At 69.9% G+C, this 56,021-nt stretch carries 55 protein-coding genes and 3 pseudogenes (1 of these 58 only partly in view); 26 read left to right on the top strand and 32 right to left on the bottom strand.

Annotation, left to right across the window (positions count from 1 at the left end; translation table 11 throughout):
* The 6 genes from J2S55_RS41650 to J2S55_RS41625 form a co-directional block, all read left to right on the top strand.
* Positions 1-816 carry the 3' portion of a sensor histidine kinase gene (locus J2S55_RS41650; protein ID WP_306872687.1) on the top strand. 54 nt of this gene lie to the left of the window's left edge, so 816 of the gene's 870 nt are visible here — the last part of the coding sequence; its start codon lies off the left edge, out of view; the stop codon is at positions 814-816.
* Positions 817-994: 178 nt separating this feature from the next.
* The gene (locus J2S55_RS41645; RefSeq protein ID WP_306872684.1) at positions 995-1,510 is read left to right on the top strand and encodes a hypothetical protein; all 516 of its coding nucleotides are present in this window, start codon (positions 995-997) and stop codon (positions 1,508-1,510) included.
* A 5-nt stretch (positions 1,511-1,515) separates the two neighbouring features.
* Complete coding sequence (locus J2S55_RS41640) at positions 1,516-1,932, top strand: response regulator transcription factor (protein WP_306872682.1); 417 nt, start codon at positions 1,516-1,518, stop codon at positions 1,930-1,932.
* 174 nt (positions 1,933-2,106) lie between these two features.
* Complete coding sequence (locus J2S55_RS41635) at positions 2,107-2,415, top strand: alpha/beta hydrolase (RefSeq protein WP_306872680.1); 309 nt, start codon at positions 2,107-2,109, stop codon at positions 2,413-2,415.
* Positions 2,416-2,588: 173 nt separating this feature from the next.
* Positions 2,589-2,798 carry a hypothetical protein gene (locus J2S55_RS41630; protein WP_306872679.1) on the top strand — a complete coding sequence of 70 codons (210 nt, stop codon included), beginning with the start codon at positions 2,589-2,591 and terminating at the stop codon, positions 2,796-2,798.
* Complete coding sequence (locus tag J2S55_RS41625) at positions 2,795-3,037, top strand: hypothetical protein (RefSeq protein WP_306872677.1); 243 nt, start codon at positions 2,795-2,797, stop codon at positions 3,035-3,037. The genes J2S55_RS41630 and J2S55_RS41625 overlap by 4 nt, the downstream gene beginning before the upstream one ends.
* Before the next feature lie 43 nt (positions 3,038-3,080).
* Here J2S55_RS41625 and J2S55_RS41620 read toward each other — a convergent pair whose 3' ends face one another.
* From J2S55_RS41620 to J2S55_RS41600, 5 genes are all read right to left on the bottom strand, one after another.
* Positions 3,081-3,809 (bottom strand): DUF8817 family protein, encoded by a 729-nt coding sequence (locus J2S55_RS41620; RefSeq protein WP_306872676.1) that lies wholly within the window; start codon positions 3,807-3,809, stop codon positions 3,081-3,083.
* Positions 3,810-4,038: 229 nt separating this feature from the next.
* Complete coding sequence (locus J2S55_RS41615; RefSeq protein WP_306872675.1) at positions 4,039-5,346, bottom strand: pentapeptide repeat-containing protein; 1,308 nt, start codon at positions 5,344-5,346, stop codon at positions 4,039-4,041.
* Between the two features lie 336 nt (positions 5,347-5,682).
* Positions 5,683-5,859, bottom strand: coding sequence for a hypothetical protein (locus J2S55_RS41610; RefSeq protein ID WP_306872672.1), 177 nt, complete (start codon positions 5,857-5,859; stop codon positions 5,683-5,685).
* Positions 5,860-6,039: 180 nt separating this feature from the next.
* Entirely contained in the window at positions 6,040-6,879 is an 840-nt protein-coding gene (locus tag J2S55_RS41605) for an alpha/beta fold hydrolase (protein ID WP_306872670.1), read from the bottom strand.
* A 90-nt stretch (positions 6,880-6,969) separates the two neighbouring features.
* Positions 6,970-7,332, bottom strand: a complete 363-nt coding sequence (locus J2S55_RS41600; RefSeq protein WP_306872668.1) for a ParB N-terminal domain-containing protein — start codon at positions 7,330-7,332, stop codon at positions 6,970-6,972.
* A 958-nt stretch (positions 7,333-8,290) separates the two neighbouring features.
* Here J2S55_RS41600 and J2S55_RS41595 point away from each other — a divergent pair.
* The gene (locus J2S55_RS41595) at positions 8,291-8,596 is read left to right on the top strand and encodes a hypothetical protein (RefSeq protein ID WP_306872665.1); all 306 of its coding nucleotides are present in this window, start codon (positions 8,291-8,293) and stop codon (positions 8,594-8,596) included.
* Positions 8,597-9,073: 477 nt separating this feature from the next.
* Here J2S55_RS41595 and J2S55_RS41590 read toward each other — a convergent pair whose 3' ends face one another.
* The gene (locus J2S55_RS41590) at positions 9,074-9,769 is read right to left on the bottom strand and encodes a TetR/AcrR family transcriptional regulator (RefSeq protein ID WP_306872663.1); all 696 of its coding nucleotides are present in this window, start codon (positions 9,767-9,769) and stop codon (positions 9,074-9,076) included.
* Positions 9,770-10,060: 291 nt separating this feature from the next.
* On the opposite strand from J2S55_RS41590, the gene J2S55_RS41585 reads away from it, so the two are divergent.
* Positions 10,061-10,987, top strand: a complete 927-nt coding sequence (locus J2S55_RS41585; protein ID WP_306872661.1) for an FAD-dependent oxidoreductase — start codon at positions 10,061-10,063, stop codon at positions 10,985-10,987.
* A gap of 195 nt (positions 10,988-11,182) precedes the next feature.
* On the opposite strand, the gene J2S55_RS41580 is transcribed toward J2S55_RS41585, so the two are convergent.
* Both J2S55_RS41580 and J2S55_RS41575 read right to left on the bottom strand, forming a co-directional pair.
* Positions 11,183-11,560: a hypothetical protein gene (locus J2S55_RS41580; protein ID WP_306872659.1), complete on the bottom strand. Its 378-nt coding sequence runs from the start codon at positions 11,558-11,560 to the stop codon at positions 11,183-11,185.
* Entirely contained in the window at positions 11,560-11,721 is a 162-nt protein-coding gene (locus J2S55_RS41575; RefSeq protein WP_306872657.1) for a hypothetical protein, read from the bottom strand. Before J2S55_RS41575 ends, J2S55_RS41580 begins: the two co-directional genes overlap by 1 nt.
* Positions 11,722-12,319: 598 nt before the next feature.
* Between J2S55_RS41575 and J2S55_RS41570 the strand changes: the two genes are divergently transcribed.
* Positions 12,320-12,487, top strand: a complete 168-nt coding sequence (locus J2S55_RS41570) for a hypothetical protein (protein WP_306872655.1) — start codon at positions 12,320-12,322, stop codon at positions 12,485-12,487.
* Between the two features lie 30 nt (positions 12,488-12,517).
* Here J2S55_RS41570 and J2S55_RS41565 read toward each other — a convergent pair whose 3' ends face one another.
* Positions 12,518-12,706 (bottom strand): hypothetical protein, encoded by a 189-nt coding sequence (locus tag J2S55_RS41565; protein WP_306872652.1) that lies wholly within the window; start codon positions 12,704-12,706, stop codon positions 12,518-12,520.
* A 169-nt stretch (positions 12,707-12,875) separates the two neighbouring features.
* Between J2S55_RS41565 and J2S55_RS41560 the strand changes: the two genes are divergently transcribed.
* On the top strand, positions 12,876-13,175 hold the full coding sequence (locus J2S55_RS41560) for a hypothetical protein (protein WP_306872650.1): 300 nt from the start codon (positions 12,876-12,878) through the stop codon (positions 13,173-13,175).
* Between the two features lie 104 nt (positions 13,176-13,279).
* Here J2S55_RS41560 and J2S55_RS41555 read toward each other — a convergent pair whose 3' ends face one another.
* Positions 13,280-13,933 carry a TetR/AcrR family transcriptional regulator gene (locus J2S55_RS41555; protein WP_306872648.1) on the bottom strand — a complete coding sequence of 218 codons (654 nt, stop codon included), beginning with the start codon at positions 13,931-13,933 and terminating at the stop codon, positions 13,280-13,282.
* A gap of 97 nt (positions 13,934-14,030) precedes the next feature.
* Here J2S55_RS41555 and J2S55_RS41550 point away from each other — a divergent pair, with 97 nt between their 5' ends.
* Together J2S55_RS41550 and J2S55_RS41545 are read left to right on the top strand one after the other, a co-directional pair.
* Positions 14,031-15,047, top strand: a complete 1,017-nt coding sequence (locus J2S55_RS41550; protein WP_306872646.1) for a glycoside hydrolase family 113 protein — start codon at positions 14,031-14,033, stop codon at positions 15,045-15,047.
* A 109-nt stretch (positions 15,048-15,156) separates the two neighbouring features.
* Positions 15,157-16,719 carry an FAD-dependent oxidoreductase gene (locus tag J2S55_RS41545; protein WP_306872644.1) on the top strand — a complete coding sequence of 521 codons (1,563 nt, stop codon included), beginning with the start codon at positions 15,157-15,159 and terminating at the stop codon, positions 16,717-16,719.
* A gap of 224 nt (positions 16,720-16,943) precedes the next feature.
* Here J2S55_RS41545 and J2S55_RS41540 read toward each other — a convergent pair whose 3' ends face one another.
* Both J2S55_RS41540 and J2S55_RS41535 read right to left on the bottom strand, forming a co-directional pair.
* Positions 16,944-17,309, bottom strand: coding sequence for a darcynin family protein (locus J2S55_RS41540; protein WP_306872641.1), 366 nt, complete (start codon positions 17,307-17,309; stop codon positions 16,944-16,946).
* Positions 17,299-18,216 (bottom strand): NAD(P)H-binding protein, encoded by a 918-nt coding sequence (locus J2S55_RS41535; RefSeq protein ID WP_306872639.1) that lies wholly within the window; start codon positions 18,214-18,216, stop codon positions 17,299-17,301. Before J2S55_RS41535 ends, J2S55_RS41540 begins: the two co-directional genes overlap by 11 nt.
* Before the next feature lie 116 nt (positions 18,217-18,332).
* Between J2S55_RS41535 and J2S55_RS41530 the strand changes: the two genes are divergently transcribed.
* From J2S55_RS41530 to J2S55_RS41520, 3 genes are all read left to right on the top strand, one after another.
* Entirely contained in the window at positions 18,333-19,271 is a 939-nt protein-coding gene (locus tag J2S55_RS41530) for a LysR family transcriptional regulator (RefSeq protein WP_306872637.1), read from the top strand.
* A gap of 1,409 nt (positions 19,272-20,680) precedes the next feature.
* Entirely contained in the window at positions 20,681-21,979 is a 1,299-nt protein-coding gene (locus J2S55_RS41525; protein ID WP_306872635.1) for an MFS transporter, read from the top strand.
* A 522-nt stretch (positions 21,980-22,501) separates the two neighbouring features.
* Positions 22,502-25,294 carry an AfsR/SARP family transcriptional regulator gene (locus J2S55_RS41520; protein WP_306872633.1) on the top strand — a complete coding sequence of 931 codons (2,793 nt, stop codon included), beginning with the start codon at positions 22,502-22,504 and terminating at the stop codon, positions 25,292-25,294.
* A gap of 437 nt (positions 25,295-25,731) precedes the next feature.
* Here J2S55_RS41520 and J2S55_RS41515 read toward each other — a convergent pair whose 3' ends face one another.
* Positions 25,732-25,869, bottom strand: a complete 138-nt coding sequence (locus J2S55_RS41515) for a hypothetical protein (protein ID WP_306872631.1) — start codon at positions 25,867-25,869, stop codon at positions 25,732-25,734.
* A 14-nt stretch (positions 25,870-25,883) separates the two neighbouring features.
* The gene (locus J2S55_RS48540) at positions 25,884-26,156 is read right to left on the bottom strand and encodes a GNAT family N-acetyltransferase (RefSeq protein WP_503167710.1); all 273 of its coding nucleotides are present in this window, start codon (positions 26,154-26,156) and stop codon (positions 25,884-25,886) included.
* Between the two features lie 56 nt (positions 26,157-26,212).
* Between J2S55_RS48540 and J2S55_RS41510 the strand changes: the two are divergent.
* Positions 26,213-26,959 (top strand): annotated as a pseudogene (locus tag J2S55_RS41510) (IS701 family transposase); the annotation flags it as partial.
* Positions 26,960-27,147: 188 nt separating this feature from the next.
* Here J2S55_RS41510 and J2S55_RS41505 read toward each other — a convergent pair.
* Positions 27,148-28,146 (bottom strand): AraC family transcriptional regulator, encoded by a 999-nt coding sequence (locus tag J2S55_RS41505; protein WP_306872626.1) that lies wholly within the window; start codon positions 28,144-28,146, stop codon positions 27,148-27,150.
* 89 nt (positions 28,147-28,235) lie between these two features.
* Here J2S55_RS41505 and J2S55_RS41500 point away from each other — a divergent pair, with 89 nt between their 5' ends.
* From J2S55_RS41500 to J2S55_RS41485, 4 genes are all read left to right on the top strand, one after another.
* Positions 28,236-29,855 (top strand): alcohol dehydrogenase catalytic domain-containing protein, encoded by a 1,620-nt coding sequence (locus J2S55_RS41500; RefSeq protein ID WP_306872623.1) that lies wholly within the window; start codon positions 28,236-28,238, stop codon positions 29,853-29,855.
* Positions 29,852-30,409, top strand: coding sequence for an NADPH-dependent FMN reductase (locus tag J2S55_RS41495; protein ID WP_306872622.1), 558 nt, complete (start codon positions 29,852-29,854; stop codon positions 30,407-30,409). The genes J2S55_RS41500 and J2S55_RS41495 overlap by 4 nt, the downstream gene beginning before the upstream one ends.
* 316 nt (positions 30,410-30,725) lie before the next feature.
* Positions 30,726-31,184, top strand: a complete 459-nt coding sequence (locus J2S55_RS41490; protein WP_306872620.1) for a hypothetical protein — start codon at positions 30,726-30,728, stop codon at positions 31,182-31,184.
* Between the two features lie 108 nt (positions 31,185-31,292).
* Positions 31,293-31,868 (top strand): hypothetical protein, encoded by a 576-nt coding sequence (locus J2S55_RS41485; protein ID WP_306872616.1) that lies wholly within the window; start codon positions 31,293-31,295, stop codon positions 31,866-31,868.
* A gap of 20 nt (positions 31,869-31,888) precedes the next feature.
* On the opposite strand, the gene J2S55_RS48690 is transcribed toward J2S55_RS41485, so the two are convergent.
* From J2S55_RS48690 to J2S55_RS41460, 6 genes and pseudogenes are all read right to left on the bottom strand, one after another.
* Positions 31,889-31,984, bottom strand: coding sequence for a zinc ribbon domain-containing protein (locus J2S55_RS48690; RefSeq protein WP_442480495.1), 96 nt, complete (start codon positions 31,982-31,984; stop codon positions 31,889-31,891).
* Between the two features lie 155 nt (positions 31,985-32,139).
* Positions 32,140-32,391, bottom strand: a pseudogene (locus tag J2S55_RS48685) (transposase); the annotation flags it as partial.
* Between the two features lie 65 nt (positions 32,392-32,456).
* On the bottom strand, positions 32,457-32,843 hold the full coding sequence (locus J2S55_RS41475) for a VOC family protein (protein WP_306872612.1): 387 nt from the start codon (positions 32,841-32,843) through the stop codon (positions 32,457-32,459).
* Complete coding sequence (locus tag J2S55_RS41470; RefSeq protein WP_306872609.1) at positions 32,840-33,127, bottom strand: ArsR/SmtB family transcription factor; 288 nt, start codon at positions 33,125-33,127, stop codon at positions 32,840-32,842. The genes J2S55_RS41475 and J2S55_RS41470 overlap by 4 nt, the downstream gene beginning before the upstream one ends.
* A gap of 77 nt (positions 33,128-33,204) precedes the next feature.
* Positions 33,205-34,482, bottom strand: coding sequence for a hypothetical protein (locus tag J2S55_RS41465; protein ID WP_306872608.1), 1,278 nt, complete (start codon positions 34,480-34,482; stop codon positions 33,205-33,207).
* Positions 34,483-34,484: 2 nt separating this feature from the next.
* Positions 34,485-38,066: an outer membrane protein assembly factor BamB family protein gene (locus tag J2S55_RS41460; RefSeq protein ID WP_306875833.1), complete on the bottom strand. Its 3,582-nt coding sequence runs from the start codon at positions 38,064-38,066 to the stop codon at positions 34,485-34,487.
* 519 nt (positions 38,067-38,585) lie between these two features.
* Between J2S55_RS41460 and J2S55_RS41455 the strand changes: the two genes are divergently transcribed.
* Positions 38,586-39,617 (top strand): hypothetical protein, encoded by a 1,032-nt coding sequence (locus J2S55_RS41455; protein WP_306872605.1) that lies wholly within the window; start codon positions 38,586-38,588, stop codon positions 39,615-39,617.
* Positions 39,618-39,700: 83 nt separating this feature from the next.
* Here the strand turns inward: J2S55_RS41455 and J2S55_RS41450 are convergent, their stop codons facing one another.
* The 3 genes from J2S55_RS41450 to J2S55_RS41440 are packed head-to-tail and all read right to left on the bottom strand — an operon-like array spanning position 39,701 to position 42,365.
* Entirely contained in the window at positions 39,701-40,210 is a 510-nt protein-coding gene (locus J2S55_RS41450) for a GerMN domain-containing protein (RefSeq protein WP_306872602.1), read from the bottom strand.
* On the bottom strand, positions 40,207-41,682 hold the full coding sequence (locus J2S55_RS41445) for an ATP-binding protein (protein ID WP_306872600.1): 1,476 nt from the start codon (positions 41,680-41,682) through the stop codon (positions 40,207-40,209). The genes J2S55_RS41450 and J2S55_RS41445 overlap by 4 nt, the downstream gene beginning before the upstream one ends.
* An 8-nt stretch (positions 41,683-41,690) precedes the next feature.
* Positions 41,691-42,365, bottom strand: coding sequence for a response regulator (locus J2S55_RS41440; RefSeq protein WP_177244948.1), 675 nt, complete (start codon positions 42,363-42,365; stop codon positions 41,691-41,693).
* 190 nt (positions 42,366-42,555) lie between these two features.
* Between J2S55_RS41440 and vanY-N the strand changes: the two genes are divergently transcribed.
* Positions 42,556-43,212 (top strand): D,D-peptidase/D,D-carboxypeptidase VanY-N, encoded by a 657-nt coding sequence (gene vanY-N, locus J2S55_RS41435; protein WP_306872595.1) that lies wholly within the window; start codon positions 42,556-42,558, stop codon positions 43,210-43,212.
* An 854-nt stretch (positions 43,213-44,066) separates the two neighbouring features.
* Here vanY-N and J2S55_RS41430 read toward each other — a convergent pair.
* The 5 genes from J2S55_RS41430 to J2S55_RS41410 form a co-directional block, all read right to left on the bottom strand.
* On the bottom strand, positions 44,067-44,381 hold the full coding sequence (locus tag J2S55_RS41430) for a hypothetical protein (protein WP_306872593.1): 315 nt from the start codon (positions 44,379-44,381) through the stop codon (positions 44,067-44,069).
* 248 nt (positions 44,382-44,629) lie between these two features.
* Positions 44,630-45,952 carry an aspartyl protease family protein gene (locus J2S55_RS41425; RefSeq protein WP_306872590.1) on the bottom strand — a complete coding sequence of 441 codons (1,323 nt, stop codon included), beginning with the start codon at positions 45,950-45,952 and terminating at the stop codon, positions 44,630-44,632.
* Positions 45,953-46,769: 817 nt separating this feature from the next.
* Positions 46,770-48,194 carry a rifampin monooxygenase gene (gene rox, locus J2S55_RS41420; RefSeq protein ID WP_306875830.1) on the bottom strand — a complete coding sequence of 475 codons (1,425 nt, stop codon included), beginning with the start codon at positions 48,192-48,194 and terminating at the stop codon, positions 46,770-46,772.
* A 498-nt stretch (positions 48,195-48,692) separates the two neighbouring features.
* Entirely contained in the window at positions 48,693-49,442 is a 750-nt protein-coding gene (locus tag J2S55_RS41415; protein WP_306872587.1) for a phosphotransferase family protein, read from the bottom strand.
* Positions 49,443-49,701: 259 nt separating this feature from the next.
* The gene (locus tag J2S55_RS41410) at positions 49,702-50,700 is read right to left on the bottom strand and encodes an ArsR/SmtB family transcription factor (RefSeq protein WP_306872585.1); all 999 of its coding nucleotides are present in this window, start codon (positions 50,698-50,700) and stop codon (positions 49,702-49,704) included.
* A gap of 59 nt (positions 50,701-50,759) precedes the next feature.
* On the opposite strand from J2S55_RS41410, the gene J2S55_RS41405 reads away from it, so the two are divergent.
* Positions 50,760-51,971: an MFS transporter gene (locus J2S55_RS41405; protein ID WP_306872583.1), complete on the top strand. Its 1,212-nt coding sequence runs from the start codon at positions 50,760-50,762 to the stop codon at positions 51,969-51,971.
* Between the two features lie 30 nt (positions 51,972-52,001).
* Here the strand turns inward: J2S55_RS41405 and J2S55_RS41400 are convergent, their stop codons facing one another.
* The gene (locus J2S55_RS41400) at positions 52,002-52,415 is read right to left on the bottom strand and encodes a DUF6223 family protein (protein WP_306872581.1); all 414 of its coding nucleotides are present in this window, start codon (positions 52,413-52,415) and stop codon (positions 52,002-52,004) included.
* Positions 52,416-52,645: 230 nt separating this feature from the next.
* Between J2S55_RS41400 and J2S55_RS41395 the strand changes: the two genes are divergently transcribed.
* Both J2S55_RS41395 and J2S55_RS41390 read left to right on the top strand, forming a co-directional pair.
* Entirely contained in the window at positions 52,646-53,890 is a 1,245-nt protein-coding gene (locus J2S55_RS41395; RefSeq protein WP_306872579.1) for a sensor histidine kinase, read from the top strand.
* Complete coding sequence (locus J2S55_RS41390; RefSeq protein WP_306872577.1) at positions 53,887-54,555, top strand: response regulator transcription factor; 669 nt, start codon at positions 53,887-53,889, stop codon at positions 54,553-54,555. Before J2S55_RS41395 ends, J2S55_RS41390 begins: the two co-directional genes overlap by 4 nt.
* Before the next feature lie 142 nt (positions 54,556-54,697).
* Here J2S55_RS41390 and J2S55_RS41385 read toward each other — a convergent pair whose 3' ends face one another.
* Positions 54,698-54,973 (bottom strand): SGNH/GDSL hydrolase family protein, encoded by a 276-nt coding sequence (locus J2S55_RS41385; RefSeq protein ID WP_306872574.1) that lies wholly within the window; start codon positions 54,971-54,973, stop codon positions 54,698-54,700.
* 322 nt (positions 54,974-55,295) lie between these two features.
* Between J2S55_RS41385 and J2S55_RS41380 the strand changes: the two genes are divergently transcribed.
* Complete coding sequence (locus J2S55_RS41380; RefSeq protein WP_306872572.1) at positions 55,296-55,679, top strand: nuclear transport factor 2 family protein; 384 nt, start codon at positions 55,296-55,298, stop codon at positions 55,677-55,679.
* A 177-nt stretch (positions 55,680-55,856) separates the two neighbouring features.
* On the opposite strand, the pseudogene J2S55_RS41375 reads toward J2S55_RS41380, so the two are convergent.
* Positions 55,857-55,907, bottom strand: a pseudogene (locus J2S55_RS41375) (hypothetical protein); the annotation flags it as partial.
* Positions 55,908-56,021 lie beyond the last annotated feature (114 nt).

The raw sequence follows: 56,021 nt of genomic DNA, 5'->3' as shown, positions 1-56,021 counted from the left end.
CTGATCGTGATACTGGCCGAGACCGCCACCTGGCTGGCCTGGCCGTCCATGACCACGCTGGGCGACCCCAGCCTGTTGGCCGTCGCGTGTGTGTCCGCCGCCGGGCTGGTGCTGGCACGACGGCGCTGGCCGCTGGTCGCGCTGCTGGGGGCGGCGGTGCTGTTCGGCCGCTTCATCGAGACCGGGGTCGCCCTCGCGGTCATCGCGTACGGCACCGCCAGCCGTATCCCGGCCCGCGGCGTCGCATGGGTGCCGGCCGGAGCCCTGCAGACGGTCATTGCCCTGGCGCCCGCACCGCCGGCGGCCTGGCGGCAAGTCACCGTCGTCATGGTCACGATCTCGGTGATCTGCCTGGCCGCGCCGGCGCTCCTGGGGCTCATCGTGGTCCAGCGCGAGCGACTCGTGCACGCCCTGCGGGAGCGCAACGACGTACTGGAACGCGCCCACGAGCTGACCGCCTCACGGGCCCGACTGCTCGAACGTTCCCGGATCGCCCAGGAGATGCACGACCTGATCGGCCACCGGCTCGGCCTCATCTCCCTGTACGCCGGAGGGCTGGAGCTGAGCGCCACTCCTCCGCTGGCCGAGCGCGCACGACTGGTGCGGGACACAGCGGCCACGGCCATGAACGAGTTGCGGGCCGTCCTGAAAGTCCTGCGGGGCGGCGCGGACAGCCCCTCCGACGGCCTCACCGACGCGACGGGCACCCGCGCGAATTGGAGCGCCTGGTCGGCGAATCGCAGGCGGCCGGGACCGAGGTCTCCCTCCGCTGGACCGGACCCGACATCGGGCAGGAGCACCGGGCGGTACGGATAGCCGCGCATCGGCTGGTCCGCGAGGCGCTGACCAACCTCCATCGGCACACGCCTGGAGCGGCGTGCCGGGTGGAGGTGCGGCACGAGCCGCACGAGCTGGTCCTCGCGGTGGAGAACGGGCCCTCGCCCGGCACGGCCGACAGCGGGTCGGGGAGCGGGCTGGCCGGGCTCGGGAGCGGGTGCGCCTGTTGGGCGGCACGTTCACCGCCGGTCAGCCGCCCGGAGGCGGCTTCCGGATCCTGGCCCGGTTGCCCTGGGACGGAGCCGCCTTCACCGGATCGGCGGTGAGCCCGCCCCCACCTACGCCGACCGCCCTGCCGCACGGCAGCTCGCGTGCCGGGCTCGCGCTGGCGCACGCGGCCGGGACAGCGGCGGTGGCGGTGCTCCTCGGCACCGCCCTGGCCTACCTGCCGTTGCCGTCACGGGCAATCATGATCGACATCGGGATGGCCGACACCGCGCTGCGCCGCGCCGTCGGGACGTCGGAGCCGATCGCCGAACTGGCCGCCGCCGGCCACGAGCCGCTCCGCCCCGAAGGCACCCGCTGCCGGTACTTCTACGCCGGCTACGACATCACCGCCGACCCGGTCCGCATCGTCCGCTACTGCCTGGCCGGCGAGTGCATCGTGGACAAGCGGCTCATCAGCGTGCGCGTGGGCCTAAAGAATGACGTGCGCGTGGGCCCGGGAGAATGAGCGGCATGCCTATCCGCGTCCTGCTCTCCGACGACGAAGCCCTGCTGCGCACCGGTGTCCGTCTGATCCTGGAACACGCCGACGACATCGCGGTCGTGGCCGAGGCGTCCGACGGCGCGGAAGCCGTCGCCGACGGCCACGCCATCCTCGCTCCACAGCTCACCCGCCGCATCCTCGACCGCTACCTCCAGCGCGAGAACCGACGGGCCGGCGAGCTCATCGCCGTCCTGTCCGAGCGGGAGCACGAGGTGCTCGTGCTGGTCGGCGCCGGACACTCCAACGCCGAGATCGCCAAAGACCTGTTCATGGGCGAGGGCACGGTCAAGACCCATGTCAGCCGCATCCTCACCAAGCTCGGCTGTGGCAATCGAGTCCAGGCGTCGATCATCGCCCACGACGCCGGAATCCTGCCCGATCGTTGACACGCAAGACCCGATCGGCAGATGTGCGGCCACCCCGGCGTTCTCCGAGCTTGAAAGCATGTTCCCGACCGTCACTGGCCTGCTGGCCGCCTCCTCCACGGGCCTCGGCCTGCTCACCCCGCTGTCCGCCGCCCCCGAATGGTGCCCCACCGTTTCGGCCACGGTGCCTCGACCATGACCTCCGCCTGCCTGAAGTGGCCGGCCCACCGGCCCTACACCTCGACCGGGCACTTCCCCGACGTGCCCGTCCTCGGCGTCGCCGCCGACCTCGACGCCACAACCTCCGTACACGCCACCCGCCAGTACCGCGACGCCACCTTCCTCAAGGTGCCCAACATGGGGCACGTGGCCGAATACGACCCGAGCGGCTGCGTGGCCGGGATCACTTCCGGATTCATCCGCCACGGCAAGCTCGGCGACACCGCATGCCTGGCCGCGATCCCGCCCGTGAAGGTGGAGCCGGTGGCAAACTCGAAGCGGTGACCCGCCCCCAGGTACGGCGCCGCCTGAGAAGTAACCCCTGAGTTCCTGCAGGACTCTCCACGCTGGTCCGCCCCAAAACCACCTCGGAGGAACTGCCGCCGGACTCGGGTGGCGTCCACCACCGCGACGGCCGCGTCTACGGGTGGGCCGCCCAGCGCGGCGTCCCCGTCGGCATGAACACCGGCGGCCTGTGGTTCTCCGGCGCGGCCGCCCCCTGGCTGTCGGAGTGGGACCGGACGGTGTTCGCCACCTGCCGGCCCAGCTACCACATGCGGCAGAACCCGGCCGGGCAGTGGGCGCTCCGCGCGGTGCTCACCGTCCCCGTGCCGGGCCACCCGTCCCCGTGCCGGGCCGCCCGGCGCGGCCGGCCGCGCCGGTGGTGATCAGCCGCTCGAACCTGGCGCTCACCGCGGCCGCCGTACCGCAGCCCGCCCCCGCGGTCCCGGAGATCGACCATGACCGGCTGGCCGCCTCGCCCGCGCCCGCCGTCGTCGACGAGACGGAACGACGCGCCGCCGCCCGCGCCGAGATCGAATCCCTGTCCGCCGGGCTCGACCCTGGTGGAGAGGCCAGGGTTGCTGCGGTGCCCGAGGTTGACCTGATGCGTCGAGGAATCCGGTAGCTGACAGCGGGGAGACCGAGGATCCTGACGGGCATGGCCCCTTTCAGGGAAGCCACTCCTGAAGTCCGGTGAGATGCCCGAGTTCCGACTCGATGCGCTGCCTGTCGCTGGTGGTGAGTTCCAGACCGCGCAAATCGGCGCTCCATGGATCGGTGGGTTCGCCGAGGACCATGGCCAGGTCGATGAGGTGGCACAGGGCGATGGCCCGCTCGACCACCGGGGCGTCCGCGCCATGCCTGCGCACCGCGGACTTGAGCGCGCGGAAAGCCTGCAGGTCGTCATTCTTGAACTCACGCAGAATCCGGGCGTTGTCGAGCGCCTTGGCCAGACCTGTCAGCTTCTTCGAGCCGCCGTACTCCACGTCGGCAGGCTCGCCACGCTGGATGAATATGATCGAGTTCCCGGACGGATCGATCAGTGTGAACCGGGACGCGCCTGGCCGGTAGCGGGTGATCCGCGGCAGGCCTGAACTCAGCACCTTGCCGTAGACCTGGCGCATCGCCGCGACGAACGCCGCGTGGTACGGCGCCACGGCGTCGACCATGACCAGGCACCCTCCGGACTCCTCCCGGGCCGGATCCAGACTCTTGGGCGCCGGACCGAAGTGCAGTTGGAATCCGCTCCACTGCAGCGCCAGGTAGACATAGGGCCTGCTCTGCTTGTGGGTCGCCTGGAACCCCAGCGCCTCGTAGAACGCCAAGGTCTCCTCGACCGACGCGCACGGCATCAACGGCACCGTCGTCTCGTTCGGCCGAACCGAAATCTCACTCACGTCATTCCACCTCCCAGGTCGTCCGACGATGCTTGCACCCTGCGGCGAACCTCGCACATGGATCGTTCCAGTGGCCAGGCATTCGTGATGTCTGTCGAACTACAGGGCATACCACCGGAATACGACGGAAACAGGCCGCCGGAGAATGACCAAACAGAAATCGGTGCACTGTCCGGTGTATGGCCATCCGGTGTACGGCCAAAGGGCAACGCCGGCCCGCCACCTCCGGTCAGGCACCCTGGGCCGGGTCGCGGTCGGTCTCCTCGCGGATCAGACGGCCGGTCCCCTCCGCTGTCGTCTCCAGCCGCCACCCGTCCGGCCACACATGAGCGGCCGCAGGATCGACCACCACAGCCCCACCCAGCCGAGGGGGTTCGGTGAAGGTCGCCTCGTGGAAATTGGCGTACCCGGTGAAGGCCGCCTTGTTGAACCCGGCGTCTTCGGTGAAGGACGCTCCATCGAACCCGGCGGTCCCGGTGAAGGACGCCCTGTCGAACCCGGCGTACCCGGTGAAGGTCGCCCCGTCGAAGACGGCGGTCCTGGTGAAGGTCGCCCCGACGAACCGGACGTACCTGGTGAAGGTCGCCCCGACGAACCAGGCGCCCCTGGTGAAGGACGCCCTGTCGAAGATGGCGGTCCCGGTGAAGGACGCCCTCTCGAACCAGGCGCCCCCGGTGAAGGTCGCCCTGGTGAACCGGGCGTCGGTGACGTGGCCGTCGGTCAGGTCGAAGTCGATGAGGGTGGCGCCGGTCAGGTCCAGGCGCATCCTCTCCCAGAAGGTCGGTGCGGCCGGGAGGGTGGAGCGCTGGTCTGCGGGGCGTTCGTCGCGCAGGTGGTCGGTGAGGATGCGTTGGGCGGTGAGGCGGACCTGGCGTTCGCCTTCGGTGTCCTGGCCGGTGTCGGTGCCGGCTGGGGCGGGTGGGGGTGTGGTGCGTCCGCGGGCGGCGGTGCGTAGGGCGTGGTGGCGGCGCCGGGCGGCGCGCAGGGCCTCGGCCCGGTCCGCGACCGGATCGGGCGTCGGAGGCGGGGCGTACGGCATGCGCAGGTAGGCGCAGATCACGTTCACGATCGTCTGCCGATGCCCGGGATTGTCCTGGGCCAGCCGCTCCAGCGCATACAGGCCGCCCAGGCGGACGGCGGCGCCTGCGTGTCCGAGCTGCTCGACCGCCTTGGTGTACAGCTCGGTCACCCGGCGCTCGGTGGCGTCGTGCTTGGTGTTGTCGGCCACCTGCTCGGCCAGCGCGGCGTTGCGCTCGGCGATCTGCTCGGTCAGCTGGGCGTTGCGCTCGGCGAGGTAGGCGGTGACGTGCGCGGCGTGCTCCTGGTGACGCTGCCGGCGGAAGGCCAGCATCAGCGTGACCGCCGCGCCGACCCCGGCACCGGCCGCCAGCGCGGTCTGGATCGCGCCCTGACGGGCGGTGGCCTCGGCCGCGCTCCACCCGGCCCCCAGCAGCAGCCAGGCCAGCCCACCGACCACCCCACCCACCAGCAACGTGACCGGCACGATCCACCACGCGGCCGGCCGGGGGGTACGCAACTGCGGCGGAACCACCTCCGCCGCGACAACCGGCACATCAACTCGGGAGGAAAGGCGACGCGGCAGTAACGGCATGTCCTCCATTCCAGCCGCCCGCGGCCCGCATCCGGCCGGACGCTACATGATCGTTACCGGGCAGGTCGGACAGAGCCGACGCACTGTCCGGTATGGCGCCGAAACATCGCAGGCAGCGGCTGCTACCGCCAAGCTCCCCGAAGGCCCCGGCGGCCGGCCGTCACTCGGGGCGGAGGTTGGCGGGGAGTGTGGCGGCAGGAGTGAAGCCGAGCGAGCCCACGTTGAGTCCCGGATCGAAGCTCTGGCTTTGGCCTGGCGGAACTACGGCCAGGGGCACCACTGGTCCCGGCAGTTTTGGCCGCTCCAGAGCACCACTCCGGCCGATGTCTCGTTGCGCACGCCGGTGACCACGGGGTCGTCCGGGAGGTTGTGGCACTCGTCGTCGAGCGGGATGACGATGGTCTCGGATCCAGTGGTCAGGGTGACGGTGTCGCTCATGTCGTTCCCTCTCCTGTTCCGCCTCCTGTTCCGCCGCAGGGAGCGTGCGCGTGCACGCCCTGGGCGTCACGTTCCGGTGGGAAGAACTCGCCTCCGGGACCGTCACCGGCTCCCGGGAATGCGCGGCGACCAGGACATGGGCACAGTCCCCGTGGCCGGCGCGGCTGAGATCGAGTTTGCTCAGCGCGCCGGGACTGTTGCGCGCAGGAACCGGATCAGCAGGTCCGTCACTTCGGCGGGCCGCTCCAGGCTGGGCAAGTGACCCGCCCAGGGCAGCTCGCGGTGACGGGCATCGGCAAGTTGTTCCGGTAGCCGGGCGGCGATCTCCTGGAAATCCGCCAGGTCGTGGCCACCGGACAGAACCAGACACGAGGCCTTGATCAGCGAGAGATCCACCTCCGCCTCGGTCGGTGCGAACTCCTCCGCCGCGGCCAACTGCACATCGAACGCGCGTCGCTGCATCCGGCGGACCCGCTCTCGAACCGTGTCATCGGCCTCGGGGCCCAGCCAGTTCTCCACATTCAGATCAACGGCCCCCGCGATGTCACCGGCTTCGATCAGCGCCTCCTCCCGTTCGGCGAAGGATCGCAGCACGTCGCTGGGCACGTGCCCGGGTAGAGCGGAACAGAGCAGCACCAGGGCCGTGACCATGTCTGGCTGACGGGCGGCCACCTCCATGGCCACCTGCCCGCCGTACGAGGACCCCACCAGCGCCGCCCGTTCGATGCCGAGGTTCCCGAGCAGATCCACGACATCCTCGGCGTTGTCGTACGGGCGGTCCGCCACCGGGGACTCGCCGAACCCACGGAAATCACAGCGGACCACCCGGTATCCTGCATCGAGCAGGACCGACCACTGTGGATCCCACATGCGCCGGTCGCACACCCCGGAATGCAACAGCACCAGCACTGGGCCATCGCCAGCCATGTCATAAGAGAGCGTCATCCAGCAGACCTTAGGCGGAATCACGCTCGGCGGCATGTCGATATCGCCGCCGATCTTCGTACGCCCCAGGCCCATGAACCCGGTGAACCTTCCCGGTCAGGGCACCTCGTCGCACCGCGAACGATCATCTAACCGCACCCACCGTGATCATTTATCAGACATGCTCTAGTCGTGCGTGGCAAGGAGGATTGCCGACCCTGCTGCGTCCTGAAGGATGATCAGGTCCTCGGGAAGCATGGGCTGCGCGTGAAGAGGCCGAGGGGTTAGCGGTTGTCTGAATAATGTGACCGGGACCGATTCCAGGCCGAGTCGAAGAGCCACGGCAATCCTGTGGTTGCCGTCCAGCGTCCCGAACTCCTCGTTGAACCCAAGGGAAAGCGGTGTGAGGATCCCGCGCTCTCCGATGTCAACCGTCAACGCGTCCAGATGACGTGGCGTGTCGACGAGCGCGGAGTCGACAGTCTCGCGATCGCATGCGCGGTATCGCACGACGAGAGCAGTTGGTAGGTGAACCGGTGAGAGCGACATCTGGACATCATGACCGATAAGCAGCCTCACTGGCGTCAGTGCCGCCGAATGGTGTGCGCAGCGGGGATTGTGGGCAGTCAGGGACCTCTCCAGGTAGGCGGCCGGCCTGATCCAGGCTGACCGCTACGAGTTCTCCGGACCGGTGGACGCACAGGGTCTTGCCGGGCGGTCAGGTCAGGAACATGACGCCCTTGCCCGCTAGAGCTTCGGCCAGGCCGTGGGATCACCGCTGGTCTCGACCATGTGCGCGTGGTGCATGAGGCGATTGACGGTGGCCCTCCAGACAAGCCTGGTCAAGGGTGGTCCGCGCCCGGCGCGTCCCGCCGCGCGCTCCGGCGGCCAGCCGGCCGGGCGTGCGGCCTGGCGCCCGGTCCAGCCGGCGCCGCCACGCGCGCGGCGTCAGAGGGACAGCATCCCGCGGTAGTGCCAGACCCAGGGATCGGCGTCCGGCAACGGCCCGTAGGCCGCTCGGCGCTCCTCACCCGGGACGACCATGTAGGAGTGTCGTCAAGAAACGTGTCACCAGCCGCAAACCGCAACGTCTCTGCAGGTCAGGAAGGTATCCCTGCATAGGGGCCTTGATTCACCGGACCCATCGCAGCTCCTCGATGCAAGTCGCTGACCTGTGCCATCCCTCTGATCGGCGGCTGGTGACACGTTCCTTACCAACACCCCAACCCCGTACGGCGCCCGGCAACCGCCGGCGATCGTCACGGGCTCGGCCCGACTCCTTCGGGATTGGCCTGTTGTAAGGCCGGCGCCAGTGCGGCGGCCACACCGGGCGCGGAGCGTTCTGTTCACGACCCAGTGCATGGCCCGGAACGTATCCGGCACCGTTGATGTCGCCTCTTTTCAGCGTTTAGGGCTCCGTGCCTCCGGGCTGGCATCGTCGCGGCGTCCCCGGCTACACTGCTGGACGATCTTGCTAGATGATCATGGTATCCGTGGAGGGAAGATCTTGAATTTTCGCCGTATCAGCATCATGACCGCCCCCCTGCTGGTCGCAGCGGCCATCGCCCTGCCGGTCACGGCCGCCCACGCATCCGGGACGTCGCAGACGGCGACGGCCCAGGTGGCCGCCGACTCCTGCAGCAGGGCATCCGCCGACGCGAGGGCCTGGCTGAAGAAGCTCAACAAGCCGACCACCGGTTCGTGGTCGGTCCTCCGCAGCAGGATCTACAGCGTGACGGACGGCATGTGGAGTGGCGCCACCAAACAAGCGGGCGTCAATATCGCGACGCGGCTGACCAGGCTGTGCCGCTGACCGCGCCTCCTGCCCCGGGATGCTCGCTGACCGGGTGACGACGGCGACGGGGGCGTCCGGCCCCGGCCCCGTCGCCGGTGGCCCATGCCGCCAGGCGGGGACACTGCGGCCTCGGGGTGGCCATGTTGCCGCCCAGCAGACGTGGCCGAGCCCCGCTCGTCCATTCCGGAGGCGTCGGCAGGCACGGTCCTCAACGGGCCGTCGTCCACGGTCGCCCGCCCGAAGAGAGATCGCTGACCTGCATATCCGTTGTTTTCTGCGCCGCTACTGCCAGGACCCCTACGGGCCCTCCAGTCGGGCCCATGTGAACATCGGTACAGCCGTTGGCGCTGAGAATGATCTTGACGAGTCGGCCTGTCGTCAAGAGGGTGCCGGTAAGAAACGCGCCATGAGCCCCAACCGGTGTTGATCTTGTTGTGACGTGCCCGGTCAATGCTGGGCGGACATGACGCCCCCTGACCATCGAGTTCGGCGGGGTCAGCGGAGGTTGGTAATGCCGTCGAGGATGAGGGCGATGCCGGCGAGGAACTGCTCGCGATCATCGTGCTCGCGCATCTGGCCGCTGATGGCGTGCATGAACGGGTAGTCGGCGGGGTCGAGTTCCTGCCACGCCATCGACGCTGCCTCCAGGAACTTCTCGCGATCCTCGTCGGTCTCGACGCCTGAGGTGTACCCGTCGATGCGGGTCTGGCTGACGGCGCCGAGGATGTAGTGCACGAGCGTTGAGGCCGCGACGAACCAGACGGCTTGCGGCACGCCCAAGGCGCGCACCTGCCGGCCGATCTTCTCGAAGATCCCTACGGTCACCGGACCCCACGGGTTTCGGGTGAGCTGGACGGCCAGCCGCGTGGCGAGCCACTGGTGTTCGGCGATTGCGTCGAACAGGCCCAGGGCGACGACGCGGATCTCGTTCTCGGGCGTGGCCGGAGCCCGGGCGGGCTCGGTGGCCAGGGCGGCGGCGATGACGGTTTCAGTCGCGGTGTCCAGCAGCTCGTCCCGAGTGCCCACGTGGTAGTAGATCGCCCCGGACCCGGTGGCCAGGCGCTCGGTCAGCGCCCGGACGGTCAGCCCGCCTGCGCCGCCCGCGTCGAGCAGCTCGATGGCGGTATCGATGATCTGCTCGCGGGAGAGCACCTGTCTGCGCCGCTGTGTCCGGCGCGCTCGCGTTGCCATGTATGCATTCTGCCACCTTGGAACACTGAACCAAGTTGGTATAGTGTTCCAAGGTGGAACAGTGCACCATAAGTGCCGGCCTCGCCGTCCTTGGCACGAAGGAGCCATCATGAATCCCGTCACGATCATCGGCGCCGGGCTCGGCGGACTCACTCTGGCCCGCGTCCTGCACGTCCACGGCATCCCGGCCGAGGTCTACGAGGCGGAGGCATCACCGGAGGCACGGACGCAGGGTGGGATGCTCACATCCACGACTACAACGGGCAGCTCGCCCTTGAGGCGGCCGGTCCGATGGAGGAGTTCCGCGCCATCGTTCTGGAGGGCCGCCAGGCGATACGCGCTCTGGGGTCGGACGGCGCCGTCCTGTTCGAGAAAGCCGACAACGGTATGGGCGGCCGTCCGGAGGCGCAGCGCGCGGACCTGCGGCGGATGCTGCTGGACGCGCTCCCGGAGGGCACCGTCCGGTGGGGCCGCAAGGTCACCGGCGCCCGGAGCCTCGGCAGCGGCCGCCACGAGGTGATCTTCGCCGACGGCGGCAGCGTCACCACGAGTCTGTTGGTCGGCGCGGACGGCGCCTGGTCGCGGGTCCGCCCGCTGCTGTCGGAGGCGGTGCCCGAGTACGTCGGCACGTCATTCGTCGAGACCTACCTGTTCGACGCCGACACGCGGCACCCGGCCGTCGCGAAGGCGGTCGGCGGCGGTTCGATGTTCGCCCATGCGTCGGGGAAGGCGATCACTGCTCACCGCGAACACGGCGACACCTTGCACGCCTATGTGGAGCTCACCAGGCCGCTGGAGTGGTTCGACGGCATCGACTTCTCCGATCCGCCCGCGGCCGCCACCCGCGTCGCGGCGGAGTTCGACGGCTGGGCGCCCGAGCTCACCGCGCTGATCAGCGACACCGACACCCCGCCGGTCCTGCGTCCGCACTACGCCCTGCCCGACGGGCACCGGTGGGACCGGACACCCGGGATGACCCTGGTCGGCGACGCCGCCCACCTGCTGGCCCCCAACGGCGAGGGGGCCAGCCTGGCCATGTACGACGGCGCCGAACTCGGCAAGGCCCTCGCCGCCCACCTCGACGAATACGAGCAGGCCATGTTCACCCGCATGAGCCAGGCTGACGACGAGACGGCCATGCACCTCAAGGAGATGTTCGGCGACACAGCTTACGAAAGCCTCCTCACTCTGATCCCCGAACACCAGCAGGACCACTGAGCCGGCCAGCTCAGTGCCAGCTCAGTGCCCGTTTCAGTAACGGGTGCACTTCGGGAACGGGCCCCCACTTCCGCTGCCCCCGCTGCCGGGCCGAGCCTGGCACGGCATCCCGCGCGACAAAGTGTTCTCCGAGAAGATCAGTGCTCGGGTGCACGTACGGCCCCAGTTCGAGGCTGCGCTCGCCCGCCCGGCAGATCAAGGCCAAGGCCCCCGCGCTGCCGCGTCATCTTCACCGTGTACGAGACGGAGCGGCTGGGCCGCGGCGCCGCCGATCGTGCCAGCCGCGGTACAGCCCTCGTCGTACAGCGGGCTGCCGTATCCGGAGATGACGACGGTGGCGCGGCAGGCGTGCAGAGCTTCGGCGAGGTCCTCGGCGCGCCGCCGCGCCGCCCATCTCATGGCGGTAGTTCCGCTCGCGGGTGTTGCCCAGGTACGGCGCGGGTCAACGTACGAGTTGCTCTTGCGGTGGCGGCCGTAGGCGGCGATGACCTGCTCGGCGCGCGAATGCGGAGTCAGAGCGCACACGCGGGCCAGCTCGGTAGGGCGCTCGCGCAGAACCTTCCACCAGGTCATCAGGTCGCGGTCCAGGTCGTTGACCGTCTCCAGCCGATGCCGGGCAGCGGACCGGTCAGCGTCTCCAGGACCAGGCCATGCGCGGTGAGGCGGTCCGCCAGCGCGGTGAGCTCGGCGGCGTCGCGTCCCAGCCGCTTCGTTGCGTGGACGGTGAACAGCACGCGGCAGTGCGGGGCGTGGCCCTTGATCTCGCACGCGAGGGCGAGGGCGGCCTCGAACCGAGGACGGACCCGATACGGGTGCTGATCTTCTCAGAGGAGATCTTGTCGCGGGGGATGCCGTGCGCGCTGAGCGCATCGAACTGCGGCTGCAGCTCCTGGGTGAGATGGCTGCACCTGGCGTACCCGATGCCGAGTCCGCGCCCAGGGCGCCGGTCTCGGGTACGGCCGGCGGCGGGGTGCCGGGCCGCCAGGGATGGCCGGCGCCGCTACCGGAGGTGTGCTGCGGGTCCGTCATGCCCCGTGGCTTCTCACAGACCATTCCCGGACAGGGATCCGCCACCGTTCGAGTGAGAACGGGTTCTGAGAACGGATCGGGTGGTCCGGCCGTCCCCGGCGCCCGCTGCTGTTTTTCCTCCCGGAAAGGGTCATTTATGAGACCGGCCCGGGCGAGTTGACCGTCACATCCGACTGACTCCCGCTGTCCGTCCCACCTCTCGGGATCCCGGTAGCAAAGCAGAAATTTCCAACGAAGCAGCCTCTGACCTGGATTGATACGGACCCCTATGGCTAAGGTCTCGATTCGCTTACGGTGTTGACCATGAGCGACGACAAGCCGGAGTCCGGGTACGGCGCGGGCGGTCGCCCGTTGTGGACGGCGCGGGACAGGGACGCTGAGGTCATCCGGACGGTGCTGCGCAAGGCCGGGTACCGCGTCGAGCCTGACGCTGACGGTGATCAGGTGCTGCTGGTGCGGGAGTCCTCCTGACCGCGTTCGCTCCAGCGCGTGGGGTGGAGGTCAGCGGGGACGGCGGCGCTGGGCGGGGTCGGCTTCGGCGGTGATGCGTGCGGAGGTCTCCTCGCCCAGGCGGACGTACCGGCCGAGGCTGGCCAGGTGCTGGTGGCGGCTCTTGGCCTGCAACTCCGGGGCGATCCGTCCGGCCTGCGCGAGATGCTGCAGCGCGCTGTGCCGGAGTTGGTGCAACATCCATCCATGCCGGTGCGGGTCCAGTTCGGCGGAGGCGGTTTTGAACAGGTACTCGGCACACGGGTAGGACAGCCGCCCCCCGCCCGGTGATCGGGCAGATGTCACCGCGCGCGGGCGCGCGAGATCCAGAAGTGGGAGCGCGCCGGTCGGCCAGGAACACCGGCCCGGCATGGCGGCCGGCCAGCAGGCGGGGCAGCAGCCGGGCGGTGGCGGTGGCCCAGTGCACGTACTCGATGGCGCCGCCCTTGGAGACGACCCGGGCGCGGCGGAATTCCAGGGCGAGGTCCTCGACGTTGAGGCTGAGGATTTCCTCGGCGCGGGCCGCCGTGTCGTACAGGAGCCTCCACAGCACCCGTGGCACCCGTTCCCGCAGGGCGTGCGCGGGGTCGGTGAACAGCTTGTCCAGCCGGGCGGCCGGGATGGCGCGGTCATCGCGCCGGGCGGGCTTGCGCCGCATCCGGCGTTGTAGTCGCCGAGAGCGGGGACGGTCTGGTGGGTGATGTTCGGCGGGTTCCTACGCGCCAGCGACAATTCACCGGCAGATGCCGGGGCGCCGTTTCTTGAGGCGGGAGTTCACTGATGCCGGTGGCGGAGTGCTCGTTGCTCTGCGGCGTCGAGTGCGGGTTTGAGGGGTGCGAGCGTGGTGTGCAGGAGGTTCGGTAGCGAGCCGGACGGCACGACGAGCCCGCTGGCCGTGGAGGACGAGGCAGTCGTCTGCAGCCACTGCTCGAGCGCCACGCGGACTGCGGCGGCCACGCTCGCCGCGAGCACCCGTGCGGTATGCGGGTCGCCATCGCCGAGACGCTCGGCGATGGCCTCGGTGAGGGGATGTTCGATCGCGGTGGTGGTGTCAATGAATGCGTCGCGCAGCGCGGGGCGGGTGGTGATCAGCAGTAGCGCGTCCCGGCCGGGTGCGTCCGAGGCGGTGTACTGATCCACGATGGCCTCGATGACGGCGTCGGCGAGGCCGACGCCGTCGGGCCGGTCGGCCACCGCCGCCGCGACCCGTGCCTCTCGTTCGCTGGTGACGGCGGCGACGATCGCCTGTTCGCGGCTGGAGAAGTAGTTGTTGTACGTCCTCGGTGAGACGCCGGCGGCCTCGGCGATGTCATCGACGCGCACGTTGTCCGGTCCACGCTCAAGGGCCAGCCGCAGGGCCGCCGCGCGCAATGCCTCTCGGGTGGCCTGCTTCTTCTGCTCGCGCAGCCCCGTCCGTCTCGTCGTCACCGTCTCAGCATAGCCTAGATGCGTGCACGCAAATTTGCGCACACGCATATTTGTGCCTAGCCTGGCGTCCTCACCCCCGTCAGGAAGGACCAGAACGATGAGGGCCAAAGGCATCAGCTACGACACCGGCTTCGTCAAGAACGGAGCGAACTCCCGCAAGCGCTTCGACCCGGACATGGTCGAGCGCGAGCTGCGCATCATCCGCGATGACCTGCACTGCACCGCGGTCCGTGTCATGGGCGGTGACCCGGAACGGATTGAGCTGGCGGCGGCGCACGCCGCCGACCTGGGCCTGGAGGTCTGGTTCTCCCCCTACCCCATCGAACTGACCGCCGAAGAGATGCTGTCGTTGTTCGCGGACTGCGCCGAACGCGCGGAGCGGTTGAGGCGGGGTGGAGCTGAGGTGGTGTTCGTCGTCGGCGCCGAGCTGAGCCTGATGAGTCCTGGGTTCCTGCCCGGTGACAGCATTGACGAGCGGGTCGCGTCGCTGAGCCGGCCAGATCGCGTGCGGGAGCAGATTGGCGAGGTCAGCGCACGTGTCAACGACTTCCTTGGCACGGCCGTGCAACTGGTCCGCGAGCGCTTCGGTGGCAAGACGACCTACGCTTCCGTGCCGCTTGAGCGGGTCGACTGGGCACTCTTCGACATCGTGTCCATGGATCTCTATCGGTCGGCCGAGATCGCCGACCGTTTCGCCGACGGCGTCCGTGGCCTGGTCGCGCAGGGAAAGCCGGTCGCGATCACCGAGTTCGGCGCAGACGGCTACCAGGGCGCCGGCGAGCGGGGCGCTCTCGGCCTGGAGATCGTCGAGTACGACGAGAACGGGCCTGTCCGGTTGAACGGTAACTATGCCCGGGACGAGGTCGGTCAGGCCACCTATGTGCGTGAGCTGCTGGAGGCATTCGACGCCGGCGGCGTCGACAGCACGTTCGTGTTCACCTTCGCGCTGTACGACCATGTGCACCGGCCTGACGGCGATCCCCGCGACGACCTGGACCTGGCTGGTTACGGCATCGTCAAGGTCTACGAGGACCGGCTCGGAGCCACCTATCCCGACATGCCCTGGGAACCCAAGGCCGCCTTCACCACCCTCGCCGAGTACTACAGCGGCTGACCACGTCTCAAATCCGCAGCCCGGAGCGAGCCGCACCGGCATCGCCCACGACACTGCGCCTCAGCGCTCCACCCCGTCCCGCCCATTTCCGTACAGACCAAGGAGAAACGTGATCACAGATGTCGTCATCGCCGGCGGCGGCCCGAACGGGCTGATGCTGGCCTGCGAACTGAGCCTGGCAGGGGTCCGGCCAGTCGTGCTGGAACGGCTGATCGAGCCCAGCGAAGAACCGAAAGCGAACGGATTGCTCGGCCAAGTCGTGAAAATGCTCGACCACCGGGGACTGCACGAACGTCTCAGCGGTAGCCCACAACCTCCGCAGCCGAACTCCGGATACTTCATGTTCGGCGCGATGGGCCTGGACCTGAGCCTGCTGCAGGACAGTCCCGTCTATGCTCTGCCGGTGCCGCAGCGACGCATCGTGCAGGTCCTGCAGGAGCGCGCTGTCGAACTGGGCGTGGAGATCCGCCGGGGACACGAGGTCGTCGGCCTGTCGCAGGACGATGACGCGGTGACCATCGACGTCGCGAGTCCGGGCGAGGCCTACCAATTGCGGGCCCGGTATCTCATCGGTGCGGATGGAGCTCACAGCACCACGCGCAAGCTCTCCGGCATCACATTCCCCGGCATCACCTACGACCGGATGACCGTCTGCTCAGCGCATGCGACGGTCCCTGTGGAATGGGTTGATCCCGCGACCGGTGCACTGAACGTGCCCGGCCATGGCGCCGTTTTTCCGTTCCTGCCCCACCGCACCGAACACGGCGGGTTCTCCTACGCGCCGCTGCCTGGCAACCCACCGCTGATCAGTACCACCGAGTGGGACAGGCCCGCGACCGACGCTCCCATGAGCCTGGAGGAGCTGCGAGCGAGCATCCGCCGTGTGCTCGGCGTCGACGTGCCGCTCGATCCGCCCGACGGCGCGGGGCCGCACGTGCTGCGTCGGCTGACCGGCGGCAACACCCGAATCGCTGAACGGTTCGCCGACGGCCGGGTGTTCCTGATCGGTGACGCCGCGCACGTGTATTCCGCCACAGGAGGCGGTCCAGGGCTCAACCTCGGCCTGCAGGACGCGGTCAATCTCGGCTGGAAACTCGCCGCCGAGATTCGGGGAAGCGCCCCGCCCGGGCTGCTGGACACCTACGAGACAGAGCGGCGATCGGCCGCCCAGCGCATGGTGCTGAACGCGCAGGCGCAATCTGCCTTGATAGCCCCCGGCAGCGATGTGACCGGACTGCGCAAGGTGTTCACCGAACTGCTCCGCGACCAAAGCACCGTACAGCGCCTCGCCGGCCTTCTCGCCGGCGCCGACGTCCGCTACGACATGGGCGAAGACGAGGCGCACCCGCTGACCGGTCGGTTCGCCCCCGACATGAACCTCCATACCCCGACCGGACCGGTCCGGCTGGCCGAGCTGACCAGAAACGCACGCCCTCTGCTGCTCGACCTGACCGAAGAGGCATCGCTGGCAGAGACACTCGCCCTGCGGCACGACCAGGTCGATATCGTCACGGCGCGCTCCCACATCCCCACACCCACCGCCCTGCTCCTTCGACCGGACGGCTATGTGGCCTGGGCATCTGCATCGCCCCGACCCAATCCCGCGGAGATCGAAACACTCCGGGCAGCCTTGCAGCGGTGGTTCGGAGTCATCAAACCCGCCCACACCTAAAGTCGTGAGCGTTGACTCACGTATATACGTGGGCGGTCCAACACCTATCTTCCTGCTCACATCTTCCTGCTCACACGGACCCAGCCGTGAGCCCGGTAGTGGTCCGCGCCGTGCGTGGGCCACTACCGCCCACGTCTCCTCCCTGTAGCGGCACAGGGCGTGTCAGGGCGTCAGCCCCAGGTCACGCAGTTGCGCGGGCCGCAGCGGCCGGTCGGGGAAGAGCGTCAGGTGGTGAGGGTGGCCACCGGCTCCAGGTCGTAGGTGCGGGCGTAGCCGTTCTCGGTGCCCACGAGCAGGTCCACGACGTCGAAGTAGCGGTCCCAGAAGGGGGTTTCGCGCAGAGCGTCGATCAGCAGCCGGTAGGCGTCGTGGTCGTCCGCCTCCCAGACCCAGATGTCGGTGACCCGCGCCGAGTAGAACTCCGTGTCGTAGAAGCGGGAGCGGACGCCGCGGGTGCGGGCCTGGATCACCGGGACGACTTGGGTGGTGAAGGCCTGGACGCGTTCGGCCACGGTCATCGCGAGCCACTCGGGCGTGGTCTTGACCAGCATGAACGCGGTGACCGGTGGCTCGGTCCGGTCAGTGGGCATCGACTGCCTCCGGTGTGGCGAGGACGGCGGGCTTGAGAGTCTGCGCGCACCACTGCGCGAATCCGGTGGCCGGGCCCGCCTGTGGCGAGCGGTCGACGCCCGAGTCCAGGCCCTGGTCCTTGGCGCGCTTCATGTCGACGACGCCCTCGACGAACGCCTCGTTGAGGCCGTAGCCGAGCAGGGTGGACCGCAGTTCGTCGAGTGGCTGGCGCTGGTAGCGGACCGGACGGCCCAGCTCCTCGGTCATGATGCGGGCCAGGTCGTTGGGCGACAGGTCCTGCGGGCCGAGCACCGGAACACTGCCGACGCCGGTCCAGGAGCGGTCCAGCAGCAGCCCGGCCGCCGTCGCGGCGATGTCGACGACGGCCACCAGCGGGGCCGGACGGTCCGCGGCGACGGTGTCGGTGAAGACGCCGTTCTCGCGGATCGAGTCGGCCTCCTCCAGTAGGTTCTCGAAGAAGGACGGGCTGGCCAGGGCGCGGTAGGCGACGCCGGAGCCGGCGATCAGGTCGTCCATGGCCAGGGAGGCGGTGACCAGCCCGGCCTGGGCGGCCTGCGGGGTGCCGCGGCCGAGCGCCGAGACGCCGACGACATGGCCGACTCCGTGGGCGGCGAACGCCCGCGCGGCCGGGCGGGTGAAGCCGCTGAACGCCTCCTCGGGTGTGGTCGAGGCGTCCGGCGGCACCAGCCAGAAAACGGCGTCGGCCCCGGTGAAGGCGCGCTCGACGGTCGCGGCGTCGCCGTGCGAGCCGGCGATGACCTCGACCCGTCCGCGTACGGCCTCGGGGAGCCGGGCGGGATCGCGGACCACGACGCGCAACTCCTCTCCGCGTGCGGGCGCGGCCTCGACCAGCAGAGACAGCAGCCGCCGGCCGATGTTCCCGGTGGGGGCGGTGATGACAATCATGAAAAACCTCGCGGTCTGTGTCGGATCGGTACAGCCCCTTCATCGTGTAGATCCGGCCCGCATTGCCACAATGGGAACTTCAGCATGCAATTATTGCCTGAAATGGAATGATGCCCGTGAGCAGCCCAGCCGCGAACCTCGACGCCAACCTCGCCGTCGCCCTTGACGCCCTGCTGGCCGAGCAGAGCGTCACCCGTGCCGCCGCGCGGCTGAACACGTCACCCGCGGCGATGAGCCGCACCCTGGCCCGGCTGCGCCGGGTGCTCCAGGACCCGCTGCTGGTGCGGGCAGGACAGGCGATGGTGCCCACACCCCGCGCCGAGACGCTGCGGGACGAGGCCGCCGCGGTGGTGCGCCGGCTGGAGGCATTGCTCACCCCGAGCGGCGGGATCGACCCCGCCGCGCTGCGGCGCGCCTTCACCGTCCAGGCCTCGGACCTGGTCGGCGCGGCGCTGGCGCCGGGTCTGCTCGGGCTGGCCCGGCGCCGGGCGCCGGGCGTCTCGCTGCGGGTGCTGGCCGAGGAGTGGGAGGCGGGCCCCGCGCTGCGCGAGGGCCGGATCGATCTGGAGATCGGGGCCATCGACCACGTCGACCCGGAGACCCGGGTCGAAGAGCTGGTCACGCTGCGGATGGCGGCCGGCGTCAGGGCCAGGCACCCGCTCGCCGAAGGAACCCTGACGCCCGCCAGGCTGGCCGCGGCCGAGCATGTGGCGGTCAGCCGCCGGGGGCGCTTCACCGGCCCGCTGGACGCGGTCTTGGCCGAGCAAGGGCTCAGCCGGCGGGTCAGCGCCGTTCTGCCCGGACATCTGGCGGCGATGGCGCTGGCCGCAGTCGGCGACGTGGTCTGCCTGGTGCCGACCGCGCTGCCGGGCGAGCCCCCTTCACCACTCAGCGACGCGGCGCACGCGCTGGGACTACGCCTGCTGGAAATCCCGCTGCCGCTGCCACCACTGACGATCGGCATGGCCTGGCACCCGCGCCACACCGCCGACGGGGCCCATCAGTGGCTGCGTGGCGCCGTGCGCCGGGTACTCCGTCCGGCCCGGGAGGAATAGCCCACGGTCGGGTCCACGCATACCCGGGCGCCCGGACACAGGCCCGGACCCGACCGTGGCCAGAAGCCTGGGTGGTCGAAGCCGCGGCAGACGACTTCGACCACCCAGGCCGGCTGCCACTACCGCTCGGAGCCGATCCGGTACCAGGGTTCAGGCAGCTGGCGCCAGATCGGCCTGGTCCTGGGGCTCGACCTTCCAGCCCTCCGCCTGCAGGGCACACATCGCCTCCGCGCTGTCCAGCGTGATGTGGAGGATCAGGCAAGCATCCCAAGGGCTTCACCATGCCTCGCTTCGAGGAGATGGACGCCCCCACCCCGGCGCTGACCGGTGGGGGAGCACCTGGCGATCCGGACCGCACTGGAGACCATCACCGACGTCCTGGTCCGCCACATGCGGTGGAGCGGCCTTCGCCGGTTACCCGTCCGTGTCGTCGTCCGCCGCACCCGGGTGATGCATGTGACAGCGCTCGGCACCGATGCCGGTGAAGATGCGCTTGGTGCAGCGTGCCCTTTGAGGTTGACCCTGGCGCATTGGGCGTGGGGAAAGCGGTCGGCGGCCAGGGGAGCGGCAGTCAGGGGAGTCGCCGTGCCGATGCCCGCAGGATGGCGGTCCTGGTATCGGCCTCGGTGGGGGAGGGGCGTCGAGGGCGTCGGTTCGAGAGGTGCTTGGGGGAGCGCCCGGTCGCTCGGTAGGGACCTCGGCAGGGACACGGTGTGCCGACGTGTCGTTGGTTTCCGTGGGCGGGCTTCAAGCGTCTGGTCACATGAGCGGTGATGTCCCAAAGTTATTGATCTACATTGTAAAGGCGCCCGGTCGGTGCTCAAGATCATTTACAATGGACTAAAGACTCCCCTCTACAAAAAAGGCCGTACGCCGGTGGATTGGCCTGCTACGTCCTGAAGGGCGTCTGGTGCTCATCGGAGGGGTGCTCGGCGAGTATCGAGCTGGGGTGTCGGTAAAAGCGGAAAATCCAACGAATATGCCCTTGTCCTGCTCTTATGGGAGGGCAACGCAGGGCTGGTGTGTCGATGGGTAGATGCGGCAGGCCGGGCCGGGGGTGCCGCTGACCTCGCCTGGGTGCTCCACATCGACGCTGGTCAGCGATATCCGTTGGGTTTTCGGCGATTACTGCCGGGACCCTCTCAGGTGGGCCGCGAACCCCTTGCGGAAATGTCAGTCGACTCTGCCAGGGTGACCTGACCACAAAAGTCGATCACCGCCGAGCGCCTGCAGCTCCCCGGCGTCAGACGTGAGCTCGGATCAGTGCATTCCGTCCAGAGAGGTGCCCCCTTGCGTGACCTTGGCCCATTGCATTCAAGTTGCCCATGCCTGAGGCTCCGATGGGCCGATATCGCCTCCGGCCCCCCGCAGTTCATCCCGCTCACCGCTGTGAACAGCGGTGGTGGCCTGTGAGAGCGATCCGAGAGGCGATCGCCCCCCTGACCGTCAGGGACTTCCGCCGCTACTACTTCGGACATACCGCCTCGACGTTCGGGGACGCACTGACTCCCTTGGCGATCGCGTTCGCTGTCCTGCACCTCACCGGATCACCCGCCGACCTCGGCATTGTCGTCCTGAGCACCCGGATCCCCATTATCGCGCTGAGCCTCCTCGGCGGCGCCCTCGGCGACCGCTTCTCCCGGCGCAACGTCATGCTGGTCGCCGACCTGATGCGCTTCCTCGCGCAGGGAGCCACCGCGGCACTTCTTCTCAGCGGGACGGCCCGCATCTGGATGATCGTGGTCCTGCAACTCATCGCGGGCATGGGATCCGCTCTCTTCAACCCCGCCTCTGTCGGTCTGGTGGTCTCGCTCGTAGGCAAGGAGCGGGTGCAGGAAGCCAACTCGTTGTTGTCGATGTCGCGCAGCATCACCTCGATGCTGGCGCTCAGCGTGGCCGGAGCGCTGGTGGCAACCATAGGCCCTGGGTGGGCGATTCTGATCGATGCGGCCACATTCCTGGTGAGTGCGGTCTTTCTCTCTCGCCTTCCTCGCGCGCTGGCCGTGCAGCGACCGGCAGCGAGCACAGGGCTGCTGGCCGGCATCAAGGGAGGTCTGGCGGAAGTCACCAGGCGATCATGGCTGTTGACGTCGGTCATCCATGTGGCGTTGACCAACCTGATCGTGGTCGCGCCGTTCCTGGTACTCGGCCCGTATGTGGCAGACGAGCATCTCGGTGGGGCGCCGGCCTGGTCCGCCATCGGCATCGCGTACGCCCTTGGAGGGCTCAGCGGCGGCTTCGTCGCTGCTCGCTGGAAGCCTTCCCGTCCCGTGGGTGCGACTTTGGCCGTGTTTCTGCTGATAACGCCACTGCCGGCCCTCCTGGCTGTACCCGCCACCCTCTGGCTACTGATGGCGGCCGCTTTCCTGGCCGGCTTGGAGTTGGTGATCTACAATGTTCTGCAGACCTCCACCGTCCAGCGCCACGTCCCCGAGCACCTCATCGCCAGGGCCAGTTCCGTCGTCACGCTGGGCTCGCTCGCGGCGGCACCCCTGGGCATGGGCCTCGCCGGACCAGCGGCGCAGGTGTTCGGCAGTGGCACCGTCCTGGCGGCCGGCGCAGTCCTGGCCACTCTCATCACCGTAACCGCCCTGTTCGTTCCATCGGTGTGGCAGATCCAAGACGGCCCCGGGGAAGACAGACAAGCGGAGCCGGTCGAGCCCGCCCAGGCCGACGCGGACGGAGCGACGGTCGCATCCGGAGCGTAAGCGCTGGGAAACGATCACGACGCGGCCGGGAAGCGATCATCGACCCCTCGGATCCGCGCAGCTCAGCCGTACTCGTGAACGGTCCATCATGGCAGTCGGCGGCCTCTGTGCTCCCGCCGGCCGCCGGCCCCCGTCCCTGACCGTGAGAAGTGCCTTTGACGGGGCGCCGGCAGGACCTTCGGCGCCCGCTGCGCTGCCCGCTCAAAGGCACTTCTCTTCACCGTGTGTGCATCAGCAGCAGTGGGCCTGATCGGCCGACGCGGACGACGCGACGACCACCCCACCGGCCGTGGCGGACACGGCGAACAGCACGGCGGCTGCCAGGCGTAGCAATGTGCGCTTCATGGGATCTCCTTCGTTGGCAACAGTCGGCCACCTCGGTCCGGGGAGTGGATCCGACGACGACCGCATCCCGGTCCGTAGACGACGATGCGCGGCCGACCCTGGACAATCCTTGCCAATAACCTTGAATCCGCAGATCGGAACCGTTACACACGGGTGATCGAGAGATGGGGGTGTGGCGTGCCGGTGGAGTTCCGACTCCTGGGTGACCTGGAGGTTCACGTGGACGGCCGGCGCGTGGAACTCGGGCATCACCGCCAGCGGTGCGTACTGGCGGTACTGCTGGTCGAGGCCGGCAGGCGCGTGTCGATCGATCAGCTCCTGGAGCGGGTGTGGGGCCATCACCCGCCTCGGCATGGTCGCGACACGCTCTACAGCTACCTGTCCCGCCTGCGGCGGATGCTGGCGGCGGTCGACGGCGCGCGGATCGCACGGCAGAGCGGTGGTTATGCGATCAGCGTCGATCCCATGACGGTCGATATGCACAGGTTCCAGCGCTGGGTCGGAGAAGCCCAAGGCGCCGACGACGCCCACGCCCGACATCTGCTGGAGCAGGCGCTCACCCTGTGGCGCGGGGACGCCCTCGCCAACCTGGACACCCCTTGGCTGAACACGCTGCGCGAAGGGCTGGTCCAACAGCGGCATGCCGCCGAACTCGACCTCACCGACGCCCACCTCCGTTCGGGGCGGCATGCCGAATTGGTGCCCGCGTTGACGGTACGGGCGGCACGCCATCCGCTGGATGAGCGACTGGCCGGTCAGCTCATGCTCGCCCTGTACCGCAGCGGCCGGCCGGCCGAGGCCCTGCAGCACTACCAGCGAATCCGGCTGCACCTGGTCGAGGAACTCGGCGCCGACCCCGGCCCGCCACTGCAGGACTTGCACCGCCGCATCCTGACCGCCGACCCCACGACGACACCGCCTGCCTTCACACCGGCCACACTGTCCGGGGCGCCTGGCATCGTGCCGCGTCAGTTGCCGGCCCCGCCGGCCCGGTTCACCGGCCGAAGAGCCGAACTCGGGCAGCTCAGCAGAGCATTGGACGGATCCGGTCGGCCAGGGGGCACGGTGGTGATCTCCGCCATCGGCGGGATCGGGGGCATCGGGAAGACGTGGCTGGCCCTGCGCTGGGCGCACGAGAACATCGACCGCTTCCCTGACGGACAGTTGTTCGCCAATCTGCGGGGCTTCGATCCGATCGAGCAGCCGCTGTCCCCGGCCACCGCTGTGCGCGGCTTCCTGGAGGCACTCGGCGTCGGTCCCATGGGGATGCCGACAGACCTGGACGCGCAGGTGGGCCTTTACCGCAGTCTGGTGGCCGGGCGGCGGATGCTGATCGTGCTGGACAACGTCCGCGACGCCGACCAGGCCGCCCTCCTGTTACCCGGCAGCCCCACCTGTACGGTCGTGGTGACCAGTCGCCATCAGCTGGCCGGCATGACCGCGGCCAACGGCACCCGGCCGGTGGCTCTGGACGCACTCGACGACGCCGAGGCCCACCAGTTGCTCCTCCACCAACTCGGCGCCGAGCGGTTGGCGGCGGAACCGGAAGCCGTGGCCTACCTGCTGGCCTGTTGTGCGGGTCTACCGCTGGCTCTGGCCGTCCTCGCGGCCCGTGCCGTGCTCAGCCCGCAGTTGCCGCTGGCCGCACTCGCCGTCGAACTACAGGACGTCACCGGCCGGCTGGAGGTGTGGGACACCGGGGACCTGCGGACGAACCTGCGCGCCGTGTTCACCACCTCCTACCTCGGCCTTTCGGCGCGGGCCTCCGAGGTATTCGGACTGCTGGGCCTGGCGCCGGGCCCGGACATCGGCCTCGGCGCCATCGCCGCCCTGACCGGCCTGCCTCCCGCCCGAGTACGCGGACCGCTGCGAGAGCTGGAAGGGATGTCCCTGATCCATCAGCACACTCCGTGCCGGTGGCGCATGCACGACCTGGTCCGCCGCTACGCCGCCGAACAAGCCCGCGAGGATCAGTCCGAGACCGCTCGGCAGGCCGCGCTTCGGCGGTTGGTCGATTTCCACCTGCACACCGCCTACGCCGCCGAGCGGCTTCTCGCGCCGCATCGCGCACCGATCAAGCTCGGCGCCCCCGCTCCTGGATGGTGGCAGGGGCCGCCGGCCGACCACACCGCCGCCTGGACGTGGTTCACCGACGAACACGCCTGTCTGCTGGCCGTCCGACACCTCGCCGCGGAGCAGAACTGGCACGAAGCGGTGTGGCAGCTTGCCTGGAGCCTGGACACCTTCCACTTCCGGCGCGGAACCATACAGGACCAGTTCGACGACTGGCTGGCGGGACTGGAAGCCGCTCGCCATCTCGGCGATCTCGAGGCCCAGGTGCTGGCTCACCGGATCCTCGGCCACGCCTGCGCCCGGCTGGGCCGGCATGGCCTGGCCATGGATCACTTCCAGCAAGCGCTGCCCCTTGCCCAGCGCACCGGGGACCTCGCAGCCCAGGCCCAGATCCATCAAGGCATGGCGATGTCCTGGGCGCAGCGGGAGGATCTGCGGCAGGCTCTGGAGCACACCTCTCAGGCTCTACACCGCTTCCGGGCCCTCGACGACCATGTGCGGACAGCCGACGCGCTCAACGACATGGGCTGGTACGCGAGCAGGCTCGGACTGCACACCGAAGGTCTCGCCCACTGCGAAGCCGCCCTGGCTCTGTTCCGTCGTCATCAGCACCGCGACGGAGAAGCCAACACGCTCGACAGTCTGGGATACATCGCCCACCACACAGGTCAGTACGGCCGGGCCCTGAGCTACTACAACGAAGCTCTCAGGTTGCTCCAGGAGATCGGCAACGCCTTCGACGAAGCCAACACCCTGGAACACCTCGGAGACGTCCACGCCACGGTCGGTGACCGGCAACAGGCCCGTAGCGCGTGGCGTCAGGCGCTACGGCTCTACCAGGCCCAGAACCGTGCTGAGGACGCCGACCGCGTTCAGCGCCGGTCGTCGGCCGTATGAGCGTCGATCCGCGGTTCTGCCGCGACCCGCGGGGTGCGGGCCGCCTTGGGAACTGCAGGCAGGCGGCTCGCAGCAGGACCTCACTCTCTTGCTCCTTGCTGCCGGGGCCGCCGCCAGCCTTCAGCAACGTGCGCCGGCGAGCACGGCAGCTGCGGCACCGGCCAGTAACGATGCCAGCGCATGGCGGACGCCACGCGGATCATGAGGGTCGGAAAGGTGTTGGAAACATTCCAGCAGGCTGAGGCAATCGGCAGCCGAGGCGGCCACCGGTCCGTGCTCGGCCATTTGGCCAAGGGCAGCACTGGTCGGCGATGATGAGGGGGCGGGTACGGTCTTCTCGGGTGATCGTAAGGCGTAGACAACCTCATGGTCCTGAAGGTCGTGCCTGCCTGCCTAGGCAACCTCGCGCCCGGCACCCCCAGTCTGGCCTGGACTTGTCAAGCCGGAGCGTTTACCTGCGCGGCGTGGTAGGGGACAGCGAAGGGCAGACCGAGGTCGGAGGGCAGGAGAGCGCCGATCCAGGTGTCCCTCAGCGAGTTGTCGCTGGTCTGCGCCGCACGCAGGACCCTCTCCATGACAGAGCCGACCTTCATTGCCACCGCCCAGGAGGCCGTATTCCCTGCTTCCGCTCGCCACTCCAGGCGCTGCCCCCCAATTCGGTGAAGGACCAGGTGGCCAAGGCGCGGACCGCCTCCGCCGCGTAGCCGCGGCCCCTTCGCTCTGCCACAGTCCAGTACCCGATCGCCCACATGTCGTGGTGACGGTGCACATTGACCGATGCGACCAGATCTCCGTCGTTCCGGGTCTCCACGAAGTGGTACATCGTGCCATCACGCCGGCCACGCGGCACTATCTGGCCCAGGTAGAAGGCCGCGTGTTGGCGTTCGTACGGTGTCGGGAGGTCCGTCCACCGCTGAGCAGATCGGCGCGCGCCGCGCCGGCTGCGCCATCCCCGACAGTGAGCGGCATCGCCCCGAATGGCAGATGGCCGTGGAGATGCTCGACGAGCTCGCGGGGTGGGGCCTGGCGCCGCCGGTGGTGGTGGCCGATGCCGCCTACGGCGACAACGCGCATCTGCGCACCGCCCTGGAGATGCGTGGCCTGGCCTATGTGCTGCAGGTCAAAGGCGTGGTCACCGCCCATGACGTGCGCGCCCAGCCCGAGACGATCACTTACTCGGGGCTGGGGCCGCATCCCCGACCGCGTTATCGCACCAAGCCGGTCGGCCTGCGTGAGCACGTGCTGGCCGCCGGCCGTGCCGCCGCGGTGAGGCTGACCTGGCGGGCCGGCTTCAGGGGCAGCTTGACCTCGCAGTTCGTGATCGTGCCGGTCCGCGTAGCCGGCCGCAGACCCCGCCCGGCCGATGACGGTTCGCTGCCGATCAGCCAGATGATCGCGCAATGGCCCGACGGCGAGTCCGCGCCGGTCACGTACTGGCTGTCCAACCTGCCCGCCGACACTGCACCGGCCGACCTGGTCGCCCTGGCCAAGATTCGCTGGCGGATCGAGCATGATTACCGCGAGCTGAAGTGCGGCCTGGGGCTGGACCATTTCGAGGGCCGTTCCTGGACCGGCTGGCACCGGCACGTCACCTTGGTGACCGCCGCGCACCTGTTCTGCACCGAGCTACGCCTGAGCAGCCCAAAAGCGGTTGGGGCGGCCTGACGCTCTACCGGGTCCTCAAAGGACTGCAGGCGCTGCTGGCCACCTGGACAGGCCGATGCCCCACCTGCCGACGGCGACCGCCCTAACCACCTAACAAAGCACTACTAGCTGGCGGCTGGGGTCAGGTTCGGGAGAAGACCGCCGCTTCAGGGGCAGGGCGATTCACTGGGCCGTATCTCGCTGGGCCGTTACGAAGTGAGCAGCGGTTCCGGGTTTCGAGACCCAGGGGTTGGACCGGTACCTGCCGCCGTTCGGCCCGAAGGCGGGCAGCCCAGGCGGCGGTATTTGCCGGGGGCCATGCCGTACTCGCGCTTGAAGGCGTTGGCGAAGGCGAACTCCGAGCCGTAGCCGACCGCGGCGGCGATCTTGCTCAGCGCGGTGTCAGAGTCGTGCAGCATGCGCGCAGCCGTGCCCAGTCGCCACCAGGTCAGATAGGTCAGCGGTGGCTGCCCGACGAACTGGGTGAACCGGCGGGAGAACGCCGCGCGGGACAGCCCGGCACGGCGGCCGAGCGACTCGACCGTCCACGGGTGGGCAGGGTCGCGGTGGATGCCGTCGAGCGCGGCGCTGATGGCCGGGTCGGCCAGCGCGGCGGCCCAGCTGTCAACCTTGCAGTGCTCCATCGAGACGTCGAACCAGGCACGCAGGATGTACAGCAGCAGCATGTCCAGCAGCGCCGACACCACCATGTCCGCGCCTGGCCGCGGGTCGTCGATCTCCTTGCCGAGCTGCTCGACGGCGGCGCGCAGCTCGGCGTTGTGCCCCAGCCTGGCGGGCAGGTGGATCATCTCGGGCAGCCCTCTGAGCAGCGGATGCGCGCGGTTGGAGTCGAGCTGGTAGCCGCCGCAGAGCATCACGGTGACGGGCCCGGTGCCCTCCATGGAGGTCGAGGAGAACAGCTCGGCGTGGGCATAGGGGTCACAATCGGGCTCCGCGATGGGGCTGGTGGGTGAGTCGGCCAGCGCGTAGCCATGCCCGTGGGGGAAGAACAGCACGTCGCCCGTCCCAATCGGGATCGGCTCGCCCTCCGGCGGGATCGCCCAGCACGAGCCCTGCAGCACCACCTGGAAGCCTGCCGAACCAGGCGCTGATGGGAACCGCTGCCCCCAGGGCGCCGGCCACTCGACACGCGCCGAGCGCGGCACGCCCATGCGCATGGAGGCGATCACGTCGCTCAGCATGTCCATGCCGTCAGTTTAACGTGGGAGACGATCGCGTATAAATCGCAGACAGAAGCGCATTGGCTGTCTTCCATAGCGCTCCTATGGTTGACGACATGACAAGAGTCCTGGTCAGCGGGGCGACCGGCACGATCGGCCGCCCGCTGGTGAACCAACTTGAAGACGCGGGCGCCGACGTCCGCACGGTGACAAGGGAGCTGACCGACCCGGTCGCGCTGGAGGCGGCTCTCGACGGTGTCGACGCGGTGTTCCTGCTGTGGCCGTTCGCCTCGGCCGAGGGCGCTCGCGAGGTGCTGGAACTGATCGGGGCGCGGCGGGTGGTCTACCTGTCCTCGGCCGCCGCGCGCCCGCACGAGGTCGAGATCGAGCGCCTGATCGCTGGGACCGCCCGGGAGTGGACGGTGCTGCGCCCGCACGCGTTCGCGGCCAACACCTTGCGGTGGGCCGAGCAGGTCCGCGCGGGCGTCGTGCGGCAACCATACGGCGAAGCGGCCTTTTCTCCCATCCACGAGCGGGACATCGCGGCCGTCGCGGTGCGCGCGCTGCTCGGCGAAGGGCATCACGGCGCGGTCTACACGCTGACCGGACCCCGGCCGCTGACCCAGCGGGAGCAGGCGCGGGCGATCGGCGCAGCGATCGGCCGGCCGGTCCGCTGGGTGGAGGAGCCTCTGGAGGAGGCCAGGCAACGGCTGCTCGGGCTGGGGTGGCCGGCGGAGGCCGTGGACGGGATGCTGCGCAGTCTGGTCGAGCCCGGCCCGGCCACCGGGACCGTGGAGGAGGTCACCGGAGCGCCCGCGAGCACGTTCGAGACGTGGGCGAGCGAGCACGCCGTGGACTTTCTCGGCACCATGCGGGCCGCCCGAATTCACGAGTACGGCGACGCCTCGGTGATCTCGCTGGATGAGGTGCCGGTGCCGAAGCCCGGACCGGGCGAGGTACTCATCAGGGTGGCCGCGACGTCGTTCAACCCGTCGGAGGTCGGCCTACGGATGGGCCTGCTGCAGGACGTGCTCGGCGTCACGCTGCCGCACACGCTCGGCTGGGACGTCGCGGGCACCGTGGTCACCGGGGCGGGTGACCTTGCCCCTGGCGACCGGGTGATCGGGCTCATCGACGGGGCGGCGGCCGAGTACGCGGTCGCGAAGGCGAGCGTGCTGGCCAGGGCACCGGAGCGGATCCCGCTGGCGGACGCGGCTGCCGTGCCGGTGGCCGGGCTCACCGCATGGCAAGCGGTCTTCGAGCATGCCCGCATCGGCCGCGGCAGCCGGGTGCTGATCAACGGGGCCGGCGGCGGCGTCGGGCTGTTTGCCGTGCAACTGGCCAAGCATGCGGGCGCGCACGTGGTGGCGACCGCCAGCCCGCGCAGCACCGCTGCCGTGCGGGCGCTGGGCGCCGACGAGGTCGTCGACCACACCACCGCTCCCCTGCCGGGCGGCAACGACGTGCTGATCAACCTGGTGGCCGACGTGCCCGCCTCGGTGACGCAGCTGGCCAAGGAGTTCGTCTCGATCACCCAGCCGATCGAGCATCCACGCGCTGTCCAGTTCGTGGCCCGCAACGACCCGGGCCAGCTGACCGAGCTCGTGGCGCTGATCGACAAGGGCGTGGTGGACGTCGAAGCGGACGTTCGCCCGCTGGAGTCCCTGGCGGACCTGCACCGGGCCGCCGAGCGCGGTGTTATCCGCGGAAAAGTCATAGTGAAGGTGGAGCCGTGATCAAGATTGGCATCATTGTCGGCAGCACGCGGCCGGGACGCAATGGCGAGGCCGTCGCCCGCTGGGTCCACGACCACGCGGTCAGGCGCGGCGACGCGCACTACGAGCTGATCGACTTGAAGGACTACGACCTGCCCCACCTCGACGAACCGCTCGCCGCGGCCACCGGGGTCTATGAGCACCCGCACACCAAGAGGTGGTCCGACACCATCGCCGACTTCGACGGCTTCGTCTTCGTGACGCCCGAGTACAACCACTCGACCACCGGCGCGCTCAAGACCGCCATCGACTTCCTGTTCGCCGAGTGGCACGACAAGGCCGCAGGCGTGGTCGGCTACGGCGTCAGCGGCGGTGTGCGGGCGGCCGAGCACCTGCGGCAGGTGCTCGGCCAGGTCAAGGTGGCCGACGTCCAGGTGGCCGTGGAACTGCTGATGCACGCCGACTTCGAGAACTTCACCACCTTCAAGCCTGCCGCGCATCAGGAGGACATGCTGAGCAAGCTGCTCGACCAGGTCGTCTCTTGGAGCACGGCGCTGCGACCGCTCAGAGTGTGATCTGAAGATCAAACAGTACGTGAGCGGTCGCCTAACGGGACTTTTCGTTCCGAGGCTCGTCAACCCTCGAGTAATCAGGGTTACGGTTCGTGTCGCAGCATCCGCCGAACATGGCCTGTCGCCAACGAAGCTGTCATCAGGTATGCGCGGAGACTGTCAGTTCTGCTCAGCGAGCCAGCGAGAGCAAGGGCCGAGAGGTCGGTCAGCGCGATCATGCGGGCTGCAGTCGCCTTGCAAGTGACACCTGGTCAACTACCGGCATCGGAACGAACAAGGCCGGCCCGCCAGGCCCCGCCTGTCAGCGTGAGGAAGAACGATGGCATCGATCGTCTTCGGGACACTCGCCGTAATCGCATTGATCGTGGCCGTGGTGCTGTTCCTCGTGTTGAGGCGGAAGCCGCACACCCGGGTCGGGGCGTATGTCAGCGCGACGTTCATCCTCCTGGGCGCGGGGATGCTCACCATGGGCTCCATCTCGTTCGCGAGCCTGGAATCCGCCGCGCTGCGGACCTTCACGCCGGAGGAGCGCGCGGCGGCGGTGCCGTGCAACGCGGCGGTCCTGGGGGCCGAGGAGACGTCCAACAAGCTCAACGGACGCTACATCTGGCTGTTGCGGCTCCGCGTGACCCCTCAAGCCGGCAGCCCGTACGAGATCGAGCGCACGGCCCGGCTCACCTCGTCCATGGGGGAACGCCTGGAGCAGGGGAACGTCGTGCTTTCCTGCCTGGTGGCTCCCACCGACCACACCCGGATCGAGATCTCGGCCCTGGCCTGAGCCGTCCATTGGAACGTCCTCCGAGCCGAGTCCAAAGGGGAGGCGCAGCCTGCCGAGATCCATCCCGACCTGCGGGCCATCGCGGCCGCATCGGCGGCGGGAACACTCGTGGTCTGGTGGCCCGCGTTCACGCTGGGCGCCTTCAACGCCGTCTTCTTCGACAGCGTGCTGGCGCTCTGGGCGGCGGGTACGGCCGTGCTGCTCTCGGGTGTGCTGCTGCGCAGCAGAGGCGCGGTGCCCTGGGGCGGGTGGATCGCCTTGTCACTGCCCTCGGTCTGGGTCGTCCTGGCCATTGTGACGCGGAGAGGCCAGGGTTTTCCCTTCTTTCATTACTTTGAGGTCGTGTTCACCATGGCGGGCGCCCCGGCGTTCACATGGCTGCTGTCGAGGCTTCTCCTGCCGGACTACGCCCAGCTCCCTGTGCCGCACCGCCTGAGAGCCGTCGGCGTCACGATCGTCACGGGGGTTCTGGCCTTCCTGCTCGACAAGTTCAATCACCTGTTCCTCACGTGCGCGGATTTCGACATCAGCGGCAACAACACCCCCGCCAACTGTGCCCCCGGAAAACCCTTCCATCTTCTTTGCGACCAGAGTCCCCCGACCTGGGCCGACGCGGGCGAGTCCACCTACTCTCCGGTTACCTCAGCGAAACGGGGCGCACTGTGTGCCCAATGCACCCCATGACCACCGAGATCGCCGCACCATCATTGGGCGCACGTGCGGGAGGTGTTGGCGGGATTGACTGCGATCAGTTCGCGACCGGCGCTTTCAGCCTTGTCCGCGAGAACCCGCAGGAACACCCCCAACCCGCATCCACAATCGACCGGTTCAGCCCGGACTTGGCCGACCCGCCGTTGAGCAGATAGCCGCCCGCACCATCCGGCCTCGGCGCGGCCCGCCTGGTCATGCTCGCGACCTGAAGGTCCTCGTGCACGATCACCTCGTAGGCGCGGACCAGGGCGAGCGCGGCCTTGTGCGCGCCGTCGAGCCGCTGGCGGCGCACCGTGGCGTGCAGCGCGGCGAGGCGAGCCACGGCCTTGCGTCGCCGGGTGGACCCGGGTTTCTTACGGGCAAGAGCCCGCTGGGCGGCGGCCAGCCGGTAGGTGATGCCCTTGGCCCGCTGGTCGGTGCGGGCCAAGGGGGTAAACGCCTCGGTGGCGAACGTCTCGAGTCGTTGCCGGATGCGCGCGAGCTGTGTGGGGGTCACGCCCGCATCGAACCACCACACAACCGACCCGACCAGCCACAACACGCTGACCTAACAAAGCACTACTAGGCCGGGGTCACGATCTGGATCAGGTTTCCGCAGGTGTCGTCGAAGACCGCCGTGGTCACCGGTCCTGCCTCCATCGGCTCCTGTGTGAACGTCACCCCCAGCCCGCGCAGCCGCTCGTACTCCGCCTGCACGTCTGTGACCTGGAATGAGGTGGCCGGAATGCCATCGGCGACCAGCGCCTTCTTGTACGGTCCGACTGCGGGGTGCCCGTCCGGCTCCAGCAGCAGTTCCGTGCCCTCGGGGTCTTCTGGTGAGACGACCGTCAGCCACCGGGCCCCGCCCACTGGGATGTCGTGCTTCTTGGTGAAGCCGAGCATCTCGGTGTAGAAGTCGAGGGCTTTCTGCTGGTCGTCCACGAACACGCTGGTGACGTAGATCTTCATGGTGCCTGTCCTTTTCTGGTGATCGGCCACCGCTCGAAGATGGCGGCCAGGGGAGTGGTGTCGAGGTGGTGGAACTTGTATCGCCCCTGCTTGCGTGTGGTGATCAACCCGGCCTCCTCCAGCACCGCCAGATGTTGGGATACGGCCTGCCGGGTCAGGCTCAGCTGATGTCGACCCGTCAGGCGGACGCAGATCTCGAACAGGGTCTGGCCGTCGCGCTCGGTCAGCTCGTCGAGGATGGTCCGCCGAGTGGGGTCGGCGAGGGCCTTGAAGACATCGCCCATGCGCCGAGGATAGGCAAGCCGTCACTTGCCTGTCAATGTGGAGATGCTGCGTCCTCGCCGGCACACAGGCTGAGCCCTCACAAGGTCGCCACGGCGACGGCCGCCAGTACGGAGGCGATGAAACCACCTGCGACCACCAGGGTCGCCGCGATCAGTGGCAGGCGCCGGCTCCACTCCCGCAGCCGCGGCGATCTCGTCGCGTTCGCCAGCGCGTTCCTGCCTCGCAGTACGGCGACGCCGATCCCGGCGAGGGTGCCCGCCATTCCCACGCCGAACGCCGCCACCATGGCGAGGGCGAACGCGGCCCTACCGGTGAGCAGGCCGGTGAGCAGCAGCAGGAAGGCCGAGGGCGAGGGAAGCAGCCCGCCCGACGCACCCATCGCCACGATGCCCCGCCACGTCAGCAACGAGGCGGCGTCCCCGTGCCCATGACCGTGCCCATGGCCATGACCGTGCCCATGGCCATGACCGTGGCCGTGCTCTCGGCGGCGGTTGCGCAAGTGCCGCAGAAGGAGTCCCACGCCGATTCCGAGAACGACGAGCGAGGCCGCGAGCTGCAGCCACCTCGTCACGGTCCCCAGCGAGGGCGCACTGTCCACGGCCAGCCACCAGCCGACGGCCAGCACGGCCACCGACACGGTGTGCATGACCGCCACCACCGCGCCCAGCAGGACCGCGTCACGAGCCCGGCCGTTGCCGCCGACCAGATATCCGGCCGTCAACGTCTTGCCGTGTCCCGGCGCGCAGGCGTGCACCGCTCCCGCCATCAGTGCGACCAGCAACGCAAGGGGCGGCACGACGTCGTTGTCCAGCAGCGAGAACAGCTCGGCCGTCCACAGTTCGGCGGACGCGATCGGCGGACCGGGTGCGTTCACCTCACCGTCGAGGCGCAGTACGTGCGCGGGGGCCGTCGCGGTGTGCAGCGCGCCCCCGCCACCCGGCGTCGTGGACACCGTCCGGTATGCCCGGTCGGCCTCGATCAGTGCGGTGATCTTGAGCGTGACGGCGCGGACCTCGGTCCGGCACCGGAAGCGCAGGACCGCGCCCGAGGCGGCGAGAGCCTCGACCCGCACCGCCTCCAGCGCGCATGCCGTTCCGTCCTGCGCGACCTCGATGTGCTCGCCGAGGTAGTCGCCGACCCGCTCGCCCCGATCCGTGGCGATCTTGTCGAGCCTCGCCAGGTCGTCGGAGGCCGCCGACCAGGTCACCTCGACCGTGTTGCCGCGAGCGGTGACCTTCGCCGCGAGCGGCGGGCCGAAGGGGTGCGCCCACCCCGGGCCCGCCGCTCCCAGCAGGATCAGCGTCGCCAGGCTCGCGGTCGCGAGCAGGCGGACCAGAACCCGTGTCAGAACCACGGTCACTGACCGGAACCGCCGTGGCCGCGGACCTTCGTGGCCGCGAACGCGTGGATCGAACCGTCGTCGGTGAGCGCGAACAGCAGGTCGCCGCTCACCGACAGCGCCGACGCCACGCCCGCGCCCAGGTTGTGGTCGGCCAGTTTGCGGCCGGTCGCCCGGTCCAGCGCCACCACACGCCCGTCCCAGGTTGTGGCGTAGACCACGGTCTCGGTCGCCAGCGCGTGCATCGCCGGGGACCCGGGGCCGGCCGCCGCGCACCCGGCGGCGACCCGCCACTTGTCATCCATCGGGCTCTCGCCGGGCAGATAACCCAAGGGCGTCTCCCAGACCGGCTTGGCGGGGTCGGCCGAGGCCGTGTCGTAGGCTCTGACCACTCCGTCGATGCTCGCCACGTATGCCATCGCGCCCCGGGTCGCCGGGCTGGTCGCCGGCGGCGGCCCGGGTTCGCAGGCGCTCGCCGTACCGAGCTTGGCGTGCCACAGCACCTTGGCGCCCGCCTGCGGGTCGTGACCGCGGACGCCGGAGGTGGTCGCGGTCACGAGCTGCGTGTCGGTGAAGGCGGGCGAGGACTGGGTGAAGAGGTCGCCCCCGGTGTTCACCGAGGCCTGCTGTGCGCAGGTGGTCAGGTCCATCGCGATCAGCGTCTGGCTGGACCCCGAGTGCAGGTAGGCGGTGGTGGCACCGGGCCGCCGTACGGCGACGCTGTGGAACTCGCCCCAGCCGGCGGGCGCGCTGAACCCGCCCGGCAGACGGGTGCCGGTCTTCGCGTCGCGACAGAGGACGGTGTCCCACGCCTGGTAGACCGCCACGGTGCGGCCGGGCAGGTCGAAGACGCTCACCGGTCCGCCTGCTCGGCCGTAGCGGCGCACGGTCGTCCCCGTGGTGTGCTCGTCGTCGATCGTCTCCCACACCACCTTGCCGGTGTCCGTGTCGAGGGCGTAGACGCGTCCGACGCCCGTGGTGAGATACACCTTGCCGTCGTGCACGGTCGGGAAGGACTCGGCGTCGCCGTCCAGGTAGGTGCGCCACAGCTCCGCGCCGGTCAGCGCGTCGTAGGCGAGCATCATGCTGTACGGCGAGTCGAACGCCTGCGAGGCGACGATCACCTTGCCGTCCGACACGGCCGCGCCGTTGAGGTGGAACTGCTCGCCGGTGTTGGCCGCCCAGCGCAGGTCGAGCCTGGCGCCCGGGTCGTCCTTGGCTGATGAGCGGGACTCCTCGTCGCCGCCCTGCCGGGTCCAGTCCTGGCCCAGGCCGGGCCGGTTGAGGCGGGAGTCGGCGATTACCTCGAAGGTGGTCTTGGCCGCCGGCCAGGCCTTGCCCGCGGTGTCGACCGCGGCCATCTCCGCGGTGTAGGTGCCCGGGCGCAGGCCGGTGATGCGGGTGCTGACCCTGGTCCAGGAGACATGCGCCTGGGGGCACGGCTCGGCCGTACCGCCTGGGGGTGTGTAGCAGTTGACCCGGCCGGTGGGCTCGGTCGCGCGGCCGAACTCCAGGTCGCGGTCCCGGCGGATCACCCTGCCGTTGCCGGCGCGGATGGTCAGCGTGGCGGTGGCGGGGGTGCGGCCGTCGTCCTCGGCGTACAGCTCGACCGGGACGCCGCTCTTGGCGCCGTGCACGCTGCCCTGGGCCGGGCTGACCAGCGCGACGTCGTCGTCGATCTCGAACTGGCGGTGCGTGCCGGTGATGTAGCCGATGTCCTCGTTGTGCTTGGTGTCGGGGTCGTCGGTGATGCCGCTGAAGTCGAGGATCTTGTAGTCGGGTCTGGCGGAGTCGATGCCGTAGACGCCCATGTTGTTGACCTCGACCGATCTGGCGAACGCGCCGCGCCGATATTCGGCCTGCTGGTTGTGGCCGGCGGCGAACATCCGCACGTCGTGCTTGGCCAGTTCGTCGACGGTCGGTTGCATGCCGGCGCCGGGACCCCACTTGGTGAACAGCGAGCGGTGCGCGAAGACCAGCACCTGCTTGCCGGTCGCGTGCCTGCGCAGGTCCTCGCGTAGCCATTCCAGCTGCGGGGCCAGACCTCTGGAGTCGTAGTTGTCCTCCAGGACCACGACGTGTCGTCCGTTGCGGTCGAAGCTGTACCACTCGGGGCCCATGTTCCTGCGCCAGTACTCCAGGCTGCCGCCGTAGCCGGTGGAGGTCGCGGTGCCGCCGACGTCGTGGTTGCCGATGACCGGATAGTACGGATGACCGAGTGAGCCCTTGCGCAGGCCCTCGCGCAGGATGTCGTAGCCGCCCTGGCGGCGAGGCTCGGCCGCGTAGTCGGTCACGGTCAGGTCGCCCGTGGTCATGGTCAGCGTGGCGCCGTGCACCTCGGACATCGCCTCGACCTGGCCCTGCCAGCGCGGCAGCGCGCTCTTCGCCTCCGCGTCGGTGCGGTTGCCCACCTCGACGTCGGAGACCATCAGCCACTTCTCCGTCGGGTCGGCGGCGTTGGCGTCGGGAACCAGCGCGAAGTCGAGTCCCTTGAGGGGGCCCTGTCCACCCGGTACCTCGCGGAAGAAAGCCGGCACGGAGTCGTCGCGCAGGACCGGCGTGTAGCCGTTCGGCGAGATGACGCTGATCAGGTCGGTCTCCCTGCGCCTGCGGTCGACGGCCAGCGTGTAGCCGCCATCGGCCGTGGTGGTCGCCCAGACCGCGCCGTCGGTGACGGACACGCCGGGCAGGCCCTTTTCCCCGGTGTCCCGGACGCCGTCGCCGTCCTGGTCGGCGAATACCGTGCCTTCGACGGTCACGAGGTCCGAGCCGGCGCCCGCCAGGGTGAACGTGACCGGGGCGCTCAGCGGATCGTAGCCGTCGTCGGCCAGGAAGTGCGCGGTCCAGGACCCCTCGCCGAGGGCACCGGTGTCCAGCGTGACGGTTCCCGAGGCGAGGGGTGCCCGCACCCAGGTCTTCGACGCGGTGGAGCCGGGCTTGTCGGCGGTGCCGTAAAGGCCCACCCAGTTGAGCGCGTTCGGTCTGTCGGTGGTGTAGCGGAAGGTGACCGGCTCGCCGGCCTTCGGGCCGGCGGTGGTGAGCGCAAGCGTGCCGGTGGGGGCGGCCATGTCCGGAGAGGCACTCGTCGGAGAGGCGCTCGGTTGCGTGGTCTGGCTGGGTGCGGGGTCCGCCTCGGTGGCGCTCCCCGGATCGTCCACGGCGGCCAGCGCGGCGCTCGGCGCGAGCATCGCCAGCGCGGCCGCGGCCGCCACGACGCCCAACCATCCCTTACGGCGACGCAGCCACATCAATCCGGTGGCGGCCAGTACCAGGCCGAGAAGCATCGCCACGAGGTACGGCGTCGGCCACGGGGAGGCGGGCGCGTGCGAACCGGTGGCGTCGACGACGGGGAGGGCGTTCGTCGCGTTCGAGGTGACACCGTCGAACTCCGTGACGATCTCCGACAGCCCGCCTGCGCGCAGCAGCCCGCCCAGGTCCAGGCTGTCCACCGTGCACGACCACGCGAGCTCGACGACCACACCGCCGGGGATGCCGCCGGCGTCGCCGGACACCCCTTGAGCGCTGACCGGGCATCCACCTCCCAGAAGGGCCCTCGCCCAGGCTCCGGCGCGCTCGGGGGAGACGACGTCCTTGTGCACAACCAAGCGACCGCTTGTTAGTCCGGCCGCCGTGCCGACGACCAGCTCGGCATGGCCACGGGTCAGATGAGCGGACGCGGGACCAGCGCAGATGCCAAGCGTTACGGCCAGCGCCACGGCGAACACGCCGACGGCACGCATGGCCCGGGGTAAATGATGCCTTGTGTGTGACATGGCACAAAGCTAGACAAGTTGATCGGCCGGGCTCGAGCTTTACCGGGGATGTTCATCCCCTTCGCACCATGAATTCACTTACGTCCCTGACAGCACTTCGACGCCCTTTTGTACCCGTACGCACGCGGAACCCGGCGGCTACGAAATCGTCGAGACCGCGCGGAGCGCTTGGGAGCGCTTGGGAGCAGGCGCATCCGGCCAGGTCCCGAGACCTTCCGGACGGGAGGGGACGGTCCGGCGATCCGGGCGAGTCATGGCCGCGGTTTCGCAGACATATCCGGTCCGGGCCGAATACGGTGGCTTGTTGACGATCGGCTAAGCCCGCAAGCCTTCCGGAGTCTCCTCATGCGTACCGCAGCGGCAATCCTCTCCTTCCTGCTCGCCCTCACCGTCCTGCCCGCCCGGCCGGCCATCGCCGCGGTTTCCGCCTCGCCGCTGCCGGGCGGCAAGAGCACCTATGTCGTCTCACAGGGTCATCTGAAGGCCGCCTCCCGGCAGAACTGGGTACGCCTGGGCAGCTACCGCTTCGCCGCCGACGGCACGGTGAGCGCCGCCCTCTACCTGTGGTGGCAGCGTCATCCCAAGGCCAGACAGCGCACCGGCACCGTCCCCGACCCGAGCTGCACCACCAAGGCGGGCGGTGCCGCGTCGCGGCCCCGCGCCTGCGAGGTGCTCACCGCCGGAGGCTTCACCGCCGCCCCCGACGAGAGCCGCACCGGGACGTACACCGTGGCGGGCGGCGTGCTCACCATCCGCTGGAAGATCGCCCAGACGTGGACGGAGCAGTGGTACGTGCGGCCCTCGCCTGACGGCAGGCTGGCCCGCCTGGACCTCAAGCAGAGCACGCTGGCCACGCACGGGTACGGCTACGGCAGCAACGCCGCACTCGGCACCCGCCGCGCGATGAGCTCGGTGAAGGCGTTCCCCGGCTCACTCAGGCAGGACCTGACGAGCTGGGCGGGCGGCAAGCTCGTCACGTCCGGCAGTCAGCCGTTCGGCCACTCCGCCTTCCACGCCTGCGCCGCCACCACCTCGTGCCTGACCTACCTGCAACCGTCCTCGCGCGGCGCGTGTCAGAAGTCGGGTGGCTGCCCCAAGTACGGCGGCGGAACGCGCTCCAACGTCAGCTCCATCCAGTACTACCTCACGATGATCTCCAAGTCCGACCGCCGCGACACGCTGTGGCACTGGTGCACCTGCCTGGCGATGGAGCGCGGTGAGTTCTGCTACACCGGCAACTCCCACGTCAAACCGCTCATGCAGATCATCGACGACACGGGAGCCTTCCGCGGCTGGGTCGGCGCGGAGGCGTCCTTCTCGACCGGCTCCCGGGCGACGGACATGCTGGCGGTGCTGCGCATCTCCGACTTCCGCTGACCGGTCCGCGGGGGGCGAGAGTGGGCAGGGCGCCGGGTGCCATCGCCCCCGGCGCCCGCTCCCGAGCGGACAGGTCGCTACCGTTACCCCGGGCAGTTGCGGGGGCCGATGTCCTGCCCAGCACCGACAATGGTGACCTGGGCAGAGTTTTCCGGCACCGCGGCGGCGGCCGTGCACACGATCTGCTCGACGGCCAGTGTGGACAGTTCGCCGGCCGCAGTGGACAGGGTCACCACCAGGTGGCCGGTCGGCTTGACGGTTACCGAGAACGGGCCGGCTCCGGGCGGGACCTCGGTGGTGAAGCCGTGTGCCTGCTCCCTCGCGGTGGGCCCGGCCGCCAGCAGCGCGAGCGTGTCCGCTCGGAACAGTGGTCGACCACCGGGCCGCGTTACCGCGCTGAGCCGGCCGTTCTTCACCAGGTAGATGGTGATCTTCATGGCTGGTGCGACGGTCGGTGCGACGGTCAGTGCGACTGCTCCGCTCGGCGGGTCTCCGGCGGGGATGGCGTCGCTGGGTTGCACACCGCAGCCGGCCACGGCGACGAGCGATACGAGGCCCGCGGCGAGCACGCGGCGGGCGATCCCGGTCCTCACTCGGGGCCTCCGTCCGGATCGTGTGCCCGGCGTGGCAGGCGCAGCGCGAAGACGGCGCCGCCGTCCGGGGCGTTGGTGACGGTGAGGTCGCCTCGGTGCAGGCGCGCGTTCTCCCGCGCGATGGCCAGGCCCAGGCCGCTGCCCTCGGACCTGGCCCTGGCCGCGCTGGCCTTGTAGAACCGGTCGAACACGTGCGGCAGTACCGCTCCGTCCAGCCCCGGCCCGTGGTCGCGGACCTCCAGAGCGATCCGGTGCGGGTCGGCCGACAGCCGTACCGACACCGGTGGCTCGCCGTGCCGCAGGGCGTTGCCGACCAGGTTCGCGAGGATGACGTCCACCCGGCGCGGGTCCAGCCGTGCCGTCACCGCGGCTGGAAGCTCGGTGTGCACCTGCTGCGACCAGCCCCGCGTACGCAGGGTCGCGCGCACCAGCTCGGCCACGTCGACATCGTTCAGCGCGAGGGCCGCGACGCCGGAGTCGAACCTGCTGATCTCGATGAGGTCGTTCACCAGAGCGGTGAGGTTGAGCGTCTCCTGGCTGACCAGCCTGGCGGCCCGGCCGGCGGGCTCGGGCAGCTCGGCCGCCTCCTCCTCCAGGACGTCGGCGACCGCGGTGAGCGCGGCCAGCGGGGTGCGCAGCTCGTGCGACACGTCGGCCACGAACCGGCGGGCGTCGGCCTCCATCTCGCGCAGCTGCTTGACGTGCCGTTCCAGCTCCGCGGCGGTGGTGTTGAAGGTGTGTGCCACGTCGGCCAGCTCATCGGAGCCGCGGACCGCGATCCTGGTGCGCAGCTCGCCCTGGCCCAGCAGGCGGGCCGCCCGGCCGAGCTCGCGCACCGGGCCCAGCACGCCATGGGCGGCCAGCAACGCCAGGACGACCGCGAACGCCAGGGCCGCCCCGCCGATGAGCCAGGCGAATATGGCCAGCCGGTCGATGCTGCGCTGTTCGGGAGCCAGGCTGTGCGTGATGTAGACCTCGATGCCGGACGCCCGCGTCGGCCGGTCCCCCTCGACGATCAGCAACGGCGTGCCGATGATCAGGTGGGGCCCGTCCTGCCACACCACGCGCTGCCACGCGACGTTGCCGCCGGCCACCTCCCGCCGCAGCTCCTTGGGGATCATCCCGGGATCCAGGCCCTGCCGGCATGGCCCGCCGAAAGGCAGGCACGGCCGGCGGGGGCCGGCCGGCGAGCGCCTCTCGTGGTAGACGGCGACCGCGTCGTTGTTGCCGTCGGCCACGGTGCGGGCGATCTCGCCGAGCTCACCCGCGTCCGGCGCCGGATTCTGCAACGGGTAGAGCGCCTGCAGGCGGCTTCTCATCGTCTGCACCGCGGCATCCTGGGCGCGCCCCAGGATGGCGTTGCGGGCCTCGACGTAGATCACGCCGGCCACCGCCGTCGCGGTGACCACACACAGCAGCGCGAACGCGGACAACAGCCGGGCACGCAGCCCCAGGCTCGGCAGAGGTGTCACCGGCCGCTTCACACCGGCCCGAACCGGTACCCGAACCCGCGCACCGTCTGCACGTAGACGGGCGCCGCCGAGTCGTCCTCGATCTTCGCGCGCAACCGCTGCACGCACGCGTCCACGAGCCGCGAGTCACCGAAGTACCCGTGCTCCCACACCGACTCCAGCAGCTGCTGGCGGCTGTGCACCCGGCCCGGCGTGCCGGAGAGCTCGAGCAGCAGGCGTAGCTCGGTCGGGGTGAGGCCGACCGGCACGCCGCGGCTGGCGACCACCAGCCCGGCCCGATCGATGGTCAGGTCCCCGTGCCGCTCCAGCTCCGCCTGGTCCCGGCCGACCCGCCGGAGCACCGCGCGGATGCGTGCCTCGAGCACCCTGGGCCGCACCGGCTTGACCACGTAGTCGTCGGCGCCCGCCTCCAACCCGGCCACCACGTCGATGTCGTCGCCGCGCGCGGTCAGCATGATGATCGGTACCTCCCTGGCGGCCCGGATGCGGCGGCAGACCTCGAACCCGTCCATGCCGGGCAACATCAGATCGAGCACGACGACGTCGGGAAGGTCGGCGCGCAGCCGGTCCAGCCCCTGCTCGCCGGACTCCACCGCGCGCACCCGGTACCCGTGCCGGGTCAAGGCCAGCTCAAGGCCCTCCCGCACGGCCGGGTCATCCTCGATCAACAACACTCGCGACACGCCGCCGAGTTTCACAGCACGCTCCGTACCTCGCCCGCCGGTCAACCCCATCCACTGTCGGCCGGCCGTGTCCCCGCCTCGTCAGCGTCATGTCATGGTTGTGTCACGATCGCGCCGACGATCGCCGCCGTCGAGAAACGGTGACATACGGCGGACAGAGCACACACATTCGGCGCCAATCGTAGTCGCCATGAACGGAACACACACCCTCCCACCTCGGCTCCGAGACCGGCTGTACGCCGCGGCCACGCTGGTGCTCGCCGTGCTCCTGCTGCCCGCGGCGCTCGCCCGCCATCCCGGCCGCGCCCGCGAACTGGCCTGCCGCTGGGCGTTACGGACGCGATTCCCCGCCGAGGACCTCACCGGCCTCACCGACGGCGCCATGGCGGCGTTCACCGCGGCGCGCACCGAGGCGCTCTGGCGTCACGGCCAGCTCATCGGCCTCACCTCGGGATACCGCGACCCCCTTGTCCAGCAGCGGATGTTCGACGAGGAGGTGCGTCGCTCCGGCTCCCCGGCCTTGGCGCGAATGCTCGTGCTACCACCGGCGGAATCCAGCCATGTCAAGGGCATCGCACTGGACGTGCGCCCCCACGAAGGCGCGCGCTGGCTGGAGGAACACGGCGCCCGCTACGACCTCTACCGCCTCTACGACAACGAGTGGTGGCACTTCGAGCACTGCCCGGACAGCGGCGGCACGCCACCACGACGACGGCCCCACCCCGGCGTGGGCTACGTCGTCGAGAACGGGGAGCGGCTGGACGAGTCGTCCAGCACCTGCAGCAGTCAGGCTGTCGCGATCGCAGCGGCAGGACCCTCTCACTGCCGGCTTGCGCCAGTTCCTTGATGCCAGGGGTCCGGCGCGGCGGTGGCGTATCGACAATCGCATACGCCACCGCGACGGTCGTCCGTCTTCAGCAGCGGCCGGCCGAGTCCGTGCGCGGTTCCGTGGAGCAGCTCGCGACGCCGCTGGTCGGGACCGGCCTTCCCCGGATGCCCGCTCGCGTGTCCGTCTGCCTGCTCACCTCCGGCTCCGGGGAACTCGGCGCGGGCGCCCGAGAACCACACGCGCCCGGCTGATGTTCCCGCCTGCTCACGGAGGTATGGGATTTCAACCAGGAGGCGTCGGCTTTCTACCAGGCCGCCGGGTTCACTCCAATGCGTCACCACCTGGAGCAGTCATTGTGAAGGCAGCTTCCAGAGCCCGACGATGGGCACGCGGATCCCTCAGGTCCAGAAAGCGGCCGGACCACAATGACAAGACGCACATGCCGGCGGCCGGTACCGCCGCGATCGGGGCGGTGTGCATCTGCTGGCCACCGCCATCGAGGAGGGCCGGGACCTGTCCTCGACGAGCGGCATCCTGGCCGACACCGCCTACCGTCCGCTGCTGGCCTGACGGCCCGGCCTCACTTCAGGTGCCGGGTGAAGAACCGGGCCGCGTCGTCCACCTCGAACCACGGGACACCGGCGTGCCCGCCCAGATTGGCGTGCAGCGTCTTCTCCCTGGTGCCGGAGGCGTCGAACAGGTTCAGGGTCGGCTGCCGTTCCGCCCCTTCGTCGTCCCGCTGCAGCAGGAACTGCAGCGGAATGGTGACCTGCCGGGCCGCCTCGGACAGGGTGTCGGATACGAAACCCCCGCCGGAGAAACGGCGGCCGAGATGCGCGGCTCGACCACCGCCAGCCGTATGCCGATGGTGGTCATCCCCTCCTACCCGCCGGGCCGCCGATCTTGGGCAGCGAAAGGAGGGCGTCCAGGGTGGTCCGCCATTCCGGGGCCGCTCTTTCGACCGGCGGAACGATGAAGGCGGCGACGATCTCGTCGACCGGCTCGCCGGCCTCCATCGCCTGGCGGAGGTCGGCGCGGGCCTGCTCATCGACGGCGGAACGGGGCCGGTCACCGTGCCCGGGGGCGTCGATGGCCGCCGCGGCGGAGCCGTACTCCGCCGCGTGCCCGGTGGCCGGCCGACCGGGCACGCGGCCCCGGCGGCCGGTCCCGGCCGCCGACCCGATCATCTGAGCAAGTGGCCCGTTGTCGCCGGTTCCGGGCTGAGGTGTCGGTGGCCGAGCTCGAGCAGTTCTTCCGGCTGGACTCCAGAGCGCTGGAGGCGCCGGCCGGTAGGTGCCGTCCGGCGACGAAGCCGGAATGGGCGATGCAGTAGGGCACCGGGCGACGGGTAAGGGCGCCTGCTCCGCCCTTACCCCGCAACGGTGGGAGCCGGCAGTTCCAGGTGGCTCCCGTCACGCCCGCGCAGTCGCGGTGATCAGGCGGCCTCGCCGCGGGCGATGTAGAGGTTCATGCCGGTGAAGTCGACGGTGATGTTGTAGGGCTTCCAGAAGCAGTGGGAGAACCAGCCCATCGTGTCGAACCCTGTCCCATAGGGCCAGGGCACGTTGACCGGCTGGTTGGGGTTCGTGTAGCAGTAGACCTCCTTGGCGACGGCGTTGCCGAGGCGGATCTCCTTCGGGTAGCAGGGGTAGACGACGGCCGGGTGGCTCTGGGCGAAGGTCCCGATCTGGCGGTCGTAGTCGGTGCGGATCCCCAACCGCTTGGCCGTGTCCCCGCGCATGCCCGCGGCGATCTCGCCGACTCCGCCGAAGTTCACACCCACCACCCCTGTGCGGGAGCCGGCGACGCCGGCGAAGCTGCCCGTGCTGTGCAGGTATTGCTCACGGGCCAGCCACAGCGGCAGCGACTCGGCGCCCGCCCGTGTGGCGGCGGCGCGTGCCTTCCTGGCCGTTTCGGGGGTCCGGCGGCGCAGGATCAGCTGCCGGCCCGCGTAGTCGAAGGTGGTCAGCAAGTGGTAGAAGACCCACGTGCCGATCAGGCCGTCGCTGTCGGTGTCGACATCTTCGCCCGACTCCGTCGACGACCAGCTCACCGGGACGTTGCGCAGTTCGATGCCGCCCAGCTTGAAGGAGTCCAGTATCCCCCAGTACGCCCATATGACGCCGTTCTCGTACTCGGTCTTCTGACTGGCGACGGGGCTCAGCCCGGCCTCCTTGGCCACCGACGCGCGCATGCTCAGATTCGGGGCGCCGGTGTAGAACGTGAAGCGCTTCGTCGGTCCGCCGTTGACCGAGGCCTCGACCAGCGGCAGCGGGTCCATCTGCTTCCATGGCACCCGCGCGGTCTCGCCGTGGACCTGATACGCCTGGCCGCGGACTGCGGCGAACCACTTGGCGTAGCTGTCCTCGCCGGCCGCTCTCCAGTGGGGTGCGGACAGGCCGAATTTGTCCTGCCGGATGTAGCAGTCGGCCAGGAAGTAGTTGGCGTCCTTGTCGCCGGGCGCCAGGGCGAGGGCCATCTTGAGGTATTTCTCGGCGTCGGCGAACCGGTTGGCCAGCAGCCCGACATAGCCGCGCAGGCGGGCCGCGTGCAGGTTCTTGGGGTCCTTTTTGAGGAGCTCCTCGTACGCGCGGCCGGCCTCCTCGAACTTGCCGGCCTTGAACAGCGCGTCCGCGTCACCGCTGCCGGCCAGCGCGGTGGCCGCGCCGCCCAACAGCGGCGCGGCCGCGGTGGCACCGGCCAGCACGGCGGCGCCCCGCAGCAGCGAACGCCGGTCCCATTGCCTGTCATCAGCCACGCCTTCTCCTTTTCGTGATCACCTTCGCCGTGACTTTCTGTCCGACGGACGGGCACAACACCTCCGGCCGGTCCGTCTGGCCCTGCTCGATGAGGGCGACGCCGTGGTGCCGGGGGTACAGCGTCGTCCCGGTGCGGGCGGCCGGATCGCTCCGCAGCGCGCTCCGTAATCCGCTCGCCGGCCGACTCCGTCCACTGTCGGCCAGCGGTGTCCCCGCCTCGTCCGTGTCATGTCATGGTCGTGTCACGGCCGCAACCGACGGTGGCAGCCGTCGACAGAGCGAGACATGCGGCAGACAACGCGCGCATTCGGCACCGATCGTGGTCCGTATGGAAGTCCGTGCGCCGGCTTCGACGCCGGTCCCGGCGAAGCTGAGGCCGCACAGGATTACCGCACTGTGCCCTGTGCCGTCCGGAAGGCTTTCCCGGGCGGGGGAGTTGGCGGTCGAGGATCGCGGCGCGTTCGTCGTCGTCGACCACCGGACGCCGGCCGCCGCCCCTGCCGCCTCTACGGGCTGCTTCCAGGCCGTTCTTGGTCTTCGGGAAATGAACGGGAGAACCGGACGCGGCTGCCCCTTCGGGGGTGCTCCCGCTCGCGTCCGTCAGGCGACCGTCATACGAACGCGCGGACGCCTGCGCCGATCCACCCCGCGGTGCTCCTCCGCCGTCTTCCGGTCGTCACTCGGAGGCTGATCCTCCTCGCAGGCCGACCCTGGCGCCAGAGCACCACGGCTGATGCTGCTTACAGCCTTCCGGTGGTCAGTCGCTACTGGCCGTTCCGATCATCCTCACGGACCTTTCCGGTTGCTCAGGTGAAATCAGTCGGCGGGCCTGCCGAACCAGCGGGAGAGGTGGTCGTCCAGGTCCTGCTGATCGTCGCCGATCCAGGCGACGTGGCCGTCGGGGCGTAGCAGGACGCACGGAACATCCAGTACCGCAGTGGGATCCGCGAGGTAGTCGACCCGGTCGGACCAGCCGCCGACGGTCAGGCGTTCGGTGCGGTCCAGCAGCAGGCCGCGGCCGTGATGCAGCAGACCGTAGAGGTGACCCTGTTTCACGTCGATGTCGCGCAGGCGGCGGCCGAGCAGGTCGGGGCCTGCACCGAAGTCGTAGCGGATGCCGATCGCGGTGATCTTCTCGATCAGATGGCGGTTCACCTCGTCGAGGTCCATCAGTTCGGTGAGCAGCCTGCGCACGGCCTGCGGGCCCGGTTCGGTGGACAGCAGTTCCATCTGGGCGCGGGTGTTGTCCAGCACGTCCTCGGCGACCGGATGACGTTCGGCCTGGTAGGTGTCCAGCAGTGGTTCCGGTGCCCAGCCGCGGATCTGTGCGGCCAGTTTCCAGCCGAGGTTGAATGCGTCCTGAACGCCCAGGTTCAGGCCCTGTCCGCCGATGGGTGGATGGATGTGTGCCGCATCGCCGGCCAGCAGCACCCGCCCGACCCGATAGCGTTCGGCCAGCCGGGTGGCATCCCCGAAGCGGGACAACCAGCGCGGGGAGTGCACGCCGAAATCGGTTCCGGCGATGGTGCGCAACTGCTGTTTGAAATCCTCGATGGTGGGCGGTTCCGCGCGGTCGCTGACTCCCGCGGCGGGGACTACGACGCTGTAGGCCCCTTCGCCGAAGGGCCTGAGCCAGAATCGCTTATGGGTCTCGCTGATCTCGGTCACCTTGGCGGCGATCTCCTCCTGCGGTACACCCACTTTCATCTCGCCCATGAGTGTGTCGGTCCGTGAGGGCTCGCCGGGGAAGCCGACGCCGAGCAGTTTGCGCACCGTACTGCGCGCGCCGTCACAGCCGACGAGGTAGCGCGAACGCAGCTGTTGCCCGTCGGCCAGCTCGACGGTCACCCCTTCGTCGTCCTGCTCGAAACCGGCCACCGCGCAGCCGCGCCGGACCTGCGCACCCAGTTCGATCGCATGTTCTTCGAGCAGGCGCTCGATGACCGGCTGCGGGATGCCCACCATATAGGCGTGCGCGGAGTCCAGACTCTTGGGCACGGGTTTGTTGATGGCGGCGAAGAAACCGCCGGCCGGACGCTGCCTTCCATGCTGGAGAACGCGCTCCAGCAGTCCGCGCATCGCCATCAGCTCGAGGCTGCGAATATGCAGACCGACTATGCGGACGGACGACTTGGGCTCGGTCTCCTTCTCCAGAACGAGTACCCGTACGTCGTGCAGCCGCAGTTCGGCGGCCAGCATCGCACCGGTCGGCCCGCACCCGGCGATGATCACGTCGAACATGAGGGGCGCGCGATCGGCGCCGGAGGCCGGCGACCGGAGCCCGGGGACGTCGCCCACGGTCAAGTCCCGCTCGACCATGCCGTTCGACGGCGGCTCGGCGGGGAACTGCGAAGAGTGCATAGGTGTTGCCTTTCGGGAGTGCCTTGTTGGCGAGGCGCTCCCGGCGACACCTACGTCAATCGCCCGACCGTGACGGGAAGGGGGAGCACCCACATCGATACAGCGTTCATGGGTCTCACCTCCTCGGGCGGTGTCACGATCGACTGCAAGCTACAAGCCCGAGCATCGTCCCGTCCAATCCTTTTCCCGCTCACGGGCCAAGACGCCGCCCGGCTGTCTCCACTCGGCCACGCCCGCCTCAACGTCCTGGGCGGCTACTTCATCTCCTCCGTCCCGGCTGAAGTCCTGCGGCGGCTCGGCGAGATCCCTGACCTGCCCAACGGCGGCGTGGACGAGGAGGGGTGCAGAGCGCAGGCAGGCTCCGAGAGGAGGTCGTTCCTAACCGAGCCGATCCAAAGCCCGTCTGACCGCTCGCATGAACGTACCGGGCGGATTTCTCGGCCCCTCGTCCTTCAGCAGGAAGACCCACATCAACGCAAACAGCCTGCGACACTCCAACAGCCTGCGCTCCTCCGCGGAGTCGAGTTCGAAACACAACTCGCTCTCCCCACGTACCCAGCACGACACGTGCTCGGCCATCTCCGCGACCTCGGTCGCCCGATCGCTGCGGCCCGACTCCTCGAAATCGACAATCCTGACGCGCACGCCGTCCCACAGGAAGTTCGCCCTGTTGCCGTCACTGGCTCCGAACACCGGCCGGACCCCACGCTCGCCCGGCTCCCACCCGGACAGCCACCGCGCGCCCTCTGCTACGGCCTGGTCCGCGAGCTCGTTCTTCGGCCGCCACCGCCCGGCCCACACGAGCAATTGATCCCTGATCCGCTCCACCGGCCACAACCGCTGAGGCACCCGGTCGAGTACCTGCCGGGGCACGGCGCCATGCAGCCGGTCCACCGCCTCCACCAGTTCCCTCTCCGGTACGGCAGGCAGCAGGAAGAGCGGCGTGCCCTCGATGCGCGACATCACCACCAGATCGGTCCCGTACTCCACGGGTGAGGGCGCGAGCCCGGGCGCGTGCTCCGCCAGCAGCTGCAGCGCCCGCCATTCCCGCTCGGCGCCGCCCGGCTTGCCGTCGATGAAGCGTTTGCGCACCAGGTCGCCGTCGATCTGCACATCGTGGGTCTGCATGAGTGGACATTGAACCAGCCATGGGCGACGGCGCGGTCCGGGCTGAGTGCCGCCGTGGGATCCCGCGTCGGCTATGCCCACTGCTCGACCGACGAGCAAGACGCGATCATCCAGTGCCTGACCTCGGCGGCGCCTGGCGCCCGCCGCGCGATCCCGACTGGTCGGCAGCGGGGCTGATCAGCCGTGGACGTGCTTCGGTGGCGCCCTGCCGCCACCGAGGTGTCAGCCTCGGGCGGCCAGGTGGGCCGCCCGGTGGCGTTCAGCTGCCCGCCAGGGCGGCGCCCAGCGGCGTGTGCTCGTAGCGGACGGCCCGGCCGACGCGGGTGCGGGTGACCAGGCCGGCATCGCGCAGGACCGCCAGATGGCCGCCGACGGCGCCCAGGCTCAGGCCGAGCTGGGCGGCCAGCTGCGTCGTCGTCGCAGGCACCTCCAGCGCGCGCAGCACGTCCGCGCGGCGAGGGCCGACCAGCCGGCTCAGGGCCTCACCGCCCGGTGCACGCGCCACGGGGCCGAGCAGGTCCGCGATGCCCCGGGCGGGATAGACCAGGGCGTAGGGCCATGGCGGCTCGACGTAGCTGATCAGAGTGCCGAACACCGTCGGCATCAGCAGCAGGCCCTTGCCGGCCAGCCGGTGCCGGTCCCACTCGGTACGCGAGCCCGTGCGTACCTCGATGGTCCCGGCCTGCCCCTCGAAACGCCAGCTCACCCGCGGGTCGAGATCGGACAGCGCTGCCGCCCAGCCGTACATCGCCAGGTATCCGGCGCGGCGGACCAGGTCACGCTCCAGCACCGCCCGCAGCCGCGGCCAGTCCGGCTCGACCAGCGCCTGCCAGCTCGCCTCGAGCGCATCGGCAAGCCGGGTGACCACGTCCGGCGCGTCGAGGATGCGCTGCACGTAGCGTGGCGGCGTCCGCAGTCCCGCCAGGTTGCGGGCCAGTTCCAGGCGTGCGCGGCGCAGCGGCGTGGCGCGCACGGCGGCCAGCTCAGCGGCGAAGTCGCCGCCGGAGCCCGACGGCGGCGGATGGATGAAGTCGGCGTTGTAGCCGCCGCGGCGGAACAGCGCCGTCAGCGCTCCGACTGCGGGCACCTGCCGGCGCAGCTGCTCGTACCGGGGCGCGATGCGCTCGGCCCACGGCCGGAGCGGGCCGGCGGCCTGCACGCCGGCTGCGACGCGCAGCGCCTGCATCGCCTCGCCCAGCGGCGAGATCGCGTAGCGGGTACGCGCCACGTCGACGGGTCCCACCTCGATGGCCAGCACGTTTTGCCTCCACGCGAAAGCATAGTCACCGTGGCCGGGCTGCCGTGATGCTGTCGGCCATGACCACCACGTCCGTCGCGCCACGCCCGGCCACCTACCGCGAGGTGTTCGCCGTGGGCCAGTTCCGCGTGCTGTTCGGCAGCTACACGCTCTTCCTGATCGGCGAGACGGTGCGGATGCTCGCACTGTCCGTAACCGTCTACGCGGCAACCGGGTCGCCGCTGATGTCGGCGCTGGCGTATGCGGCAGGCTTCCTGCCCTATGCCCTGGGCGGCACGCTGCTGCTGGCTTTCGCCGACCGCTGGCCACCGCGCGCCGTCATGGTCGGCTACGAGGTGCTGCGCGCCGCGGTCAGCGCCGTGCTCGCCGCCGGTCTGCTGCCGGTACCGGCCATGCTGGCGCTCGTGTCCGTCACGGGTTTGCCCAGCGCCGTCGCCTCCGCTTCGCGCACCGCTCTTCTGCCCGACCTGCTGGACGGCGACCGCTACGTGCTCGGCCGTGCCGTGTTCTCCATGGCGGCCGGCGGCACGCAGGTGCTCGGCTTCGCCGCCGGTGGCATGCTGATCGCCGCTGTCGGCGCGCCAGGCGCGCTCTGGATCACCGCCGCGACCTGCCTGGCCTCGGCAGGCCTGCTGCAACTGCGCCTGGCCGATCACCCACGCCGCCGCACCGGCGGTTCGGCCGGCATCAGTGAGACCTGGCAGGTGAACCGGGCGCTGCTGCGCCGGCCTGCGGTCCGGGCGCTGCTGCTGGCGCAATGGCTGGCGCCGGCGCTGATGGTCGGCGCCGAGGGCGTGCTGGTCCCGTACGCCGCGCAGGTCGGCGCGCCTGACGCGGCGGGTCTGCTGTTCGCAGCGGTCGCCGCCGGGATGTTCGCCGGCAACCTGGTCGTCGGCCGCCTGGTGCGCCCTGCGGGCCGGGAGCGGCTGGCCGGCCCCCTCGCGCTTGCGCTCGGATTGCCGCTGCTGGGGTTCGCGCTGCGCCCCGCACCGGGATACGCCGCCGTCCTGATGACAGTGTCCGGTTTCGGCGTCGCCTACCAGCTCGCGCTGGCCCGCAGGTTTCTCGACGCGGTGCCCGAGACGCAGCGCGGTCAGGCGTTCGGCCTGCTGCTGACCGGAACGATGACGCTGCAGGGCCTGGCCGCCGCGGCCGGAGGCGCGCTGGGCGAAGTCGCGGCCCCGGGGCTGGTCGTCACACTGGCCGGCGCGGCCTCGGCCGTCGCCGCCCTGATGTCCTGGCGGACGCTGTCGCCCGCACGGCGGCCCTGACCGCGGCCCACGTTCGGCATCGAGGCCGCGTCAGCCGGTGCGGCGGGTACGGGACACGGCCAGCCCGCCGAGGATCATGGCGATCAGCCCGACCACCAGGTCTACGAAGCCGCCGACGATTCCGTAGCCGGTGCCGGGACCGCCCTTGGCAGCGGCCACCACCACCCCGCCGATGACCGCGCAGGTCAGACCAGCTATCACGGCGGCGATGGCGCGATTCCTCCCGCTTGCGGCGCCGGAACGAGCGGAGGAGCGGGCCAGAGCCAGCCCGCCGACGACGGCGCCGGCCAGCCCCAGCGCCGCGGCCACCAAGGACCAGAACCGGCCGCTGGTCAGGTCATAGGCGCCCACAGGCTGGGCCAGAACGGCCGCGGCCGCCGGCGTGGCGGAGCCGAAGACTGCGAACAGGGCGGCTGCGGCGGTGAGCAGGGGGCGGATGGACATGGAGGATCCTTTCGGGTCAAGGAAGGGGTGGGAGCAGGTGGGGTCGGTCTTCGGTCGTGGAGGGGTGACGGAACGATCATCACCGCGTCGCGGCGGCAGCGCCTCCGGCGGGGAGCGGCAGCGTGCACGCGGTTCTGCGTAGCCGACCGCAACCCTCATACGCCCGTCGTCGTAGGCGCTCGCGCGTCTGGGCGCAGTGCCTGCGCGCGCGGCGATCGTAGGATCGCCGTATGGAACACCGCGCCGCGCCGTTACGCCTGCCCGCGCCGGCGCAGGACGTACTGCTCGCGCTCTTCGTCACCGTGATGCAGGTTCAGGGCACGATGATCCGCAATGCCGGCGAGGTGGTGCAGCGGCCGCTGAGCGACCTCGGATACCTGGGCTACGCTCTGCTGATCGCAAGTGGCCTGGTCATCGCCGGCCGCCGCCGCTGGCCGGTGCCGGTGTTCGTCACCACGGCGCTCGCCAGCCTGGTGTACTACGGCGTGGACTTCCCCGACGGCCCCGGCTGGCTCGGGCTCTTCGTCGCCCTGTACACCCTCGCCGCCTACGGTGACGGGCGCCGGTCGCTGATGATCACGGGTGTGGGCGTCACTGTGCTCACCGTCGTCTGGCTGGCCGCCGCGGCCGACATCGAGCCACGTGCCGCCGTCGGCTGGGTGTTCTTCCGGATCGGCGTGTCGGTCATGAGCGTGACCCTCGGCGAGTCCGTCCGGTCCCGGCGGGTCATCGCAGCCGAAGCCCAAGAACGCGCTGAGTTGGCCGAACGGACTCGCGAGGAGGAGGCGCGGGCGCGTGTCGACGCAGAGCGACTGCGGATCGCCCGTGAGGTCCACGACACCGTCGCGCATGCCATAGCGATCATCAACGTCCAGGCGGGCGTCACCGCGCACGTCCTCGGCAAACGGCCGGAAGTGGCGCAGGAGGCGCTGCGGACCATCGAGCAGACCAGCTCGCGGGCGCTGGGCGAGATGCGGGCCATCCTCGGGGTCCTGCGGGGCGACGACGGTGACAGCGCGCGCGCACCGTATCCCGGACTGGGGCAGATCGACGAGCTGACCGCCAAGGCGAGCGAGGCCGGCCTCGACCTCAAGCTCGAGGAGGTCTCGCCCGCAGCACCGGTGCCGAGCGCGGTGGACAGTGCCGCCTACCGGATCCTGCAGGAGTCGATCACCAATGTGATCCGCCACGTCGGCCCGACCCGGGTGACGGTGGCGCTGAAGGCCGGAAGCGAGGTCTTGGAGATCCGCGTGACCGATGAGGGCCGCCCGGCCGCCCCGGGTGATGACCGCGCGGACCCACCCGCTCGGCAACTGGCCGGCACCCGCGCCGCGGCCGAGCCCGGCCGGGGCATCCTCGGCATGCGCGAGCGCTGCCTGCTGCTGGGCGGACAACTCGATGCCGGGCCGCTTCCCGGCGGCGGGTTCGAAGTCAGAGCTCGGCTCCCTCTCGTATCGAACGGGTCACGTATATGAACAAGGCTCCGATCAACGTGCTGCTCGCCGACGACGAGGGTCTCGTGCGATCCGGGTTCAGGGTCCTGCTCGACCTCGAGGACGACATCACGGTAGTGGGAGAAGCCGCCACCGGCGCCGAAGCCGTCGAGCAGGCACGCGCCATCCGCCCCGACGTCGTCCTCATGGACATCCGCATGCCGAAACTGGACGGCATTCAAGCCACCGCCCAGATCGCGCAGACGCGCGGGCTGGAGCAGGTCCGGGTCCTCATTCTCACCACCTACGACACCGATGAGCACGTCTTCGACGCCTTGCAGGCCGGCGCCAGCGGCTTCCTGCTCAAAGACGCCGGGCCGGCCGAACTCCTGCACGCCATCCGGGTGATCGCCGCCGGAGAGGCGCTGCTCGCACCACGGATCACCCGGCGCCTCATCGGCCAGGTCACCGCCCATCGAAGAGCCGCCCAGGCCGCGCAGGACCGGCTCGCGGTGCTGACCGAGCGCGAGCGTGAGGTGCTGGCCCTGGTGGGCCGGGGGTTGAGCAACGACGAGATCGGCGGGGAGTTGTTCCTCAGCCCGGCCACCGCGCGGACCCATGTCAGCCGCGCGATGGCGAAACTGGGCGCGCGCGATCGTGCGCAGCTGGTCGTCATCGCCTACCAGACCGGCCTGGTCAGCCGCTGACCAGCGGAACACCGTCATCCATCCGGCCGGCAGACGGCCAATCCGGGGTGTTCGGCGCAGCTGGTCCACTCGTCTTCGAGGTTGAGGAACGAGCGGACCAGCCGTGGGCGTTGAGAACGATCATGGACTGCGGGCGTCCGCGTCAGGCCTGGAGGACTTCGGCGACCGTTTCGGCCATGGCCTGAGCTCCGGCGTCGTTGGGGTGGATGTGGTCGCCGCTGTCGTAGTCGGGGTGCAGGGCGGCCGGTGCGGCGGGATTGCGCAGGGCGCGGTCCAGGTCGGCGACCGCGTCGTATGCCCGGGTGGAGCGGATCCACTGGTTGAGCTGCTGCCGGGCCTGTTCGCTCTGGGGGCTGTCGAAGCCGGGGGAGGCGGCTGCGGCGCTGCGGAAAGGGGTGTAGGCGCGCCACTTGTGCACGTACAGGAGGTGCTCGCCGGTCCCGTTGACGCTGAAGCGCAGACTCAGCGAGGCGTCAGGCCTCAGGCGGCAGCTCGGGCCGGGCCAGGACCTCGCCGGCCGCCTGCCAAGGGACGCGTCCGACGGTGTGCCCAGAGGCGTAGACCAGCGTGCTGCCGTTGTCGTACAGGACCCGAGGACACCATGGGGGAGGGCGGCGGGACCACCGTGAGCGACGGCGGGGGCGGGGACGCCGGGGGCTGCGGCGGGCGGGCAGTGGAGTCGCAGGTCCTGTCTCGGGCCGCCGTCACCGCGCTGGGCGGGGCCGGATACGATCGCGTGTATGGATCATGTCGCGGTACGGGAGTTCGTGGACGGCTGGGTGTCGGCATGGAACGCCCATGACCTGGATGCGTTGCTGGCTCACTTCGCGGAGGACGTGACATTCCGTTCGCCGGTCGCGGTGCAGCTCGTCGGGGGCGATGGGACCATCCACGGCAAGGCGGCGCTGCGCGCCTACTGGGCGGAGGGGCTGCGGCGCATCCCCGACCTGCGCTTCGAGGTGCTCAACTCCTACGTCGGTGTCGACTGCCTGGTCATCAACTACCGCAACCAGAAGGGCGGCCTGGTCAACGAGGTGCTGATCTTCGACGGCCCGCTGGTGGCCGAGGGGTACGGGACCTATCTCGGCGACGACGCGAACCCCGCCGGCGCGACAGCGGGCTGAACGCGCCGGGTGAGGCGGGGCCGGTTGAGTCCGGGTACGGCCGCGTCGGCCGTACCCGAACTCAACCGGCCTCGGGGGAGGCAAGCAAGGACGACACCGCCGATGATCATGGACAGTGCGGCCGGCCGTGACGGGGGCGCGGTGGACCATGACACCGAGAATGATCGCGCCGGTTGCGCCGATGCCGGTGAAGACGGCGTAGGCCGTGCCGACGGGCAGGGTCTCCATGGGGTGCGGCCGGAATAGGGCAGAAAGACACCGCGCTGGGGTGCTGACGGACAGAACCACCGCACTGTCGGGTATGCGGCCCAGGGCCACCGCCGGCCCGCCGCCTCCGGTCAG

The organism is Streptosporangium brasiliense (assembly GCF_030811595.1).
Lineage (GTDB): Bacteria > Actinomycetota > Actinomycetes > Streptosporangiales > Streptosporangiaceae > Streptosporangium > Streptosporangium brasiliense.
Note: the sequence above shows the minus strand (reverse complement) of the source record. Positions and strands in the feature narration are given on the sequence as shown.

Coding starts and splice junctions, on each gene's coding strand:
- J2S55_RS41475 (WP_306872612.1), bottom strand. CDS start 32,843: ATGAAGATCTACGTCACCAGCGTGTTCGTGGACGACCAGCAGAAAGCC.
- J2S55_RS41390 (WP_306872577.1), top strand. CDS start 53,887: ATGAACAAGGCTCCGATCAACGTGCTGCTCGCCGACGACGAGGGTCTC.
- J2S55_RS41455 (WP_306872605.1), top strand. CDS start 38,586: ATGCGTACCGCAGCGGCAATCCTCTCCTTCCTGCTCGCCCTCACCGTC.
- J2S55_RS41570 (WP_306872655.1), top strand. CDS start 12,320: ATGAGCGACGACAAGCCGGAGTCCGGGTACGGCGCGGGCGGTCGCCCG.
- J2S55_RS41470 (WP_306872609.1), bottom strand. CDS start 33,127: ATGGGCGATGTCTTCAAGGCCCTCGCCGACCCCACTCGGCGGACCATC.
- J2S55_RS41535 (WP_306872639.1), bottom strand. CDS start 18,216: ATGATTGTCATCACCGCCCCCACCGGGAACATCGGCCGGCGGCTGCTG.
- J2S55_RS41395 (WP_306872579.1), top strand. CDS start 52,646: ATGGAACACCGCGCCGCGCCGTTACGCCTGCCCGCGCCGGCGCAGGAC.
- J2S55_RS41405 (WP_306872583.1), top strand. CDS start 50,760: ATGACCACCACGTCCGTCGCGCCACGCCCGGCCACCTACCGCGAGGTG.
- J2S55_RS41605 (WP_306872670.1), bottom strand. CDS start 6,879: ATGGGCCTGGGGCGTACGAAGATCGGCGGCGATATCGACATGCCGCCG.
- J2S55_RS41635 (WP_306872680.1), top strand. CDS start 2,107: ATGACCTCCGCCTGCCTGAAGTGGCCGGCCCACCGGCCCTACACCTCG.
- J2S55_RS41380 (WP_306872572.1), top strand. CDS start 55,296: ATGGATCATGTCGCGGTACGGGAGTTCGTGGACGGCTGGGTGTCGGCA.
- J2S55_RS41590 (WP_306872663.1), bottom strand. CDS start 9,769: ATGGCAACGCGAGCGCGCCGGACACAGCGGCGCAGACAGGTGCTCTCC.
- rox (WP_306875830.1), bottom strand. CDS start 48,194: ATGTTCGACGTGATCATCGCCGGGTGCGGGCCGACCGGTGCGATGCTG.
- J2S55_RS41585 (WP_306872661.1), top strand. CDS start 10,061: ATGGAGGAGTTCCGCGCCATCGTTCTGGAGGGCCGCCAGGCGATACGC.
- J2S55_RS41505 (WP_306872626.1), bottom strand. CDS start 28,146: ATGGACATGCTGAGCGACGTGATCGCCTCCATGCGCATGGGCGTGCCG.
- J2S55_RS41430 (WP_306872593.1), bottom strand. CDS start 44,381: ATGATCGGGTCGGCGGCCGGGACCGGCCGCCGGGGCCGCGTGCCCGGT.
- J2S55_RS41600 (WP_306872668.1), bottom strand. CDS start 7,332: ATGTCGCTCTCACCGGTTCACCTACCAACTGCTCTCGTCGTGCGATAC.
- J2S55_RS41640 (WP_306872682.1), top strand. CDS start 1,516: ATGCCTATCCGCGTCCTGCTCTCCGACGACGAAGCCCTGCTGCGCACC.
- J2S55_RS41515 (WP_306872631.1), bottom strand. CDS start 25,869: ATGGAGAGGGTCCTGCGTGCGGCGCAGACCAGCGACAACTCGCTGAGG.
- J2S55_RS41580 (WP_306872659.1), bottom strand. CDS start 11,560: ATGACCTGGTGGAAGGTTCTGCGCGAGCGCCCTACCGAGCTGGCCCGC.
- J2S55_RS41400 (WP_306872581.1), bottom strand. CDS start 52,415: ATGTCCATCCGCCCCCTGCTCACCGCCGCAGCCGCCCTGTTCGCAGTC.
- J2S55_RS41550 (WP_306872646.1), top strand. CDS start 14,031: ATGAGGGCCAAAGGCATCAGCTACGACACCGGCTTCGTCAAGAACGGA.
- J2S55_RS41565 (WP_306872652.1), bottom strand. CDS start 12,706: ATGTTGCACCAACTCCGGCACAGCGCGCTGCAGCATCTCGCGCAGGCC.
- J2S55_RS41500 (WP_306872623.1), top strand. CDS start 28,236: ATGACAAGAGTCCTGGTCAGCGGGGCGACCGGCACGATCGGCCGCCCG.
- J2S55_RS41490 (WP_306872620.1), top strand. CDS start 30,726: ATGGCATCGATCGTCTTCGGGACACTCGCCGTAATCGCATTGATCGTG.
- J2S55_RS41415 (WP_306872587.1), bottom strand. CDS start 49,442: ATGCAGACCCACGATGTGCAGATCGACGGCGACCTGGTGCGCAAACGC.
- J2S55_RS41610 (WP_306872672.1), bottom strand. CDS start 5,859: ATGAGCGACACCGTCACCCTGACCACTGGATCCGAGACCATCGTCATC.
- J2S55_RS41560 (WP_306872650.1), top strand. CDS start 12,876: ATGGCGGCCGGCCAGCAGGCGGGGCAGCAGCCGGGCGGTGGCGGTGGC.
- J2S55_RS41630 (WP_306872679.1), top strand. CDS start 2,589: ATGAACACCGGCGGCCTGTGGTTCTCCGGCGCGGCCGCCCCCTGGCTG.
- vanY-N (WP_306872595.1), top strand. CDS start 42,556: ATGAACGGAACACACACCCTCCCACCTCGGCTCCGAGACCGGCTGTAC.
- J2S55_RS41540 (WP_306872641.1), bottom strand. CDS start 17,309: ATGCCCACTGACCGGACCGAGCCACCGGTCACCGCGTTCATGCTGGTC.